Origin of the sequence: Arthrobacter sp. YAF16 (assembly GCF_052113385.1) — a bacterium.
Lineage (GTDB): Bacteria > Actinomycetota > Actinomycetes > Actinomycetales > Micrococcaceae > Arthrobacter.
Genome location: NZ_JBFRDC010000001.1, coordinates 1,587,473 through 1,642,319, shown reverse-complemented (window position 1 = coordinate 1,642,319; position 54,847 = coordinate 1,587,473). Strand labels below are relative to the sequence as shown.

The 54,847-nt window shown below is 65.8% G+C and carries 40 protein-coding genes and 1 tRNA gene (1 of these 41 only partly in view); 28 read left to right on the top strand and 13 right to left on the bottom strand.

Translation table 11 applies throughout. The annotated features are described in order from the left end of the window. On the bottom strand, positions 1 to 1,463 hold a 1,463-nt coding region (locus AB4Y91_RS07600), incomplete at its 3' end, for a PKD domain-containing protein (protein ID WP_441417820.1). A 732-nt stretch (positions 1,464 to 2,195) separates the two neighbouring features. On the opposite strand from AB4Y91_RS07600, the gene AB4Y91_RS07595 reads away from it, so the two are divergent. From AB4Y91_RS07595 to AB4Y91_RS07570, 6 genes are read left to right on the top strand one after another with little or no spacing between them, the layout of a single operon-like run. Then, positions 2,196 to 3,005: a 3'(2'),5'-bisphosphate nucleotidase CysQ gene (locus tag AB4Y91_RS07595; protein WP_441417819.1), complete on the top strand. Its 810-nt coding sequence runs from the start codon at positions 2,196 to 2,198 to the stop codon at positions 3,003 to 3,005. Continuing rightward, complete coding sequence (cysD, locus tag AB4Y91_RS07590; RefSeq protein WP_441417818.1) at positions 2,998 to 3,918, top strand: sulfate adenylyltransferase subunit CysD; 921 nt, start codon at positions 2,998 to 3,000, stop codon at positions 3,916 to 3,918. The genes AB4Y91_RS07595 and cysD overlap by 8 nt, the downstream gene beginning before the upstream one ends. Next, the gene (locus AB4Y91_RS07585) at positions 3,918 to 5,159 is read left to right on the top strand and encodes a sulfate adenylyltransferase subunit 1 (protein WP_441417817.1); all 1,242 of its coding nucleotides are present in this window, start codon (positions 3,918 to 3,920) and stop codon (positions 5,157 to 5,159) included. Before cysD ends, AB4Y91_RS07585 begins: the two co-directional genes overlap by 1 nt. Positions 5,160 to 5,210: 51 nt before the next feature. Next, positions 5,211 to 5,717: a PssD/Cps14F family polysaccharide biosynthesis glycosyltransferase gene (gene pssD, locus AB4Y91_RS07580; RefSeq protein WP_441417816.1), complete on the top strand. Its 507-nt coding sequence runs from the start codon at positions 5,211 to 5,213 to the stop codon at positions 5,715 to 5,717. Next, positions 5,717 to 7,048: a glycosyltransferase gene (locus AB4Y91_RS07575; protein WP_441417815.1), complete on the top strand. Its 1,332-nt coding sequence runs from the start codon at positions 5,717 to 5,719 to the stop codon at positions 7,046 to 7,048. The genes pssD and AB4Y91_RS07575 overlap by 1 nt, the downstream gene beginning before the upstream one ends. Continuing rightward, positions 7,048 to 7,962 carry a glycosyltransferase family 2 protein gene (locus AB4Y91_RS07570; protein ID WP_441417814.1) on the top strand — a complete coding sequence of 305 codons (915 nt, stop codon included), beginning with the start codon at positions 7,048 to 7,050 and terminating at the stop codon, positions 7,960 to 7,962. Before AB4Y91_RS07575 ends, AB4Y91_RS07570 begins: the two co-directional genes overlap by 1 nt. 16 nt (positions 7,963 to 7,978) lie before the next feature. Here AB4Y91_RS07570 and AB4Y91_RS07565 read toward each other — a convergent pair whose 3' ends face one another. Next, positions 7,979 to 9,256 (bottom strand): carbohydrate binding domain-containing protein, encoded by a 1,278-nt coding sequence (locus AB4Y91_RS07565; protein WP_441417813.1) that lies wholly within the window; start codon positions 9,254 to 9,256, stop codon positions 7,979 to 7,981. Between the two features lie 464 nt (positions 9,257 to 9,720). On the opposite strand from AB4Y91_RS07565, the gene AB4Y91_RS07560 reads away from it, so the two are divergent. Continuing rightward, positions 9,721 to 11,085: a hypothetical protein gene (locus tag AB4Y91_RS07560; RefSeq protein WP_441417812.1), complete on the top strand. Its 1,365-nt coding sequence runs from the start codon at positions 9,721 to 9,723 to the stop codon at positions 11,083 to 11,085. An 8-nt stretch (positions 11,086 to 11,093) separates the two neighbouring features. Here AB4Y91_RS07560 and AB4Y91_RS07555 read toward each other — a convergent pair whose 3' ends face one another. The 3 genes from AB4Y91_RS07555 to AB4Y91_RS07545 all read right to left on the bottom strand — a co-directional run bounded on the left by AB4Y91_RS07555 (position 11,094) and on the right by AB4Y91_RS07545 (position 15,202). Next, positions 11,094 to 11,984: a sulfotransferase family protein gene (locus AB4Y91_RS07555; RefSeq protein ID WP_441417811.1), complete on the bottom strand. Its 891-nt coding sequence runs from the start codon at positions 11,982 to 11,984 to the stop codon at positions 11,094 to 11,096. 63 nt (positions 11,985 to 12,047) lie between these two features. Further along, the gene (locus AB4Y91_RS07550) at positions 12,048 to 13,634 is read right to left on the bottom strand and encodes a lipopolysaccharide biosynthesis protein (protein WP_441417810.1); all 1,587 of its coding nucleotides are present in this window, start codon (positions 13,632 to 13,634) and stop codon (positions 12,048 to 12,050) included. Continuing rightward, complete coding sequence (locus AB4Y91_RS07545) at positions 13,631 to 15,202, bottom strand: hypothetical protein (protein WP_441417809.1); 1,572 nt, start codon at positions 15,200 to 15,202, stop codon at positions 13,631 to 13,633. Before AB4Y91_RS07545 ends, AB4Y91_RS07550 begins: the two co-directional genes overlap by 4 nt. Positions 15,203 to 15,432: 230 nt before the next feature. On the opposite strand from AB4Y91_RS07545, the gene AB4Y91_RS07540 reads away from it, so the two are divergent. Both AB4Y91_RS07540 and AB4Y91_RS07535 read left to right on the top strand, forming a co-directional pair. Continuing rightward, positions 15,433 to 16,785, top strand: a complete 1,353-nt coding sequence (locus tag AB4Y91_RS07540) for an O-antigen ligase family protein (RefSeq protein WP_441417808.1) — start codon at positions 15,433 to 15,435, stop codon at positions 16,783 to 16,785. A gap of 95 nt (positions 16,786 to 16,880) precedes the next feature. Next, a complete protein-coding gene (locus AB4Y91_RS07535) occupies positions 16,881 to 17,297 on the top strand; it encodes a serine acetyltransferase (protein WP_441417807.1) in 417 nt (138 codons plus the stop codon). 21 nt (positions 17,298 to 17,318) lie between these two features. Here AB4Y91_RS07535 and AB4Y91_RS07530 read toward each other — a convergent pair whose 3' ends face one another. After that, on the bottom strand, positions 17,319 to 18,281 hold the full coding sequence (locus AB4Y91_RS07530) for an alkaline phosphatase family protein (RefSeq protein WP_441417806.1): 963 nt from the start codon (positions 18,279 to 18,281) through the stop codon (positions 17,319 to 17,321). A gap of 675 nt (positions 18,282 to 18,956) precedes the next feature. On the opposite strand from AB4Y91_RS07530, the gene AB4Y91_RS07525 reads away from it, so the two are divergent. Next, positions 18,957 to 24,938, top strand: coding sequence for a PKD domain-containing protein (locus tag AB4Y91_RS07525; RefSeq protein ID WP_441417805.1), 5,982 nt, complete (start codon positions 18,957 to 18,959; stop codon positions 24,936 to 24,938). A 203-nt stretch (positions 24,939 to 25,141) separates the two neighbouring features. On the opposite strand, the gene AB4Y91_RS07520 is transcribed toward AB4Y91_RS07525, so the two are convergent. Continuing rightward, the gene (locus tag AB4Y91_RS07520; protein WP_441417804.1) at positions 25,142 to 25,810 is read right to left on the bottom strand and encodes a hypothetical protein; all 669 of its coding nucleotides are present in this window, start codon (positions 25,808 to 25,810) and stop codon (positions 25,142 to 25,144) included. A 354-nt stretch (positions 25,811 to 26,164) separates the two neighbouring features. Further along, a tRNA-Leu gene (locus AB4Y91_RS07515) sits at positions 26,165 to 26,247 on the bottom strand. 151 nt (positions 26,248 to 26,398) lie between these two features. Here AB4Y91_RS07515 and AB4Y91_RS07510 point away from each other — a divergent pair. Then, the gene (locus tag AB4Y91_RS07510; protein ID WP_441417803.1) at positions 26,399 to 27,703 is read left to right on the top strand and encodes a M20/M25/M40 family metallo-hydrolase; all 1,305 of its coding nucleotides are present in this window, start codon (positions 26,399 to 26,401) and stop codon (positions 27,701 to 27,703) included. Between the two features lie 31 nt (positions 27,704 to 27,734). Continuing rightward, the gene (locus AB4Y91_RS07505; protein ID WP_441417888.1) at positions 27,735 to 28,895 is read left to right on the top strand and encodes an acyl-CoA dehydrogenase family protein; all 1,161 of its coding nucleotides are present in this window, start codon (positions 27,735 to 27,737) and stop codon (positions 28,893 to 28,895) included. Positions 28,896 to 28,912: 17 nt separating this feature from the next. Here AB4Y91_RS07505 and AB4Y91_RS07500 read toward each other — a convergent pair whose 3' ends face one another. Next, positions 28,913 to 29,146 carry a DUF5703 family protein gene (locus AB4Y91_RS07500; RefSeq protein WP_175323664.1) on the bottom strand — a complete coding sequence of 78 codons (234 nt, stop codon included), beginning with the start codon at positions 29,144 to 29,146 and terminating at the stop codon, positions 28,913 to 28,915. A gap of 39 nt (positions 29,147 to 29,185) precedes the next feature. Between AB4Y91_RS07500 and AB4Y91_RS07495 the strand changes: the two genes are divergently transcribed. From AB4Y91_RS07495 to AB4Y91_RS07485, 3 genes are all read left to right on the top strand, one after another. Further along, complete coding sequence (locus AB4Y91_RS07495; RefSeq protein WP_175323663.1) at positions 29,186 to 29,455, top strand: hypothetical protein; 270 nt, start codon at positions 29,186 to 29,188, stop codon at positions 29,453 to 29,455. Between the two features lie 215 nt (positions 29,456 to 29,670). Continuing rightward, complete coding sequence (locus AB4Y91_RS07490) at positions 29,671 to 32,295, top strand: bifunctional lysylphosphatidylglycerol flippase/synthetase MprF (protein WP_441417802.1); 2,625 nt, start codon at positions 29,671 to 29,673, stop codon at positions 32,293 to 32,295. A gap of 555 nt (positions 32,296 to 32,850) precedes the next feature. Next, on the top strand, positions 32,851 to 35,208 hold the full coding sequence (locus AB4Y91_RS07485; protein WP_441417801.1) for a bifunctional lysylphosphatidylglycerol flippase/synthetase MprF: 2,358 nt from the start codon (positions 32,851 to 32,853) through the stop codon (positions 35,206 to 35,208). Here the strand turns inward: AB4Y91_RS07485 and AB4Y91_RS07480 are convergent. Continuing rightward, on the bottom strand, positions 35,181 to 36,932 hold the full coding sequence (locus tag AB4Y91_RS07480; protein WP_441417800.1) for an exo-alpha-sialidase: 1,752 nt from the start codon (positions 36,930 to 36,932) through the stop codon (positions 35,181 to 35,183). The genes AB4Y91_RS07485 and AB4Y91_RS07480 overlap by 28 nt on opposite strands. 255 nt (positions 36,933 to 37,187) lie before the next feature. Here AB4Y91_RS07480 and AB4Y91_RS07475 point away from each other — a divergent pair, with 255 nt between their 5' ends. Then, a complete protein-coding gene (locus AB4Y91_RS07475) occupies positions 37,188 to 37,952 on the top strand; it encodes an SGNH/GDSL hydrolase family protein (protein ID WP_441417887.1) in 765 nt (254 codons plus the stop codon). Positions 37,953 to 38,051: 99 nt separating this feature from the next. On the opposite strand, the gene AB4Y91_RS07470 is transcribed toward AB4Y91_RS07475, so the two are convergent. Next, positions 38,052 to 39,377 (bottom strand): alpha/beta hydrolase-fold protein, encoded by a 1,326-nt coding sequence (locus AB4Y91_RS07470; RefSeq protein WP_441417799.1) that lies wholly within the window; start codon positions 39,375 to 39,377, stop codon positions 38,052 to 38,054. A 62-nt stretch (positions 39,378 to 39,439) separates the two neighbouring features. Continuing rightward, complete coding sequence (locus tag AB4Y91_RS07465) at positions 39,440 to 40,375, bottom strand: aldo/keto reductase (RefSeq protein WP_441417798.1); 936 nt, start codon at positions 40,373 to 40,375, stop codon at positions 39,440 to 39,442. Between the two features lie 51 nt (positions 40,376 to 40,426). Here AB4Y91_RS07465 and AB4Y91_RS07460 point away from each other — a divergent pair, with 51 nt between their 5' ends. Both AB4Y91_RS07460 and mshC read left to right on the top strand, forming a co-directional pair. Next, positions 40,427 to 41,260 carry an undecaprenyl-diphosphate phosphatase gene (locus tag AB4Y91_RS07460; RefSeq protein ID WP_441417797.1) on the top strand — a complete coding sequence of 278 codons (834 nt, stop codon included), beginning with the start codon at positions 40,427 to 40,429 and terminating at the stop codon, positions 41,258 to 41,260. Positions 41,261 to 41,275: 15 nt separating this feature from the next. Further along, complete coding sequence (mshC, locus tag AB4Y91_RS07455; protein WP_441417796.1) at positions 41,276 to 42,559, top strand: cysteine--1-D-myo-inosityl 2-amino-2-deoxy-alpha-D-glucopyranoside ligase; 1,284 nt, start codon at positions 41,276 to 41,278, stop codon at positions 42,557 to 42,559. 115 nt (positions 42,560 to 42,674) lie between these two features. Here the strand turns inward: mshC and AB4Y91_RS07450 are convergent, their stop codons facing one another. Beyond that, positions 42,675 to 43,580 carry a PAC2 family protein gene (locus AB4Y91_RS07450; RefSeq protein ID WP_175323659.1) on the bottom strand — a complete coding sequence of 302 codons (906 nt, stop codon included), beginning with the start codon at positions 43,578 to 43,580 and terminating at the stop codon, positions 42,675 to 42,677. A gap of 121 nt (positions 43,581 to 43,701) precedes the next feature. On the opposite strand from AB4Y91_RS07450, the gene AB4Y91_RS07445 reads away from it, so the two are divergent. The 10 genes from AB4Y91_RS07445 to AB4Y91_RS07400 form a co-directional block, all read left to right on the top strand. Beyond that, complete coding sequence (locus tag AB4Y91_RS07445; protein WP_441417795.1) at positions 43,702 to 44,481, top strand: HAD family hydrolase; 780 nt, start codon at positions 43,702 to 43,704, stop codon at positions 44,479 to 44,481. Continuing rightward, positions 44,474 to 45,694 carry a site-2 protease family protein gene (locus AB4Y91_RS07440; protein WP_441417794.1) on the top strand — a complete coding sequence of 407 codons (1,221 nt, stop codon included), beginning with the start codon at positions 44,474 to 44,476 and terminating at the stop codon, positions 45,692 to 45,694. The genes AB4Y91_RS07445 and AB4Y91_RS07440 overlap by 8 nt, the downstream gene beginning before the upstream one ends. A 99-nt stretch (positions 45,695 to 45,793) precedes the next feature. Then, positions 45,794 to 46,933 carry a tRNA (adenine-N1)-methyltransferase gene (locus AB4Y91_RS07435; protein ID WP_441417793.1) on the top strand — a complete coding sequence of 380 codons (1,140 nt, stop codon included), beginning with the start codon at positions 45,794 to 45,796 and terminating at the stop codon, positions 46,931 to 46,933. A gap of 81 nt (positions 46,934 to 47,014) precedes the next feature. After that, positions 47,015 to 48,829 carry a proteasome ATPase gene (gene arc / locus AB4Y91_RS07430; RefSeq protein ID WP_441417886.1) on the top strand — a complete coding sequence of 605 codons (1,815 nt, stop codon included), beginning with the start codon at positions 47,015 to 47,017 and terminating at the stop codon, positions 48,827 to 48,829. Between the two features lie 47 nt (positions 48,830 to 48,876). Beyond that, positions 48,877 to 50,487 carry a depupylase/deamidase Dop gene (dop, locus tag AB4Y91_RS07425; protein WP_441417885.1) on the top strand — a complete coding sequence of 537 codons (1,611 nt, stop codon included), beginning with the start codon at positions 48,877 to 48,879 and terminating at the stop codon, positions 50,485 to 50,487. A 111-nt stretch (positions 50,488 to 50,598) separates the two neighbouring features. Then, positions 50,599 to 50,799: a ubiquitin-like protein Pup gene (locus AB4Y91_RS07420; protein WP_146337557.1), complete on the top strand. Its 201-nt coding sequence runs from the start codon at positions 50,599 to 50,601 to the stop codon at positions 50,797 to 50,799. 110 nt (positions 50,800 to 50,909) lie between these two features. Next, complete coding sequence (gene prcB / locus AB4Y91_RS07415) at positions 50,910 to 51,737, top strand: proteasome subunit beta (protein WP_441417792.1); 828 nt, start codon at positions 50,910 to 50,912, stop codon at positions 51,735 to 51,737. Between the two features lies 1 nt (position 51,738). Further along, positions 51,739 to 52,446, top strand: coding sequence for a proteasome subunit alpha (prcA, locus tag AB4Y91_RS07410; RefSeq protein WP_175323655.1), 708 nt, complete (start codon positions 51,739 to 51,741; stop codon positions 52,444 to 52,446). Position 52,447: 1 nt separating this feature from the next. Next, positions 52,448 to 53,812, top strand: coding sequence for a Pup--protein ligase (gene pafA, locus AB4Y91_RS07405; protein WP_441417791.1), 1,365 nt, complete (start codon positions 52,448 to 52,450; stop codon positions 53,810 to 53,812). 112 nt (positions 53,813 to 53,924) lie between these two features. Beyond that, a protein-coding gene (locus AB4Y91_RS07400; RefSeq protein WP_441417790.1) for an FKBP-type peptidyl-prolyl cis-trans isomerase crosses the window boundary here: on the top strand, positions 53,925 to 54,847 show its 5' portion. Its footprint extends 13 nt past the window's final position; 923 of the gene's 936 nt are visible here — the first part of the coding sequence; the start codon lies at positions 53,925 to 53,927; its stop codon lies beyond the right edge, outside the window.

The following is a 54,847-nucleotide window of genomic DNA, read 5'->3' as shown; positions in this document are numbered from 1 at the left end:
TTGGAGGTGGGGATTGCTGCGGTGGCGTAGGTGTTGATGGTGACAGTGCCGGTGGGCATGCGGGTGCGGCCGACTTCGGTGCCGTTGACGTAGATGACGACGCCGTCGTCGGCGACGGTGGTGAGTTTGAGCGCGGTGACGGCGGAGGCGGTGGGGATGGAGAAGCTGCGCAGGAAGTAGGCGGCCAGGGGSCGGGCGCTGGTGGTGGCGGARGGGTTGAGGTTGGTTCCCARCGGRGTTGAGCCGTAGCCCAGGGCGCCGGGACCGGTGTTCCAGGCGGAGGAGTTGTAGCCGGRGTTYTTCCAGGCCGGGTCCGGTGCGGTGGTGCTGTACCGGTATTTCCACACTGCCGATACCCCGGTCCCGGTGCTGCCGTCTCCGAAGGCCCATCCGTAGCCGGTGATGCCGGCGTCGTCGGTGGAGGCGCTGGCATCGAAAGCCGCGGTCAGACCGGAGGCCGAGGCGGTGAACGACGCCACCGGCGCGGCATTCACCGTGAAGGGAACGCGCTGCACCGCAAGGACGGCCGAGGTGTCGACGACAGTCACCTTCAGCCATTCATCCATCGTTGCTCCGCCTTCCACCGTGATCCTGGAAAAGTTCGGGACCGGGGTGGTGAGTCCGTAGTACGACAGCCACGTCGACGACGTCAGCGGGCGGTCGCTGGCGAAGCTGTGAGTGTCCCCGTTGAAGAGGAAAACCGGGAGTTGATAGGCCAGGGATTCGGAGGCGAAGGCTTTCACCAACGGTTCGTAGGCGGTGCGGCTCGGGGTTCCCTTGAACATATCGGCCTGGGTCGTGAAGACCACGGCACGGCTGGCGTTCGCGGTGGCACGTTGGAAGGCAGCGTGAATGAGGGCAATGCCAGCGTCGGTTCGTGCGTTGACTTCGGCGGTCTGGGCACTCGTCGGCGCTGAATATCCGCTCCAGGTTGCCAGATCGTTGGCCGAGCCCACGATGTGCACCGCGGCGAACGTGAGGCCTTCCCGGTCGTAGAGCACGTTCTCCGGATAGCCGGACTGTGCCGTGACGCTGGCCGCGTTCCGTCCGAGCGTAGTGCCGGGAGCCGGGAAAAAGACCTGGCGCAGGGCGGCCAGGCGGTCGAGCGGATTGGCGGCACCCACGGAGGCACCCGAACAGTCGGCCCATTCATTGTCGCCGGGCGTATAGACCAGCGGATCGGCAAAAGTGTCGAAATTCGCCCTGATGTTCGCGTAGTACGAGTCGGAGCAATTAGGCGGGCCACCGATGTCGCCGAGATGGGTCACCAGCTGCACTTGGGGATCCGCATTGATCTGCCCGATCCGCTGCGGGAAAACGCTAAGCTGCGTGGAGCCGTAGGGAGTGTCCCCGATCACGGCGAAGCTGAAGGGGGTAGCGGCCGCGACCGTTTCCGCGGCGGCTGCGGTGAAGGTCAGGGACAGCGCGATGGCGGCCAGAGCTGAAACGAGCTTGAGCTTCACCGACATCTCCTCGCATTAGGACAGCTAATCCTGGAGACCGTTCCTGCCGCAATCACGGTTCGGGTGGCCCAGATCCGGGTGCCGGTAGCCGCTCCAAACCGTCTCGGGTACCGAAAGGCTACAAGTGGGGCATCCGGTTGTCCAGCACGCGTGCCGCCGTGAATTCGCACTGTAAATCCGCGCGAATCCGCGGCGGCGCTGCGGACTCACGGGACCTGCGTTCGGCCGGGGTTCGCCGGCCAAGTAGGGCCGGGCCTTTGCGAGTGGTCCGTACCCGCCCATCAATGGCCGGCCCAGTAGTCCGGGCCAAATACGCGATGAGACTGCCGGAAAAGACGCGTACTGCTTACTCGCGTGCCCGGCCGGAGGCACTCCTAGGTTTGTTTGATACATCCAGTCAGCAAACACCTCTGGGTACTGAGTAGGTCTCGACAATGTGCTCTTCGAACATCGGCTCCGTGACGGGCTTTTCCAGCTTGTCCTGGCAAGTTTCGGCGCGCTGCGGCCACCGTGTCCCGGCCGTCGGCCCGGTCGCAGACGGCGGGGACAGTGCCGGCCGAACCGCCATCCCGGCATGTGGCAGATTCGGCGGGCCGCAACTCAACTGGCAATCCAGCGTCCGCCTCGATTTGTACTACGTAAAAAAACTGGTCTCTCGCCGGCGACATCATCCTGCGGCCCAACGCCACGATGATGAAGAACCCAGCCGGCGCTTACTAAAACGGGGGAATCATGCCTTTGCTCAAACACGAGCGTCCCATCAGCGCCGAACTGTCGGATGCCAAGCTGGCCGCGGCGCTGGCTGAAGGGGCCGGAGACCTCCTGAGGACCCTGCAGGGCCGGGACACCACCTTCACCCCCAAATCCCTGGGCGCGGAGGGGGACAGGCGCTCCCATCAATTCCTGAAGAAGATGCTGCTCCGCACCCGGCCCAAGGACCAGGTCCTCTCCGAGGAGGCGCCGGACCAGGTCTCGCGCCTGCGGGCCGAACGGGTATGGATCATTGACCCGTTGGACGGGACCCGCGAATTTTCCGAAGGCCGCCGCGACTGGGCAGTGCACGTCGCACTGTGGCAGGAAGGCGAGCTGACGGCCGGCGCAGTCGCGCTTCCCCGGCTGGACATGGTCCTGACGGGCGAGGACGGCGGCGGATCCGCCGCTCCCCACACGGGTCTGAGAATGGCCGTGTCCCGGAGCAGAGCGCCGGAAATCGCCGGCTCCGTGGCCGCAGACATCAACGCCACCCTAATTCCGATGGGCTCAGCCGGGTTTAAAACGTGCGCCGTCGCCAGCGGCGAAGTCGACCTTTACCTGCACGACGGCGGCCAGTACGAATGGGATTCCGCCGCACCCGTCGTCGTCGCCCGTGCCGCCGGACTGCATGTGAGCCGCCTCGACGGCTCGGCACCGCGGTACAACCAGGAAAACCCCTACCTCCCGGACCTGCTGGTCTGCCGCCCGGAACTCAGCGGACTGGTGTTGGCAGCAATCGGCAGGGCAAAACAGCAAAGCCCCCAAACGAAAGGACACGCCGGTGCGTGACGTGACCGAAAGCCCTAGGCGCATTCTTTCCCAGCTTGAGGTTCTCGAGTCCGAGGCCATCTACATCCTCCGGGAAGTGGTGGCGGAGATCGAGCACCCGGCGCTGATGTTTTCCGGCGGGAAAGATTCGATCGTCATGCTGCACCTCGCCGGTAAGGCGTTCGCTCCTGCCCGTATACCGTTTCCGGTGCTCCATATCGACACCGGCCACAACTTCCCGGAGGTGCTTGAACTCCGGGACCGCATGGTGGCCCGGTACGGATTGAACCTGGTGATCGGATCCGTTCAGGACGCCATTGAGCGTGGGATTGTTCGGGAAGAGCCGAACGGCTCCCGGAACCGGATACAGACCCCGGTGCTGCTGGAAACGGCGGAGAAGAACGGCTTCACCGCCCTGCTGGGCGGTGCCCGCAGGGATGAGGAAAAGGCCCGGGCCAAGGAGCGCATCTTCTCCTTCCGGGACGAGTTCGGCCAATGGGACCCCAAGAAACAGCGTCCCGAGTTGTGGAACCTGTTCAATGCCAAGGTCCACTTGGGTGAAAGCATCAGGGTGTTTCCGCTGTCCAATTGGACCGAGCTCGATATTTGGGAGTACATCGCGGCCGAAGGCATCGAAGTGCCCTCCCTCTACTACGCCCACCAGCGCGAGGTTTTCGAGCGCAACGGCATGCTGTTCGCAGCTAACGAGCTCTGCCAACCCGCCGCCCACGAGCCGACATTCACGGAATCGGTCCGCTACCGCACGGTGGGGGATGCCACCCTGACCGCCGCCGTCCGATCCCATGCCGACACCGTAGAGCTGGTCCTCGAAGAAGTCGCTGCCTCCCGGATAACCGAACGCGGGGCAACCCGCGGCGATGACCGGGTCAGCGAAGCGGCGATGGAAGACCGAAAGAAAGAAGGCTACTTCTGATGGACCTGCTGCGATTTGCCACTGCCGGATCGGTCGACGACGGCAAGAGTACCCTGATCGGTCGCCTGCTGTACGACTCCAAGTCCATCTTCAGCGACCAGCTGGAAGGAGTTGAGCGGACCAGCCGTGAAATGGGCTCGGAATACACAGAACTGTCGCTGCTGACGGACGGGCTGCGGGCCGAGCGGGAACAGGGCATAACCATCGACGTCGCGTATCGGTATTTCGCCACCCCGTCGCGGAAATTCATCATTGCGGACACCCCCGGCCACATCCAGTACACCCGGAACATGGTGACCGGGGCCTCCACCGCGGACCTGGCGATTGTGCTGGTAGACGCCAGGAAGGGACTCGTTGAGCAGAGCCGCCGCCACGCCTTTCTGGTTTCCCTGCTCCAGGTTCCACACCTTGTGCTGGCCGTCAACAAGATGGACCTCGTGGGTTACTCGCGCCAGGTCTACGAGGACATCCGGCGGGAGTTCACGGAGTTTGCGGCAAAGCTGCAGATCGCAGACCTGACCGTCATCCCCGTCTCCGCCCTGCACGGGGATAACGTCGTGGACCGCTCGGAGAACATGCCCTGGTACGAGGGCGGTTCACTGCTCAACCACTTGGAGAACGTATACATCGCCAGCGACAGGAACCTGGTGGACGGACGGTTCCCTGTGCAGTACGTAATCCGGCCGCACACCAGCGAGCACCACGACTACCGCGGCTATGCGGGCAAGATCGCCGGCGGGGTGATGCGAACCGGGGACGACGTGATCGTGTTGCCCAGCGGGCTGCCCAGCCGCATCGCGTCCATCGAAACCGCCGATGGTCCGGTGGACGAGGCGTTTGCGCCGATGTCTGTGACAGTCCGGCTGGAGGATGACATCGACATTTCGCGCGGGGACATGATCTGCCGGCCGCACAATCAGCCGAGCGTGTCCCAGGATATCGATGCCATGGTCGCGTGGATGAGTGAGGAGCCTCTCCGGCCCGGGCAAAAGCTGGCCCTCAAGCACACCACCCGCAACACCAGGGCCCTGGTGCAGTCCGTGCAGTACGAACTCAACGTCAACACCCTGCACCGGGACGAATCCGCCCCCGAACTTGGGCTGAACTCCATCGGCCGCGTCCGGCTGCGGACGACGACGCCGCTGCTGACCGACGAGTACCGGCGGAACCGTGAAACGGGCGGATTTGTACTGATTGACGAAAACACCCACAGTACCGTCGGCGCCGGAATGATCATCTGAAGCCACTGGCCGGGGCCATCACGCGTCACTTATCGGGGAGGATCAAAAGCAATGAGGTCAGGGAAAGTTTTTCAGGAGGGTCCGCGTGCTGCGACACCGGGCACTGAGCGGATTCTGCTGGTGGGTTCCAGCGGCGGTCATCTGGCGCAGCTGATGTCGCTGCGCCCCTGGTGGTCTGCGCATGAGCGGGCGTGGGTCACCTTTCCCACCGAGGATGCGAAGTCGAACCTCGAGGCGGAGACCGACGTTTCATGGGCGTTCTCGCCTACTACACGCAATATTCCCAATCTGCTCAGGAACGCCTGGCTTGCCTATCTCGTGATTCGCCGCTTTCTCCCCACCGTCGTCGTCTCCACCGGCGCCGGGAGCGCTTTCCCGTTCTTCGTCGCGGCCAGGGCTCTGGGCATCGCGACTGTGTACATAGAGGTCTTCGACAGGGTTGAGAGCCCCACCTTGACCGGCCGGCTCTGCCGCCCCTTCTCGGATCTCATGCTTGTCCAGTGGCGGGACCAACTTGGTCTGTACCCGGATGCGCAGTTGCTGGGAAGACTCCTCTGATGAGCAGGGCATCCAGGACAATAACGGTACTGGTGGGAACCGACTGCCATCCGTTCAAGAGAATCATCGACTGGGCCGACAAGTGGGCCCAGGCGAATCCGTCGGACCGGGTGATGGTTCAGTACGGCCACAGCGCACCACCGCGTATTGCCGCCGGCCGGGACTTCGTCTCGCCCAAGGAGCTGGCCAACCTGTTGGAGAGCAGTGAGATCGTCATTCTTCACGGTGGCCCTGCCACGATTTCAGAGGCGCGAAAGGCCGGCCACCTCCCATTGGTGTTTCCCCGGGACCCGCAATACGGGGAACATGTCGATGACCATCAGCAACGGTTCACGCGCTGGTCCGCCGAGAGGGGCCTCGCCATTTGCGTGGAGTCGGCGCCGGAACTGGACGCCCATGTGGCCGCGTCGGCGGAGAACGGCGCGGGAACCCGTCTCCTGATGGAGACCGAAACCTTCGGCGCCGACGAGGCCGCGCAGAAGCTGGCCGCACTGCTGCACAAGCGCCGGACCTCGACGAACCGCGCCTCCGTCGGAGCGCCCGTGGTGCTGTATGTTGCTGCTCCGGCCCACTCCGTGGACACCGTGCTGGAGTCGGTCGGGGGCCGCGCCTCAGTGGCTGTCCTCGGCGATACGCGCCAGCTCTGGCAGCGCGGCATCCTCGACAACGAGGATTGCAGCTGTGGCGTTCCCTTCCATGAGTGCGGGTTCTGGAAGGCCGTCGGCAAGTCCGCGTTCGGCGGTTGGGACGAAGTCGATGTCCGCGGTGTCAGCAGGCTTGCCGACGCCGCCATGCCGGCACGGAGGTTGGGGCCGGCGGCGCTGGCTGGAAGGCGGGAAGGACGGCTGCAGCTGGCCCGGTACAGCGGTTATTACCAGGCCATCTATGCTGCTGCCAGGGATGTCTCAGGTGCAGACGTCCTGGTCGACTCAGGCGAGGACCCAACGCTGGCCTACGCGCTGAGCCATAATCGAGAGATCGACCTCCGATTCCTCGAGATCGCCACGGCTGCTCCGTTCTGGTCCAAGACGCGGACCGCAGCCATGCGGGACAAACCGTCCTGGCTGAGCGCAGCATGGGCGGCCCACGCATTGAGCCGCCACCACATTCCCCGGGCCAGCCTGCCGCCGTCGGCCGCAAACGATAAGCAAGTCGTCGCAGGGGCCTGGACCGAGTTAGGACTGCCCGGTGGCAGTGCCGGCGACGGCGCCGCCGATGGTGCCGCTGGCCGGATCGGCCGGCCCACGGGGCCGTTCCACGCCATGGCTGCACGTCACGCCATGGCCGCCCGTCGCACCAACTCCGTACCCGACCCCGTTGCAGGGTGGTGATGACCATGGACCGGGTCACGGCCATAATTGCCACGAGGGACCGCCCGGAGATGCTGCGACAGGCGGTCAGCGCCGTGCTGGCGCAGACCTACGCCGGATTCATCGAAGTCCTGGTGGTCTTCGACCAGTCCGACCCTGACTATTCCCTCGCCGAGGAATCAGCTTCCCGAAGCGTGCGTGTTCTGACCAACGGGCGGAAGCCGGGACTGGCCGGTGCCCGCAACAGCGGCATCGAGGCAGCAACGGGGGAGTTCATCGCGTTCTGTGACGACGACGACATCTGGATAGGGCACAAGATCGAGGCGCAGGTGCAGGTGCTGGCGGACAGTCCCGGCACTGAGTTCGTGACCTGCGATATTACGGTCTCCTACGACGGGCAGTCCCACGACCGCCCGTTGGGGAAGTCCTGGATCACTTTCGTCGATCTGCTCCGCGACCGGCACACAGAACTCCATCCCTCGACATTCCTGATGCGGCGCTCCGCCGTCCTGGACGGGTTCGGTCTGGTGGATGAAGACGTCCCCGGCGGATTCGGCGAAGACTACGAGTTTCTCTTGAGGGTCTCCCGCCGGGGGCCGATTGCCCACGTCCGCCGGGTTTCGGCCATGGTCAGGTGGGGGAGCCAGTCCTTTTTCTTCCGCCGCTGGCAAACGATGTGTGATGGTCTGTCATGGATTCTGGACAAGTACCCGGAGTTCGACACGGTACCCGCCGGGGCTGCCCGGATCAGGGGCCAGTTGGCGTTCGCCCACGCGGCCATGGGTGAGCGGCGAAAGGCCCTGCGTTGGGCGGTATCGGCTGCCCAACGCAATCCCTTGGAACCACGCGTTCCCCTGGCTGCCGCCGTCGCGTGCGGCATTGTGACTCCGGCCCGCGTTATGGAGGCACTCCACAAACGGGGCCGCGGCATTTAGCGGCCGGCGCCGCCGGTCAACCGCTGACCAGCTTCCGCCAAGCCGCGGCGGAAGGCGCGTCCGTCAGGCGGTAGTCGCCGATCTTGACCGCGGAGTCCCAATACGCCACGAAGAGGGCATTGTTGTCCTTCAGGTACTTGCCGACCTTGGTAAGCCACGCACCACGTCCCGCCCCGCTGGGGTCCGAGGGAATGAGCCGGCTTCCCGTCTCGGCAATGCCGAAGGGCTTTCCCGCCCCCTTGGAGACCGCAACGACGTCTCGGTAGACCTTGGCCGGGTCCGGGTAGGTCGAGGGACCGGCGACGCTCCCGGCGTCGTTGTAGGGATCCCAGGCCAGGACGTTGATGTAGTCGGCCCCCGGGTAGTAGTCCTTCCAGTTCAGCTTCGAAGCCGGGTTCACGGTCCATCCCATGAGGATCAGCGTGGAGTGCAGGTGCTCGTTGTCCGCCTGGTCCTCCAGCCGCGCAATGTGCTGCCAGGCCGCGCGGTAGGCGGCCGCAGTGAATTTGCCCTGGGCGATTTCGGCCTCGGGTTCGTGCACGTAGGACCAGTAGGTTTCCTGGTCCCGCGGGGCCGTCTTGAACCAGGCCAGCAGGGCCGCGTCATATTTTCCTGCCAACACGTCTGCCGGCGGCGGGCGGAAGGAGATCACCAGGGATCTACCCTTAAACGTTTCCAGCGATGACCAGCTGGACGGAAGCGCATCGTCGAAGAGCCGGACGATGCCCAGCGAACCGAAGCGGCACTCCTCCCGCGCCAGCGCTTCTTCACGTGTCCCTCCGGAGCTCGATTGTCCAAGGCTGGAGCCGAAGACGGTCCCCGACGTCGGCGCGGGGGCGGGAGTCGGCGCACCGGCAGGTACCTCCTGCATGGAGACGTCATCCACCTGCAAAAACTGGCCCGGTGCCAGGTCCCACGCCAGGATGTTCAGGTCCATGGACGAACAGTTGTAGGCGGCCGTGACATCGAAGGCGATCTTCGTCCAGTTCGTGTCCGTCAGGTTGAAGGAGGACCCGGTGAGCGGGACGTCGCCCTGTTCCTCGCGGACCCGTACCTGACCCGATATGCCGGGGGTGTCGGTACGGACCCAGGCGCTTACGGTGTAGCGCGTTCCGGCTTTGGTGGATCTGACGGTATTGAGTTCATCGTTCAGGACGGCTGTCTGCTTGCGGTTCGTTGTGAGCTCGACGGCGTGCCGGCCACTGTGGCCGCCGCTAACTACGGCCAGCTCCTGGGTGCTGCTGTCATTGGTCCGCCAGCCAGGGGTGCCAACTTCAAAACCGCCGTTTACCACCTGTTCTGCCGAGCCCGCCTCAACCGGATCAGAGCCGGCTTCGGCAAGACCCAGGACAATTGCCAGGGCCGTGCAGCTGCCGGCAACTAACCGCCTGAGACGGCTCCGGTGCGCGGGGGTCCGCCGGGGCAGGGGCAAGACGGCATCGGTCCCTGGGGTATACCCGGTGTCTCTTGAGCGATTCATAGGCTTGCTCCTGCGCCCGAGGGCGTTGATCACGATGCACAGTGAGACCCGGCTGCGATCAGGGCTTTCGAATCGGGTCAGAGCGGCCGTGTTGATGTGAAGAGACTGTACAACTCTTCGTCACGGATTCCCACAGGTGCTACGCGGGCGGCGCCTCAAATTACTCGTGTATCAGGGAAGCAATATCGTGCACAATGGGACCACATGCCGCAGGCGGCAGTTTGGGGGAACCGGCGGAGGGACCGATTATGCGCAACCGGTGGCGGGTACAACGCCTTGTGAGCGGCACAGGCACGTCGCCGTTGGACACTCTGGTGGAGCAGCTCTGGCGCCTCCCGGTCGCTTCGGGTCAGGTCCGTGTTGTCCTCAACCCCGCTGCCGACGATGAATGGCGCGACGTGGAATCGTATTGGGTGCTTCCCAACGCGTCACAGGCGCGGCTGCTGATCCCGCTGGCGACGCCGCAGGTCACGGCCGCCAGTCTGCTCCAGTACCGGGCGTTGCGCCGCGGCAAAGTCAATACGGCGCGAATCCTCTTGGGATCGTTGGCCCGGCTGGGCATACGGCCGGTCCTGACCAGGTTGTGCGTTCAGGAGCGCGTGGCTCCGGTGGCGCGGGGAGCCCGGGAAGCGCTGCCGCTTGCCGCCGTGGCGGCCAAGCTGCGCGGCAGCGTCATGACAGAGGGAGAGGCCGGGCCGGACTTCCACGCTACGGGTCACCAATTGTTCGCCTCGATAGGTATCCGGGAAGGCGATAATCGCAAGCCGACGCTGCAGCTGGTGGACGGGGCGGGGAAGCCGGCCGGCTATGCCAAACTGGCCTGGAATGAGAGCAGCAGTGAGTTTGTCCGGACGGAAATCGGTGCGTTGAGGGCCGTCGGCGCGTCGGCCGGGCCGGTACGGGCTCCCGCTCTGCTGGCCGTTGGAACCCACGGTCAGTTTTCGTATCTGGTGACTGAGCCCCTGCCTCTGGACGTGCGCGCCGTGCGTGGACGTGTCAAGGGCCCCACCCCTCAGGAGCTCTTCGCCCTGTGCCCCGTTAGCAGGGTGGACACGCTGTCCTCCACCGAACACTTCCAGAATTTGAGCCGCCGGCTGGCTGCCCTTGACCCGGCGTCTGAACCGGAGTTGGCGCAGGCCCTGGCCCGCCTGGAAGAGTTGTTGCGCGCCGGGGATCCGTTGTTGCCGGTGGCCGAACGCTGGCACGGTGACCTTGTTCCCTGGAACACCGCAAGGGATTCCAAGGGTCTCCTGTGGTGCTGGGACTGGGAGTCGTGCGAGCCCGATGCGGTCGCCGGCCTGGACGCCGTGCACTGGATGTTCAGTGTCAGGCGCGAACGCGGCGAGGGTCCGATGGCAGCCAATCTGCTCCGTGCCATGGCGGACGCCGGACCGTTTTTCGAGGCAGCGGGTGTTCGGCGGGACGCCTGGCCCGTGCTGGCGGGGGTCTACGCGATGGTGGTAGCCGAACGGGCGTGGACGCTGGCTGTCCGCAACGGCGGCTGGGCCTCGTCTTGGATCTCCGTGCGGGAGCTGATCGACCTGCTCGGCGCCGCCCAGGGCCTCCTTGATGCCCTTGATGGGCAAGGAGCGGTTGAGGAGTCACCTGCCGGCCCGGCTGCGTCCACGGCACCGCCGGCCTAGGGATCCGCTCAGGCCCAGAGCGGATCCCGCTGGAGATAATCCGCAAGTTCCTTGTTGTGCGGGGCGTAATAGGACGTGAGTTCTTCTCTGGCGGCCTCGGGCATGGTGGACCGGGCGCTGGCATTGAACGTTTTGGTGGTTGGCAGGCTATATGGGGGGATGCCAAGGAAATCGCACACCCGGTTAAAGACGCCCTGGACGTCGTCGTACATATCCTCGCTGCGCAGGACCAGCAGCTGGCCCTCCGGAAACGCGCGGTGCCAGTTCTGCAGCTGGGGCAGATACACGCCCCTGGCGCGGTAGGTGTAAAAGTCATGGGCGGCGCTGTAGTACCGGGAGTCGGCCGCCATTTTCCCGGACTCGCCCTCAAGCCTCGCGTCCTCGGCGGCCAGCGCCGCCTCGAAGCTGAGCGGCTCGACGCCATTCTGGACCCTTTCCTGGTAATGGGAGTATGCGCGTTCCACTGGATCTCTCAGCAGCGCTATCGCCTTGATATCGGGGGCGACCGCGCGCACCTGCATTGCGATCCGGGGGTCCCAGAGATAATACGGGGACGCCTCCCCGCTGATCGGACGGTAGCCCAGTTTCCGGGACAGCAGATTGCGGTACGACTCCGTGTGGAAGTGCGAGCGATACCAGAGCTCGCCTCGCCCGCGCTCCTTGAAGAAGTAATCAGTACTCTTCTTGCCCCGCACCTGTGGAAAGAGCCCCAGGACCCCGGGGTGCATCAAGAGGTAGTTGTACAGGGAGGTTGTGCCGCCGCGCTTTGCGCCGACGATCAGGAAGTCCGGCGCTGGCCTCGCTCCCACGGTCCCCTTGGCGTAGGACCGGGTGACCAGGTCACCGGCATCCTTCATCCACCGTGGAGCTGCGTCTTTGATGTCGCTGAGTCCAAGCATTGCAGATTCCTCATTGGTCTAGTGAGTGGTTTCAGAAGGAAGGGATTCCAGGGAGGGGAGGGGCTAGGTGGCGGTCGGGGTTTTACGGCGCACGGTGCGGGACAGAAGGGCAAGGTCGTCCAGGTGCAGCCGCTTTCTGTCCAGCCAGCACCATGTGGCAAGGGCGGCCATGCTGGCGGACCCGGCAACAAATACGGCTGCCGTTGACTGGCCCATCAGCACCCTGGTCAGCACGCTGACCGGTGCAACACAGGCGCCGGCGACAAACAGGGCGTAGAAAACCCGCCGCGCGCCGAACTTGATGCCCAGGAAGATACGGCTTTCCACGGAGGCTAGCACCGAGTCCAGCAGGAGGCTGAAGGCCCAGGAAACTGCCGCCCCCGTGATGCCCCAGAGGGGAACCAGCCACAGGTTCCCGATCACGTTCAGGACCAGCACAACCACCTTGTTCGCGGCCATCCACCCGCTTCTGCCGCTCATCATGAGCAGCGCGTCCACATTCCCGGCCATCAGGAACGCTATGGCGCCCACGCACAGCACCGTTAGTGCCGTGCTTCCGCTCTCGAAACCGGGGCCCAGCCAGCCAAGGACGGTCGGGGCGAAAAACATGAACAGCGCATAGATCGGCGCCCCCAGCAGCACTATCCAGCTGACCGTTGTGGAGTAGAGATCCTGAACCTGGCGCGTCTTGTTCTCGCTGAGCAGGGCACTGAACCGCGGCGATATCACCATCCTCATGGCGGTGGAGACGATGAGCCCTACGCTGATGAAGCGGCTCGCGGCCCCGTAGACGCCAGCCGCCCCGGCCCCTGCGATCAGGCCCACCAGCACCACATCGAACCAGATGATCGACTGCTCCACGCCCGACGAGAACCATCGGGGCAACGCAAACTTCCATATCTGGACGTTGAGCTCACGGTCCGGCCACAGGGCCCCCCGGCCGCCGGCACCCCGTTCGTGCGCGTCGACGCGCCGCCACAGAACCATCAGGGCCGCCAACATTCCGATCGCCGCGGGCGCAGCCCATGCGATGGATGCCAGCACCGGGATCGGGCCCAGGCCCAGGGCACCGAGTCCGAGGGCGCCCAGCACCAGCAGGGGGCGGGCGACCGGCAGGCCAATGTTGCCGATCGCCGCATACGGCACAATGCTCCCCAGGCCGCGGGTTGCGGCAAGCGCAACCACCATGATCGCAGCCGCGGGCAGGAACCAGCTTGCCCCCTGCACCGCCTGGACCAGCTGTTGGCTGTCGGCGTCACCCCCGGTGCCGAGTTGGGGCGCAAGCACGGCCATCAGCAGTGCCAACAGGATCCCGACCACGGCGGTGGGAACGAGCAGGGCCATGGTGGCGCCCCGGAGCTTGGACCGGTCCGAGATCTGCAGGCGGGGGAGTACCCAGACGGCAGCGGTATCCATGCCGGCTTTCGCCAGGCCCAGCACGATGGTGAAGATGGCGATGGTCTGCAGCACGACGCCGGAGCCCGCTTCGCCCAGTGCACGCGCAAGGATGAACGTCAGCGCAAAGCCCATGACTGAGCCGATCGCAGCTCCCAGGATTCCGATGATGCCGCCGCGTGCGGCCTGCCGGCGTTCCGCGCTGTGGGGGGAAGCCCCCCGGTCAACTTCCTGCTCCACCCCGGCGGCGCTCACGACGACTTGAGGCTTCCGGCTTTGGAAATTGAATCGGAAACGGACGCCTTGGAAGCTGACTCCGCGAGGAGCGCCTTGGAGACTGTTCCCTGGGCGGCCGCTTTGGGCAGGCTTTTGACTTCCCGGTGCCGGCCCTCCTTCGCGGAGGCTTCCGGGTCAAGGATCCTTCGCCCGGATGGGACCAGTACTGTTCCCGCGAGCTGTGCCTCGATGTCGCTCATTTCGGCGGCGTTCAGAGCCAGCGCATCGATCCGGGTCCGCAGGCATTCCCCGACAAGCAGAACGAAATCGGAGAGACGACCGGCTGCCAGACGGCTCGAATGCGGTGCTGACGGCGGCAGAGCCAGAATGATCACCTGGCCCGAGTCGCGTCCAATGAGTTCCCGGCGGACCGCTTCGGTCACGAAGTCATCGGCGTCGAAGATTGTCCGTCCGCGTTGTGGCTGGAACACCGAGAGGGACTGTACGAGGCCGGATCTGAAGAGGCGGCCGTCGGTTCCGGCAGCATGGCTGTCCAGCTGCAGTCCGGCCGTCAGGACCCTCATTTGGTCCTCCGAGGCCCCCATCATGATCAACTCGACGCGGGTTCCAGCCTCAGCCAGCACGACCGCAAGGTTGGCAGCCACGTCCGAGGGCCGCGAATGTTGAGTCTCATCGATGACCGTCAGGGTGCGCAGCCGGTTGTTTGAGCTCGCCAGGAGCCGTTCACGCACCACACGGAACTGGTCCAGGTCCGCGCCCGCGGCAGGCATCGTTGCACGGGAGGCGCTCAACCGGACCAGGAGGGGGCCCGCGCCCGCCCCGCGTACGTCGTACCAGTCCCGGACGCGCCGGTCCAGCATATTGACGGCGAACGCTAGCACCAGCCCCAACACGAAGGCGGCCAGCGAGCCGGTGAGCATCACCGTCACCGGCTGCGGGTGATAGCTCACCTCGTTCTGTGCCGCCGGGTTCAGCACCGTACCGCCATTCGTGTCGATCAGGGACAGCTGGTTCAGCTGCGACTGGACACTCCCGATCTGGGCGAGGATCGAGGGTGCACTGCCACCGGCGCGCGGGAGAGCCTTCTGCAGGCCCGACAGCTGCTGCTGAAGCTGGCCCTGGAGCTTGGACTTCCGTTCCTCAGCCTGGCCTTGGCGGTAGGAGAGGTAAGAATTGGCGAGCGCATCCGCGCCCGCCCTGGCGTTCTGCGCCGTGCTCGAAGTGTAGGAAATCGCCATCGTCGTACCGTTGGCCAACGTCGTGACATTCACCCCGGCCCGGAGCGCCGCGACGGAGTCGCCGTGGGCCAGGTTGGCCGCGGCGGACTGGGCCACCACGAAGGAGCTTGCCAGCTGCTGTTCCGTGGAGGCGTCAAGCAATGCTGAGCTCGCTTTGGCGGGGTTAAAAGGGTCGGTGGTGATGACGTTGAGGTTGACAACGGTGGAGGCCGTCACGGAAGTCGGCGTCAAGCCCAGGTAGACCGCGGAGGCGCTGATTCCCAGGAGGGTGACCAGTGCGATGGTTTTCCATTGCCGTCGCAAAACTACCGCGTAGTGACCGAGTCCGACGGAAGAATTCTCGTCCATTTGTTCCTCAATCTGCCGACAGATCGCCGGCAATACGCCCAAAACGGGAGACCTTACTCAGCGCCGGGCCGGGGCTGATGGCACGACGATATAACCCGGCCGGCCGGGGGCATATAGGTATTTGTGTGCAGGTACTACTTAGGAACTACTCGTTGCCCAGCATTGTGCCGGTTGTCATACTGAACGCCGATAGCCAACCAGCCCGATACCTTCCTAAGAGGACGCCAGGCATGACAACGGACCTCCCGGCCGCGACAGCCGGCGTCGCGGCACCGCACCGAACCTTCGTTCAGCGCCAGGATCGGGAACGACCCGGGGCCACCGCCGAGTTGCCGCGCTGGCCGTTTGCGCTGATCTTCCTGGGTTACCCCCTTTGGTGGCTCGCCGGCCTCAGCGATCTCATTTGGATCGGCGTCGGCGGAATCATGTTCCTGTATTTGGTGCGATTCCGTTCGGTGCGGGTGCCGAAAGGATTTTCGGTGTGGGTGCTTTTCCTCCTCTGGATGACGTGTTCGTCCATCGCTATCGATTCACCGGATCGGATGCTCGGATTTGTTTACCGGCTGCTGGTTTATCTGGCGCTGACTGTCATTTTCGTCTATGTCTATAACGCCAAAGCGCACCTGAAGGTGCAGTACGTGCTCGGCTGCCTGACGGTGTTCTGGGCGGTCGTCGTGCTGGGCGGCTATTTGGGACTTCTATTTCCCACTGTGGTCATCCACACCCCGCTGAGCTTCGTTTTGCCGCAATCCCTGATGCGGAACGAGCTGGTGAACCAGATGGCCATCCGGCGGCTGACGCAGTTTAATCCCACCGCCTGGAGCTACATCGACCCACGGCCCAGCGCGCCTTTCCTGTACACAAACAATTGGGGCGCCGCATACTCTCTGCTCCTGCCGCTGGTGGTGGGCTACCTCTGGCAGATCCGCAGGAGCCGCCGCTTTTGGCTGGTGCTGGCGGCCATTCCGGTCTCCTTCATACCGGCGTTCCTGACCCTTAACCGGGGCATGTTCCTGGGTCTTGGCATCGCGCTGCTCTACGCCGCCATGCGGATGGCACTGGCAGGAAACCGGAAGGGCCTTGGCGCGCTGCTGGGTATGGGGATCCTGGTGGCGATCATCGTCCAGGTCCTTCCCGTCACCGAACGCCTGCAGAACCGGCTCGGCGTCAGCAGCACCACCGAGGACAGGGAGTCCCTCTACGCCGAGGCCCTGAACGAAACGCTGAAGTCACCCATTTTTGGTTTCGGGGCCCCCAGGCCATCCGTCACCATTGGCGCACCGTCGGTGGGAACACAAGGTCAGATCTGGATGGTGCTCTATTCCCACGGCTTCCTTGCGGCAGCCTTCTTCCTGCTCACGTTCGCCGTCATGTTCTTCTATACACTGCGGCTCTCGGACCCGGTGGGCCTGGCCTGCAACACCGTCCTGCTGGTGTCGCTAGTGGAAGTGTTCTACTACGGCATGCTCACGTCGGGCCTGGCGCTTATGCTGATCGCAGGGTCAATCGGCCTGCAAAAGGCAGCCGCACTGAAACGGGGGCTGCGACCGCCGGGCAAAGGGGTGTTCCCATCGAACTTCTAAGCGAGCTCCGCAACGATATCAAGGCAAACCGTGGCCAATCCAAGGGCCAGTTCGTCATGGTTCTTTACCGGATTGCGCACGCAAGCCGCAAGCCATTGGATAGACGCCCCCGGCCGCATGCCGTCGTCATCGGCGCGGCGTACAGGCTGCTGGTGGAGTGGGTGCTGGGCGTCGAGATTCCCTGGCGCACCAAGGTCGGTTCCGGCGTGCGCGTCTACCACGGCGTCGGCGTGGTCATCAATGACCGGACCGTCATCGGCAACAATGTCGGCATCCGGCAGAACGTCACCATCGGCAACAAGGGTGCCGCCGGTCCGTGCCCGGTGATCGAAGACGATGTCGAGATCGGTGCCGGGGCAATCATCGTCGGCGGCATCCGAATCGGCAAAGGGGCCCGGATTGCAGCCGGCGCCCTGGTGACCAAGGACGTGCCACCGGGGTATATGGCGATAGGGAACCCGTCGGTGCTGCGGCCGCCGCTGGCTGTTTCGGCGGACACAACCCCCGCCTGAGCGGCCGTCCGCACTCCGCGGCTATCGGGTGGCGCTATAGACGTCGGTGCCGAAGTGGTTCAATCCGGAAACCCCCGCCATACCAAGATGCGGCAGGGAGAACGTGTCCTCGATACTGGCAAGCAGGCTGTAGTGGTTGTAGAGAGTGTCGGACGAGGTATTGGGACGCACGAAGGGCGAGATCACCAGGGCACCAACCTTCCCCCCTCCCGCACCGAAGACTGCCTGCAGCGGGGCCCCCCGATCGATGTTCTCCCCTTCCTCCTTGTCGCCCTCATCGAAGGTGATGACCAGCATCCCGTCCGCCATAAAAGCAGGGGAGGAGGTGATCGCCGGAACCCACTTCTTCAACCATGCATCAGCCGTGGCCAGACCGCCTGCCACCCCGTCGACGCAGGGGGAATCGTGTCCGTCGTTGCACGTGTTGGGCGTGATGTAGGACAGATTAGGGGTGGTTTCCACCGCTTTCAGATCCGCGGTCAGCCCGGTCAGGTCCACGACGTTCTTGGCGCAATCGGGGGAATCGGTGATCGCAGCAAAGTACACGAACGGATTATGTCGGGTGGCGTACTGGTCGCCGATCCTGGGCGTCTTGGTGGTGTCTGCGGCGTTCAGTTTAGGGTGCCGACACGCGGTGCCCATGTCCTCCATGTAACCCTTCCACGACAGCCCCGCTGAGCTCAGCTGCCCTGCAACGGTGGGCACACTATCCGGGTAGAGGCAGCCGAAGCCGGCAAGCTGGCCGTAGGACGCCGTGCCGGTCTGAGTAAATTCGTGGTAAACGGCACAGTCATGCATGGTCTTGGGGTTGGGGCCCTGTCCCGAGATCTGCGCTATGTAGTTCGGCAGCGAACTCGGCGCCACGGCATAATACGACGTCAGGAGAACGCCTTGCTGCCGCAGCGTCTGCGACAGGTACGGCGCCTGCGATTCCGCGCCCCACGCCCGGTCGTAGCTGGTGTTTTCCAAGTTGATGACAAACACGTGAGCCGGCTTGGTCGCCGCCGCCATGGCCGCGGGGGTGCCGCCCGCTCCCGGTTCGGACCCGGCCGGTTTGCCGCCGCACCCCGCCAGAAGGGATGCCAGGGCCAACGCAGCCACTCCAGCAAGTGCCGCGCCAGCAAGTGCCCGTCCGCTACCTGCCCGTCCGCCAAGGGCCCTGCCGGCAGCTGCTGTGGCCGGCAGCGTCGCCATGCCGGACTGCCGGCGGCGGGTTCGGGCGGAGGTACTGCGGTGCGGCCTCATATTGTTTCCATTCCCTCTGTCAGCTGATGCTGCGGCTTTGTTGGCTCTACAACTAGCACCAGCGTGCGGACGGGTCTATAGGTAGTAACGCCTTCATGGCGGCCCGGACAGCATCCGGAGGCGACCTGCCGGCTTCCCTTCGCCCCGCTCGGGTAGCCCCGCGCCGGGGGCGAGTAGTGCAGCAGATTTGACGGGTAGCGACGGACAGGATTCGGGTAGCCGGATGCCTTTATCCACCTTACTTTTAGCGGTCACGGCGTCATACTCTTGCTTCACTCTTCGACTCTGAGGAGTGCCTGGTCTTCAAGCATGCGCCTCTTCCTGGCGCATTCCGGTCTCTTTCTAAGGGGGCTCCCTGTGTCGAGGGCGCGCGCTGTTTCAAAAATTGTTGGCCCGCTGGCCATTGCTTCAATAGTGTTCTCGACCCTGGTGGCCAATCCGTCACCGGCCTCGGCGGCGCCGGTGGTGGTGCGGAATGGATCGACGGCAGCGACGGCCGCGGCCTCCTGCTGGGAGATAAAGCAGGACAACCCCGCAGCCGCGGACGGCACCTATTGGCTGCTGACGCCGGCCATGGATGCCCCCGCCCAGTTCTACTGCGACATGACCACCGACGGCGGCGGCTGGGTCCTGATCGGCAAGGGCCGGGAGGGCTGGGTAGTCAACAACAACGGGAAAGGCTCGCCGTCGGCGCTGCGCACTGCCGGACTGAGCCCTATGTCGTCAGCGACGACGCAGTACTCGGCCACTGTGGTGGAGGCTCTACTCAACGGCGGACGTCCGGACGCCCTGGCCGACGGTATCCGGCTCAAACGAGCCATGAATGCGGACGGAACGCAGTGGCAGGAAGCCCGCTTCAATACGAACAAGCAAGACCGCTGGGTCTGGACGTTCAGCGCGGAGCACCAGGTGGCCTGGTATTCCTTCAACGGCGTGCGCGGCGGCGGAGGGCTGACGTCCAACTTCGGGGCCGACGATGCTTACCAGCGGATCTACACGAATTCGCTGACGGACCAGGCACAGGGCTACACCCAGGGCTTCTCCTATGGCCCGACAGTCGCGGGCACCAGCAGCAGCACCAGCTACCTGTGGTCGGCCACGGACGGGCAGGGCTCCGCCCGTCCCTACACGGAGATGTATCTCCGTCCCCAATTTACCTCCCTGGACGCGGGGTTCACGCGCATCGGTGACAACGGCAGCGCCGTGAAAACGAATGCGCCGGTCGCGGCGTCCTTGGCGCTGGACAGCCCCTGGGGCCTGGCCGATCCGGTGACCCCGAAGCGCGAAGGCGACGTGCTGTCACAGGCGTTCGTCCAGAGCGGCAACACGATGTACGTGGGCGGCAACTTCACCGCCGTCCAGCGCACCGCCAATTCCACCGGGGCGGATAAGGTCCCCCAGGCGTTCCTGGCGGCATTCGACGTCACTACCGGCCAACTGCTGCCTGGATTCGCCCCGAAGTTTGACGGCTCCGTGATGTCCCTCGCAGTGCTGCCCAATGGCAACGTCGTGGCCGGGGGCACATTCACCACCGTGAACGGCGCACCGTCGCCCTCCCTCGTGACACTCAACCCCACAACAGGTGCCACGGCGACGAACTGGTCGGCGGTAGTGGAAGACCGCATCGTAGGGGACGTCATGAGGGTGACGGATATGGCCGTCAACGGGAAGTGGCTCTATCTGGGCGGTGCTTTTACCCACCTCGGCGGAGGAAGCCAGCCGACCGCGGTCACCTATGCGCGGGACCTGGGCCGCGTGTCACTGGCCGACGGCACACCGGACCCGGACTGGAACCCCAACATGGACGGGACTGTCATGGGCATCTCGCCGTCCGCGGACGGGAGCCGGGTCTATGCCGCAGGTTTCTTTTCCAACGCCAATGGGATGACTGCGCGGAGGGCTGCCGCCGTGCAGACCGTTGCCGGCGCCCCGTTGGCCACCCCGGCGTGGAACCCGGTCTGGAGTGCCCCCAAGGATTACCAGCAGACCGTGGGGGCCGTCGGTGACCGTGTCTGGGTTGGCGGCTCGGAGCACGGGCTCTTCAGTTTCTCCCCTTCGACGTTTGATCGGCTCTCGGGCAACATTGGCAAGAACCACGGCGATTTCCAGACGATGACGTCGAGCACGACCGGCATGCTCTACGCCGGCTCGCACGGCCACGACTGGAACTATTCCAACGCGTTCACCTGGCCGGACGTGGGAACCGGCTGGACCGAAGCCGACGCCTTCAGCTATATTGGCGCGTGGGACGCGGGGACCGGCCAGATTGTCCCCACCTTCAGCCCGACCATCACCTGTGCCAAGAAGGCGGAAGGTGTGTGGGCGTCCGTGGTGGACAGCAATGGCACCTTGTGGGCAGGAGGAGACATAGCCACCGCGGCAACGCGAACTTCGGTGTCGAGGTGGGCGGGAGGCTTCGCGCGATTCCCGCAGACGGACGCGACCGCCCCTACCACCCCAGCCAACGTGACGCCGTCGTCGGACGGATCCACGACGGTGAAGCTGACGTGGGGCGCCGCTACGGACAACAGCGGCAGCGTTTCCTACCAGATCCTGCGTAACGACCGCGTTGTCGCCACCACCACCGGGACGAGCATGACCGTCCCGAAGGGCGGGGAAAACCGGTTCTTCGTGCGGGCGGTGGACGCCGCCGGCAACCTTTCCGCCAGCTCGCCGGCGGTGGTCACCAGCGGTGGAAATCCCTCGCCCGTGGCCGCCTTCACCTCCGCCGCCGACGGCTGGATCGAAACCTTCGACGCCTCGGCTTCAACCGACAACGGGAGTATTGCCGACTATGCCTGGAACTTCGGCGACGGCACCACCGGATCCGGCGCCACCGTCAGCCACACCTACGCCGCAGCCGGGACCTACCAGGTCCGTTTGGTGGTCACCGACAACGGCGGCGAACGAGCGGGCCTGACGAAGACGCTGACGATTGTGCAGCCTGCCCCGAAGGATGCCTACGGAGCTGCCGTTTACGGTGAGAATCCCACACTCTACTACCGGTTGGGCGACGGCAGCGGCACCACCGCGGCGGATTCAGGCAGCTCGGATAGCCCGGGGACGTATTCGGGCGGCGTGGCCCTCGGCTCCGCCGGGGGACTGCCGGGCCTGCCGGACACCGCCGCCACCTTTGACGGCACATCCGGCCTGGTGGCCAGCCAAAAGAGCTACGACAACCCCAGCACCTACTCACTGGAGCTGTGGTTCAACACCACCACCACCCAGGGCGGCAAGCTGATCGGCTTCGGGGACCAAGCAACCGGAACCTCCAACAACTATGACCGGCACGTGTACATGCAGGACGACGGCCGGCTGGTGTTCGGCACCTGGACTGGCCAGCCGAACACCATTACCAGCCCCGTCGCCTACAACGACGGCAAGTGGCACCTGATGGCGGCCACGCAGTCCTCCGACGGCATGGCCCTTTACGTGGACGGTGCGAGAGTGGGGACGAATCCGCAAACCCAGGCCCAGCCCTACGCCGGGTACTGGCGGATCGGCGGCGACACGACCTGGGGTTCCAGCAGCCCGTTCTTCGCCGGAACCCTCGATGAGGCGGCCGTCTATCCGGCGGCACTGACGGCGGCAAAGGTGGCCCAGCACTACCACCTCGGCGGCGGCAACCTGGCTCCGGCAGCGTCCTTCAGCTCTGCGGTCAGCGCGGACTCGGCGGCTCTGGACGCCTCCGGCTCCACCGATGATGGCAGCATCGCCAGCTACGCGTGGGACTTCGGCGACGGCACGACAGGCACGGGCGTAACCACCACCCACGCCTTTCCCTCGGCCGGCACCTACCAGGTCACACTGACCCTGACCGACGACCTTGGACTGACATCCTCCGTCAGCCACCCGGTGGCGATCACGCGGCCAGCACCGGCGGATGCCTACGGGGCCGCCATCTACGGCGATAACCCCACGCTGTACTACCGGGTGGGTGAAAGCGACGGCACCACCGCGCAGGACTCCAGCCCGGCCGGCAGCGCCGGAGACTACTCGGGCGGCGTCACCCTGGGAGCTGCCGGGGCGCTGGCGGGAGGGGCAAGCACCGCGGCCACCTTTGACGGCGACTCCGGCCTGGTCGCCAGCCGCAGCTCCTTCACGAATCCGTCAACCTACTCCCTGGAGGTTTGGTTCAACACCACCACCACCCGGGGCGGGAAGCTGATCGGGTTCGGAAATCGCGCGACGGGAACCTCGGACAATTACGACCGGCATGTGTACATGCAGGATGACGGCCATTTGGTGTTCGGAACGTGGACAGGTCAAATGAATACGATCACCACGCCTGCTGCCTACAACGACGGGCTGTGGCACTCGGTGGTGGCCACGCAGTCTTCCAACGGCATGGTCCTCTACGTGGACGGTGCCGAGGTGGGAACCAATCCGCAGACGGCGGCCCAGGACTACACGGGCTACTGGCGGATCGGCGGCGATACGACCTGGGGTTCCAGCAGTTCGTTCTTCGCCGGCACCCTCGACGAGGCTGCCGTCTACCCGTCGGCACTGACGGCGGCGCAGGTGGCCAAGCACCACGAACTCGGCACCACCGTGCCGCCGGTGAATAAGGTGCCGGTGGCATCGTTCACTTCGACGGTGAAGGATCTGGGCATCACGGTGGACGGGTCCGGCTCCTCGGATTCGGATGGCACGGTTGACTCCTACGCCTGGGACTTCGGTGACGGGTCCAWTGGTCAGGGTGCGACGGCGACCCACACGTATGCGGCTGCCGGAACCTACACGGTGAAGCTCACCGTGACCGACAACCAGAGCGCGACGGGTGAGAAGACGGACCAGGTGACCGTGACGGCTCCGCCGGTGAATAAGGTGCCGGTGGCATCGTTCACTTCGACGGTGAAGGATCTGGGCATCACGGTGGACGGGTCCGGCTCCTCGGATTCGGATGGCACGGTTGACTCCTACGCCTGGGACTTCGGAGACGGGTCCAATGGTCAGGGTGCGACGGCGACCCACACGTATGCGGCTGCCGGAACCTACACGGTGAAGCTCACCGTGACCGACAACCAGAGCGCGACGGGTGAGAAGACGGACCAGGTGTCCGTGGCGGCGCCGGCACCGGTGGACGTGGTGGCTGTTCCGGCCAAATCCGCATGGAGCTGGCGCTACGAAGCCACCGCGCCTCCCGCCGGCTGGAAGGGACAAGGCTTCGACGCCTCGTCCTGGAAGACCGGAAACGGCGTCCTGGGCTTCGGCTCCACGGGCCTGGGTACTAATGTCGACGTCAGCACCGGAACCAGCACGCGACCGCTTGCTGCCTACTTCATCAAGACGTTCACGGTGGATAACGCGGCCAGCGTTTCCAAGCTGACGCTTAAGACGGTCGCCGACGACGGCGTGGTGGTGTACGTCAACGGAACCGAGGTGGGCAGGAGCAATATGCCTGCCGGCACCGTGACGTTCAATACCTACGCATCGAGCGCACCTCGCACCTCGGTGGCCGCGGCCAGCCCGGTGACGATGGATGTGCCGGTGGTCCTGCTTCGGAACGGTGCCAACACGATCGCCGTCGAGACGCACCTGAACTACCGCGCTACGGCCGACATCAGCTTCGACCTGAACGCCACTGCAACGGTCGGCGGGACGGTGCCGAACCAGGCCCCGGTCGCCAAATTCACCTCGACGGTTTCGGGACTGGGGGTTGCGCTGGACGGGTCCACGTCGGCCGATCCTGACGGGACGGTGGCATCGTATGCCTGGAATTATGGTGACAACACCACCGGGACAGGTATCACGGCCACGCACACCTATGCCGCCGCTGGGACGTACACGGTCACGCTCACGGCTACGGATAACAAGGGCGCAACCGGTGTGGCAACGGCTCCGGTGACAGTCACCTCGGTGACGGGGCCGGTGGATGTGGCCGTGGTGCCGGCGAAGTCTCCCTGGAGCTGGCGCTACGCCTCAACGGCGCCGGATGCCGCGTGGAAGACCAACGGGTTTGATGCCTCCTCGTGGAAGATCGGCAATGCGGTTCTCGGGTTCGGCTCAACAGGCCTGGGAACGAACATCGATGTGCAGCCACCGACCAGCAGCCGGCCGCTGGCAGCCTACTTCCTCAATCAGTTCAATGTGGACAACCTCACCAAGGTCTCGAAGCTGACGCTGAACACTGTGGCTGACGACGGGGTGGTGGTGTACGTCAACGGAACGGAGGTTGCCCGGCAGAATATGCCGGCCGGGCCGGTGACGTTCTCAACGTACGCGTCAACCGCGATCAGCACAGCCAAAGCCAACGCGGCGCCGCTGTCCATCGACGTGCCGCTGTCCGTGCTGGTGGCAGGCATCAACACCATCGCGGTGGAAACCCATCTGAACTACCGCTCGACACCCGATGTCAGCTTCGATCTCAAGGCTACGATGACCAAACAGCCCTGAGCCGCAGCGGGGGATCACGCCCCGCTATGAGCACCAGATGGACCCGTCGGCTGCTGTATCAGCGGCCGGCGGGTCCTTTTCTGCGCGGCTGGGGGAGTGTGTCGCCGTCCCGGACTGCCCGGCGGTTGAGCGTACGGTCGGTCAGCCTGGACCGCGGGGGCTGACGCAGGGCAGGGTTCTCCGCCGTCGGACGGCTCAGGGAATCAGCAAGCCGGGTTGTCCGGGAAGGTCACTTCACTGACGAGCCAGGTCCGCATCGGGGACTGCACCAGCGTCATGACGTTCAAGGACCGGTCCTTGGCGCTGCCTTTCTGGACCGTCACTCCGGCCTTCGTCAGCACGGAAACAGCCGAGGAATCGATACACACGTTGAGGGTGACGGTCGGCGGCTTTGCGCTCGGCTGGTAGCGGACCACCTTAGTTGACACTACTTTCGGTTTGCCCTCGAGGTGCCAGCCGTTGGCCTCGAACTCTGTGGTTCTTGCCATCAGGGAGTCGTAGGCGGAGCCGGTGGCCACCGCGGAAAGCTCGGCCTTGGACGGCGGGGTCACCTTGGCCAGCACCGCGGCCGTCCTGCCCACATACGCGGCAGCGTTTTTCGCCACCGACGCCGCCACAGGGGCCGGAACAGCAACGGCGGGTGTAGCGCTGGCCGACGGGTCTGCCGAAGGCTTGGCGGCCGCAGCGGCAGAACCGGACGCCGTCGGGAGCGCGCCAGCCTGCGAAGAACTGCCCTGAGCGTCGGGCCGGCCCGCACTGGGGCTGGCTTGCGTGACAATCAGCAGAACCACCAGGGACGCCAGCGCGACGGCGGCGACTACGATGCCGGTGGTGCGCCGTCTGGCTCTCGGAGCCTGACCGGGTTCGGACATGTTTGCTCTCCCTCGATAATCGCCACATTCGCCGAGACCTTCGGCGTCATCGGAGCTCTGCCACGGCTCAGGCAATGACCAGTATCGTACACAGCCAGTGGTGCTGACTATAGCCGGGACTGGTCGACGGCGGTCGGGAATCTATCCGGCGGCTTCGCCTCGACGGCGTTGGCAAACGCCTTCGTCGCCTGCCGGTGTCCGCGCCGGTTTCTGACGACAAGTGCGCCCGAGCCAGCGGGCGTTTCCCTGGTCGGGTGGACGCCTCGCCATGCATCCTCGGGCCCCCTTGCCAGCGGACAGCTATTTAAGCACAAAAAACCCCTGGAATCCGTGGATTCCAGGGGTTTTCCCATGTGCGCGGAGGGGGACTTGAACCCCCACCCCCTTTCGAGGACTAGCACCTCAAGCTAGCGCGTCTGCCATTCCGCCACCCGCGCAGGTGGTATTTCCGGGAACAATTTCGCCTTTCAGCGTTTTGCTTTTCTCGGAAGCAGCGAGAAAGACTCTAGCACGAAGATTCCGGAAACAAATAATCGGGGCCAGTGGGTAGGCTGAAGCCAATACACAGCCACTGCCACGAGGAGCGATATGACTGACGTTCGGCCCGAAGATGAGGTTGTCCGGATCTGCCAGGAACTGATCCGGATCGACACGTCCAACTACGGTGATGGTTCAGGGCCGGGGGAGCGGGCCGCAGCGGAGTACACCGCCGGCCTCATCACCGAGGTCGGGCTGGACGCCGAAATCTTCGAATCGGCGCCGGGCCGCGCCAGCGTGGTCACGCGGATGGCGGGCGAGGACCCGTCGGCCAGCGCCCTGGTGGTCCACGGCCACCTCGACGTCGTTCCGGCGCTGCGCGAGCAGTGGTCCGTTGACCCGTTCGGGGGCGAACTCAAGGACGGCCTGATCTGGGGCCGCGGCGCCGTGGACATGAAGGACATGGACGCCATGATCCTTTCCGTCCTGCGGGATTTCGCCCGCACCGGCCGTAAGCCCAAGCGCGACCTGATCTTCGCTTTCTTCGCCGACGAGGAGGCCGGGGGTAAGTACGGCGCCGGCTACGCCGTTGAACACCGGCCCGAACTCTTCGAGGGCGCCACCGAGGCGATCTCCGAAGTCGGCGGGTTCTCGGCCACGATCGGGGGCCAGCGCACCTACCTGCTGCAGACCGCGGAGAAGGGCCTCTCCTGGCTGCGGCTGGTGGCCCACGGCCGCGCCGGCCACGGCTCCCAGATCAACACCGACAATGCGGTGACCCGGCTCGCCAGCGCCGTTTCACGGATCGGCGAGTACCGGTGGCCGGTGGAGCTGACACCCACCACCCGGCAGTTCCTCGACGGTGTGACGGAACTCACCGGCGTCGAATTCGACCCCGACGACCCGGACAAGATCCTCAAGGAGCTCGGCACCGTTGCCCGCTTTGTCGGCGCCACCCTGCAGAACACCACCAATCCCACCCTGCTCAAGGGCGGCTACAAGCACAATGTCATCCCTGAATCGGCCGAAGCCCTGGTGGACTGCCGGACGCTGCCCGGCCAGCAGGAACAGGTCCTCGAGATCGTCCGCGAACTGGCGGGCACCGGCGTGGACGTCAGCTACGTCCACCAGGACGTCTCGCTCGAAGTCCCGTTCGCCGGCAACCTGGTGGACTCTATGATCGACGCGCTGCACTCCGAGGACCCCGGTGCGAAGGTCCTGCCGTACACGCTCTCCGGCGGCACTGACAACAAGGCCCTGAGCCGGCTCGGCATCACCGGGTACGGCTTCGCGCCGCTCATGCTCCCGGACGAGCTGGACTTTACCGGCATGTTCCACGGAGTGGACGAGCGGGTTCCGGCCGACTCGCTGAAGTTCGGCGCCCGCGTGCTGAACACCCTCCTGAGCAACTACTGAGAGGCACCTCACAGGAATGGCCCCCACAGACATGACGCCCGAAGACATCCTGCCCGACGCCCTGCTGGAGCGAATCCGCGCCCGCGCGGCCGGCTATGACCGGGACAACGCGTTCTTCACTGAGGACCTCCGCGAGCTTGCGGACGTCGGCTACCTGAAGATCTTCGTCCCCGTGTCCGACGGCGGCCTGGGCCTGGGGCTCGCCGGGGCAGCACAGCTGCAGCGGCGGCTGGCCACGGCAGCCCCGGCCACCGCGCTGGCGATTAATATGCACCTGGTGTGGACCGGCGTCGCGCACGTCCTGGCCGCACGGGGCGATTCCTCGCTGGACTTCGTCCTGCAGGAGGCGGCGGAGGGCGAGATCTTCGCGTTCGGCAATTCCGAAGCGGGCAACGATTCCGTGCTCTTCGACTCGAGGACCGAGGCGACGCCGCTGCCGGACGGAAGCTACGGCTTTACCGGGCGGAAGATCTTCACCAGCCTCTCTCCGGCCTGGACCCGGCTGGGAATTTTCGGCAAGGACGCTGCGGCGCGCGGCGGCGAGGGCGAACTGGTGCACGGCTTCATTGACCGTGAGACCCCGGGCTACCAAATCCTGCCCGACTGGGACACCCTGGGAATGCGGGCCAGCCAGTCCAACACCACGGTGCTGGAGGGCGCTGTGGTGCCGCCGGAGCGGGTCTTCCGCAAGCTCCCCGTAGGCCCGAACGCAGATCCGCTGATCTTCGCCATTTTCGCCTGCTTCGAGACCCTCCTGGCGGCGGTCTATACGGGGATCGGGGAGCGGGCGCTGCAACTCGGCGTCGAGGCGGTCAAGCGCCGCACCTCGTTCAAGAACGGGGGCCGCAGCTACGCCCAGGATCCCGACATCCGTTGGAAAGTCGCGGAAACGGCGATGGCGATGGACGCGCTCTACCCGCAACTCGCCACCGTGGCGTCCGACGTCGATGCCCTCGCGGACCACGGCCACCAGTGGTTCCCGAAGCTCGTCGGGGTTAAGGTGCGCGCCACCGAGACCGCGCGCACCGTCGTGGATCTGGCGATCAGGGTTTCCGGCGGTTCGAGCTATTTCCGTGGTTCCGAGCTTGAACGGCTCTATCGGGACGTGCTGGCCGGAATGTTCCATCCGTCCGACGACGAGTCCGCGCACAATACCGTGGCCAACGCCTGGCTTGGCCCGCTGGAGTCCTAGACGATCGCCAGCGCTGCCTACACGGTCCGTTGGACCTGGATGACCTTCCGGCGGAGCCAGAAGCGGCGTCCGCCGCCGACATAGAGGACGCTGCGCTCGAGTTCCCATTTGCCGTACTCGGAGTGTGCGGCGAGGATACGGCGGGCCTCGGGCAGCGAATCCTCAGGGCTGACCGTCAGCACGAGGTACTCGTACTGACGTGCGTAGTCCCGCTCCCGACGGACCGAGCTGCTCAGAAAATGTTCCTTCATTGCTCTCCATTTTCGTCTTTTTCGGGCTAACGTGAAGTCATGAGCATCGATCCGCGTGTCGCGCTTCAGTCCCTAACCGCCGCCCTCGAAGAACACCTGGCCGCTGCCGCGGCGCGGCGGGGAGACGGGGATCCCGCGGTCGAAGCGGCCTTCTTCGCCGTCGCCGATGCTTTTGAAGTCTACGACGACTCCCTCTATGAAGCGTATGGCGAAGTGACGCCCCTTGAGGTCATCGACGAAGAAGATGACGAGGACGAAAGCGAAGACGTCGACGACGAGGAAGATCTCGAACTCCTGCAGGACAACTAGCACCCAAGCCACGTTCGGAACGACGCCGGCACTCCCTCCCGCTCCCTGGCGGCCGCGCGGAGCCATAGCATCCCTAGAGCTGCAATTCCCGGGATCTCCCCAGCTTGCGGGCGTACTCTGTGGACAGTCCTACGGGACGCTGTTCGAGTCCGCAAAGGCTCGGAACGCCCTAAGACGTTCTATGTCCCGGGTTGGCCCGATGTCGGAGGTTGTTGTTGCCTGCACCACGGCGCAGCGTCGGCCTGTCGGAGGCCGGCGTTGACGAAGTCCCCTCGGCCGACCGCGCTGCCGCAGACGCCCCGGCCCGTTCCCCTGCGCGCTGGTCGACCGTCTGGCGGAGCCTCCCGGGCCGGTTGCTAAGGCGGCTCGGCCGGAGCATCATCAGGATCCCCTTGGCGCTGGCCATGGCTGTGCTGTTGTGGACGGTTGGACTTGTCACAGGCTCGGTGTCGTCAGGGCCACCGGCGCCGCTGGGCGCGGCCGTCTCGGCAGGTCCGGACCAGCTGATGGGCGGCCAGTGGTTGTCCATGTTCACCTCCGTGTTCTTCCCCGGCCCTTTTGCTTCCTACGTATTGGCGACCGCCGTCGTCCTGGGGTGCGTCGGTCTGGCCGAAGTAACGATTGGCGTTGGCCGGACCGCCGTGGCGTTCGTCGTCGGGCACCTCGGCGCACTGCTGTTGTACTTTGCGGTGGTCGAACTCGGAACGGCCATGGGCAGCGAATGGCTGTCCACGCTCCGCCATCCGGGCCCAATGGGGCCGTTTGCCGGGTCGCTGGCCGCCGTCCTGGCGGCGAGTCCGCGGATCAGCGCCCTCTGGCGCCGGAGGATCCGATCCGTCAGCATCGCCGTAACCGTAATGCTCCTGCTATATATCGGGCATCCGCAAAACCTGGACAGCGTGCTCGGTGTGGCATGCGGACTCGGGATCGGCGCCCTGATTGGCGGCCGGCACGGCTCCGCCCACTACATCCGCTCCACGAGCCGCGAAGTCAGGGCACTGCTGTCAATGGTCGTCGCGGTCTTCGCGGCCGGCCCGGTCCTTGCCAGCCTGGCGAAGGCACCCTCGGGGCCGCTCGCTGTGCTCAGGAACCTGATTGTCAACCCGATCCCCACCATCAACGATCTCCAGGCGAGCTGCTCGGCCGCCGTCGACCTTTCCTGCCTCCAGATCATCCACAGCCCCGGGTTGCGCGGCCCTGGCGGTGAGGCCCTGTCCCTGGTGCCCCTCGTGCTGCTGCTGGTGTGCGCGGAAGGGCTGCGCCGGGGAAACCGGGCTGCCCTCTGGGTGGCAATTTCCGTCCATCTGGTGATCGGCGTCCTTTCGGCCATCTACCTGCAGCTCTTCGCCCAGTTCGGGACATCCGTGCGGAGCGGGTCGCGGGTGCTCTCGGTGGACTCGGGGATCGCGGAGGTCCTCCCGGTTATGCTGGTGCCTCTGCTCATAGCCGCCGCGCTGTTTGCGGCGCGGCGGCACTTCAACGTCGACGCCGATCCGGTTCTGGGGCGTCGGTCACTTATCCTGCTGGCCGGCGTCTTCGCGGTTTTCGTCACGGGCTATGTGGTGGCATGGTTTGCCGAGGATAACTACCACCACCGGGCCGGCCTGCTGGCCCTTCTGGCCACCCTGCCGAGGATGTTCCTTCCCTACCCTTTTTCCTTCCGGTATTCCGTGTCGGTGTACCCGCACGGCGTATGGTCGCCGCTGATCTTCAGCTACGGCGGCGCCGTGTTCTGGCTCGTCTGCCTGATGAGCATCCTCGCCATGTTCGTCAGCCGCAAGCTCCGGGACCTCCGCGCAGACAGCGGGATCTCGCTGGCCCGACGGCTGGTGCGCCAGGGCGGGGGATCACTGTCCTGGATGGCACTCTGGCCCAACAACCGGTACTGGTTCAACGAGGCGGAGACCGTCGGTGTCGCCTACCAGCTCCACTACAACGTGGCCTTGACGGTGGGCGGACCATTCGGCGCGTCCGCCGACTTCGAGAGGGCCGTTGAGGGGTTCACCGCCTTCTGCGCCGAGCAGTCGCTTTCACCGTGCTGGTATTCCGTCACTGATGAACACTGGAACCTGCTGCGCGGGCTCGGATTCAGCCGCGTGCGGGTGGCCGAGGAGACCCTGCTGCCGCTGGGCAACATTGAGTTCAAGGGCAAGGAATGGCAGGGGGTCCGCACCGCCCTCAACAAAGCCCGGAGGCTCTCCGTCGAGGCCCGGTGGAGTACCTACGGCGAGCTGTCCGGACCACTGCGGACTCAGGTCCACGAAATCTCGGAAGAGTGGGTTTCCGAGAAGACGTTGCCGGAAATGGGATTCACGCTGGGCGGCGTTGAGGAACTCAAGGACGAAAACGTGTTGCTGTGCCTGGCCGTGGATGACGCCGGCAAGGTCCACGGCGTCACCAGCTGGCTTCCGGTGTTCACAGCCGGCGTCGTCACCGGCCGGACGCTCGATTTCATGCGGCGGAGTCCGGACGGCTTCAAGGGCGTGATGGAATTCCTGATTGCCTCGGCCGTACTGCATTTTGACGGAACGATGGAGGAAATTTCCCTGTCCGGGTCGCCTCTGGCGCCGGTACCACGTGGTGATCCGGCGCGCGAGCCGTCCGACGGCGCCGCGGTCGGCCGCTTCCTGGACTGGCTGGGCGGGGCCCTGGAACCGGCGTACGGTTTCCGGTCGCTCGCTGCCTTCAAACAGCGCTTCCACCCGCGGCACCGCACGCTGTACATGATGTATCACGACCCCCTGGCGTTGCCGGTAATTGGACGCGCGCTGACCGAGGCCTACATGCCCACCATGTCCATCCGGCACACGGCCAGGCTGCTGCGGGGCGTCATCGGATGAGCGCCGCGGCCGAAGCAGCCGCCGGAGCGTAGCATCCACGTAGCACCTGAGTGGCGCCCTGTACATCCGCCCCAAAAAAGCGAGTATTGCCTACTCCCGAAGTGCCGCCCGAAGGGGAATATGCTTCAGGCGTGCCGTAGCCGTGCCGCTGAGCCGGGCTACGCTGCCGCACTGGAAGTGACGGGTGACATGAAGCCTACGAGCAGCACACCGGTCCGCCCCGACGGACGTGTGAAGCGGCAGGCAGGAGCACATCGGGCCCAGCCGCTGCCGCGGTACGGCTTGCGTCGAATACCGCTGACCTGGCTGCTTATCGTTCTCTTGTGGTCCGCCGGAGCCGCCACGGGATCCCTGGTTTCCGGCCCCCCGCAGGCCCTCGGTCCGTTCGTTGCCATCGGCCCCGACACCCTGACACGGGGTGAATGGGGACCCGCTCTTGCCAGCCTGCTGTTTCCCGGCGGCGTTGCGTCCTATGTCCTGGCCACTGTGGTGCTTCTCCTGTGTGTCGGGTTTGCCGAAACCACGCTGGGAAGCGGCCGGGCTTTGGCCGCCGTAATGGCCGGCCACCTTGCAGCCGTCTTCCTGTTCGTAGGGAGTGTGGCGGCCGGCGACGAGCTCGGCAGCAGCTGGCTGAGCTCCATGCAGCACCCGGCCCTGGCGGGTCCGTTCGCCGGCTCCCTGGCTGCCGTAATGGCTGCGAGTCCCGGAATCAGTCCCTTGTGGCGTCGCCGCCTGCGGTCACTCGGCCTTGCCGTGACCATCATGCTCCTGCTGTACGTAGGTCACCCCCAGAACGTGCTCGCATTTTTGGGGGTGCTCAGCGGCCTGGCAAGCGGCTGGGCCGCTGCCACAGCCAGGTCCAGGGCCGCCGCCAAGGCCACCACCCGACGTGCCGCGAACGGCGCCGCTTCGCGCGCGAACGTTGTATACCCGCCGGGCGCGGTGTGGACCGGCCGCGACGTTCGCTCGACGCTGGCCATGACCGTGGCAGTATTCGCCGCCGGCCCGGTGCTGGCCGGGCTGTCCCAGGCGCCTATCGGCCCCCTTGCCGCTCTCCGGAACCTGATTGTCAATCCGGTGCCCACCCTGGGCGAGCTCCAGAGCGACTGCGCCGCAGCCGTGAATGCGGGCTGCTCCCAGATCATGCACAGTCCCGGCTTGCACGGCCCCGGCGGCGCCGCCCTCTCCGTGGTTCCCTTGCTCCTGCTGCTGGCATGTGCGGAGGGGCTGCGCCGGGGGAGCCGGGTAGCGTTGTGGATAGCCACGGTTGCCCATCTCGCCGTCGGCGTGCTCTCTGCTATCTACCTACAGCTATTTGCCCACTTTGGCGTCTACGTCAGGAACGGGAGCCGCAGGATTCCTGTCGACTCGGGCATCGTGGAGATCCTGCCGGTGGTACTGGTGCCACTGCTGATCGCCACCGCGCTGTTTTTCAACCGGCGCCATTTTCCCGTGGACACGGATCCCGCGCTCGGACGCCGCGCACTGGTCTTGGTGCCCGGCATCTTTGCCGCATTTGTCGCCCTCTACGTCCTCGCGTGGTTCGCAGAGGGAAACAACCGGCACCGCGCCGGCCTCCTGTCGTTGGGAACAACCCTGCCTCGGATGTTCCTGCCGTATCCCTTTTCCTTCAAGTATTCCGTCTCGGTGCACCCTCGCGGCTATTGGTCGTCGTTGATTTTCAGTTACGGCGGAGCAGCTTTTTGGCTGATCTGCCTGGCCGCCGTCCTGGTCATCTTTACCAAGCGGCGCCTCTGGGACCACCGGGTAGACGATCACCGCTCCCTGGCCCGGCGCCTGGTGTTCCAGGGCGGCGGCTCGCTGTCCTGGATGGCGTTGTGGCCCAACAACAGCTACTGGTTTAACCGTGCGGGAACGGTGGGAATCGCCTACCAACTGCATCACGGCATCGCCCTGACGGCAGGAGGTCCGTTCGGGAGGGAGTGCGACTTCGCCGACGCCGTCCGCGAATTCACGGGGTACTGTGCCGAGCAGTCCCTGACGCCGTGTTGGTACTCCGTCGCCGACGCCCACTGGGCAGAACTCAGGTCGCTGGGCTTCAGGGGCATGGAGGTAGCCCAGGAGACGGTGCTTCCCTTGACTGGAATCGATTTCCGCGGCAGGGAGTGGCAAAGCGTCCGCACCGCCATGAATAAAGCCCGAAGGCTCGGAATTACTGCCCACTGGGGCGTCTACAGCGGGCTCCCTGACGGACTGCGGAGCCAGGTCCACGATATTTCGGAGCGGTGGGCCTACTCCCGGGCACTCCCGGAAATGGGTTTCACCCTCGGGGGTGTGGAGCAACTCAAGGACGACCATGTGCTGCTCTGCCTCGCCGTAGATCCTGAGGGCGCGGTCCTCGGTGTCACCAGCTGGCTGCCGGTCTTCCGCAACGGGGAAGTGGTCAGCCGCACCCTGGATTTCATGAGGCGCCGCGAGGACTGTTTTAACGGTGTCATGGAGTTCCTGATCGCATCGGCGGTGCTCCACTTTAAGGACAGCATGGCCGAGATTTCGTTGTCCGGTTCACCCTTGGTTCCCGCGACGGCGCTGGTGCCCCGCCAGGCGGAAGTCTTTCCCTCTGCGGGGGCCGGGCTGCCCGGCAAAGGCGCCACAGTGGCGGACGACGGCGGGACGGCGGGCCGCGTCCTGCGCTGGCTCGGCGACGTGCTTGAGCCGGTCTACGGATTCCGGTCCTTGGCGGCCTTCAAGCAACGCTTCCAGCCCCAGCACCGGACCCTCTTCATCCTGTACCAGGATCCGTTGGCGCTGCCGCTGATCGGCCGCGCCCTTGCCGAGGCGTACCTGCCTAACTGGTCTGTGCGCCATACGGCGCGGCTGATCCGTGATATCACCGGCCCTCAGCCTGCGCGCAGGCCCGCGAGTTATGGCGAGATTGCCCTGAAGAAGTGACCCGCCTTCTGATCTGTCCAGATGCCTGGCCGTTTTTCCGGCCTTGGCCCGGGATGCCGGGTGACCGATACGGGGACCTTAGCGTCCATGTGTCCTTCTGCAGTGGTGAACTCGGCGTGGCCCTTGGTGGTCTTGCCCCTCGCCGTGACCGGTGCGGTCACGCGGACGGTTACGGTCGCGGACTGTCCGGCAGGGAGGTCTGGAACGGTCGCCTCCGTCGCGGTCCAGCCGGCGCGAAGCGACAAGGAGAGAGTGCCGCGCGAGAAAGCTTGGTCACCGCGGTTCGTCACGGTCAAGGTGAGATCGGCCGAGCCGCCGGGCGGCACGGCAACGGCGTCGGCCGAGAGGGTCCCGCACAACGGCCCGAGCCACCGGGCGTCGAACGTGTTGAAGGTGATTGCGTCATTCGTACCCTCATAGAGGACACCGAACTGCCCGTTCCCGAGTGCTGTCACGGTTGAGTAGCTAGTTGGCAGGCCGGGCGCGAAAGCACGTGAAGTACTCCAGGTCGCCCCGTCGTCGCACGAATAGCGGATCGTGCCGTCCCTGCGGGCGAACGGAGGGTGGTCGGCGTTGGAGAAGAGGAGCTTCCGTGCATCGGCCGAGCCCTCGGGCGCGTCCGGGAACATACGCGTGATCGAACCGTTGTTGCGTGGGTCGGTGAGCGTGGTGTTATAGGTGACGGCGCCGTAGGTCTCGCCGCCGTCGTGCGAAACCGCGACCCGCCTACCGCCGCCGCCTGCATTGTCACGGGAGTTGAGCATCACGTCGCCGTTGGATAGCTCGACGACTTTGTTCTCGTTCATCTTGTTGCCCGCTGGTTTTCCCATATGCCAGCTCCTGCCATGGTCATCGGAGTAGACAGAGTAGGCCTGGATCCGCTTCGAGCCGTCCGCCTGGATGATCTTGCCGGCAAACTGCTGAATGAGCCGGCCCTTGTGGGGCCCGTACTGGAGTTGTATTCCCTCACCTGAGGATGCGAACTGACCGACGATGCCGCCCACGTTGGCCACCCCGTTGACCGTGGTTCCCACCGGCTTCACAGCGCTCGTGATGAGGGGCCCTGCGAAGGCCGAGTACCTGGAGTCCGGGGCGTAGGAGGACGTCATCGGCAGCGCTGGCCGGTTCGCCGGCTCCGTTGACCAGGTCTGGCCGCCGTCGGTCGAGACGGAGACCTCGGAACTGATGACACGCCTGTCGGCGTCGTTGTTACCGAGTCTGCTGCTGCCGAAGCCCGCGTCCTTCGAGTAGACGTGGAAATTGAAGATCGTGCCGGTTTGCCGGTCCACGACGTAGCTGGGGTCGCTGAAGCCATAACGCGGGACGCCAGGCCCGGCGACCTGACCGCGCGCAATGAATGTTGGCGCACCCCAGGTCTTCCCGCCATCGGTGCTGCGCCTCTGGATGATTGAGTTGGGCGCGGGCGAGTCGCCACCATCCGGGCGGCCGTCGTATGCAGCGAGAACGACGCCGTTGCCTGGACTCGCTAGCCCGACGATGCGGTAGGACCTACCGAGGACGGGGTCGATGGCGCTGTCGCCGTTGGACGCGAGGACTTGAGCGCTGAAGTGGCCGGCGGTAGCGTTATCGCCTTCCTCGATCCCGCTGCCGGGAACGCAATGGTCGCAGGTGGCGAGCACGACGGCACTAAGGATGCAGGCGGTGAGTTTTGCGAATGTTGTCCCTGCGCGCCTTAGAGGGTGCAACTGTCCACGGCTGTTCATGGTCTTTCAGTTCCTCGTTTTCCATCAGCAGAGGAAGCTGGGGATCCCACAACGTACAGAGGACGGCCATCGCTGTCTAGAGGCCAACGGAAAAGGATCGCGTCTCCAGGAGATTGGGACGCTACGCCCGGACGGCATCACACATCTCCATCCCGAACTCGGCTCGACCGGCCGGGACGCGGGTGACTCCACAAGGTAAAAGCCACGCCGATTTCCGCCGACGATTTCCCGTGCTGATATCGTGGGCCCTTGGTCATGACCGCCTCACGTTTGCAGGACAGCTTCTTGAAACCAACCTCACGGCGAAAAGCCCTCATCCTCCTGGCGCTCGGATCAATCGGAGTCAGTGCCGCGGCTGCCGCGCCCGCGGCCTTCCCCGGGGCGGACCAGGCGTCCGGCTCCACGCTGCCCTCGGCATCGGAATCCGGCACAAAGCGTCCGTCGACAGCTCAGGTAGTGATCATCGGTGACTCGCTCAGCACTGGTCACGGAACGAGCCCGGACATGGCGTGGCCGAAGCTGCTGCAGGATGACACCAGGGGAGGACTGCATCCTCTCTCGATCGTCAACGCCGCAACGGACGGGAGCGGCTATGTGCGCAGCGGGGACGGGGGCAGCACCTTCCTGTCCCAAGTCGACGCAAGCGTTCAGAAGAAGACGCGGCTGGTCCTCGTTTTCGGGTCGGAGAACGACATGGGAACCAGCGGCGTCCAGTTGAAAGAGGCCGTCGCCGCCACTATTACTGAGATCCGGGCTAAGGCCCCGGACGCCAGAGTCGTGCTGGTAGGGCCACCCTCCTATACCGACGAGCCGGAATCTGCCCGGCTCCAGGTTCGTGATCAGGCCCGCGCCGCCGCAACGGCTGCAGACGCCGTCTTTGTCGACCCTATCCAGGAGCAGTGGATCATGGGGCGGGCAGGAGAGCTGATCGGACCGGACGGCGACCACCCCAGTGTGCGGGGCCAGCACTACCTCCAGAAAAATATGGAGAAGATCATTTTCGGCAATCTTCCGGGATAACTTATCGGAAGCGCATGCCTGTGCCTGCTCCTTGGGAAGGCCGTCGGCCGGAGTCTACGCCGCACCGCTGGATCGATCTTTCGACGCCGCGCCGGAAGCTTAGCCCGTAACCCCAAGGCGGCCCATCAGCCAGTCCATGTTATTTTCCAACCCGTACTTCCAGGCCGTCCAAGCGTGTCCGCCGGGCGCCTCCTGGAACTGGACATTGATGCCGGCTTTCTTCATCGCCTGGTAGACCTGGACTCCCTGGGCCCGGAAGAACGGATCGCCGGCGCCGACGGTGACGATGCCGGCGGTGTCCGGGTACTTGCGTGTCTTGATGACGTCGAGCGCGTTCTGCTTCTTGAACTCGGCTGCGCTGCCGCCGAAGTACTGCTGCAGGAGCACTTGGTGGCCCTGCCGAATCGTCGGCTGGTTCTCACCCGAGCTGTCGATGAACGTGGGATAGACCTCTGGGTAGTTCATGGCCAGCTGCATGGCGCAGGTCCCGCCGTAGGAGAACCCTCCGATGGCCCACTGGCGGCTGGAGTGCCTGCCGGCTCCGAAAGTGGCCTTGACCCAGTTAGGCACGTCCTCGCTCAGGTAACGTCCGGCCTGGCCCTGTTTGGTGTTCATACACAGCGGCGGGTAGTTGGCCCACTTTGCCCCGGCGTCGGGCATCACGATGATCGGCGCCAGCCCCTTGTGTTCGGATGCGTACTCGTCCATGAACTCGGCAATCCTGCCGTTCCGAAGCCAATCCACCGGTTCGCCCGGGACCCCGTGGATCAGAACCAGCACCGGGAGATCCGCCCGCGGTGCGGCGAGATACGCCGGGGGAAGGTATACAAAGGCCGTTGAGGACACCTCGTGGGAGATCGGAGCCGGGATGAAGGCCCGGACGACTGTTCCCTGATCCGGCATATTCTCCGGCGGCGTCCAGTCGGCCAGCGTGGTGGGCGGCTCGCTCGGCTTGACGTCCGGCACCGGGTCTCCTCGTTCCTGGCTCTTGAACTGATCCAAGGTTTCCATCTTGACGCCGGTGTCTCCGAAGACCGATCCCAGGGTGGGGTAGTACTCGAAGTTCTGGTTGATCAGCGATCCCGACGCCAGGACAACGACCAGCGCCGCCGGCAACACGGCGATGCGCGCCGGCAGCCGACGGAGGTCCCGGATCTTGGGCACCACAAGGAGCAAGGCGAGGATACCGAGGCCCGCGTAGGCATAGACACGCTTAGGCAGCGGGGACCCCCACAAGTTCCACACCGGCTCGCACAACACCCAAATAATGGCGCTCAGGAGGCCGGCGGCCAGTACTGCGGCCGGCACCCAGCGGGACAGATGGCGCCGCCGACCCCAAATAAGCCAGATGAGGGCCGCGGCGGCCAGAATGTAGAGAACCACGGGCACGACGCCAGTAGTAATAGCGAGGTTCTGCAGGTTCATGGCCTAAGACTAAGGCTCAAAACCGGGAATCCGCCCGGAAACAACCGAAAAGCTACCCCGGATCAGGCCGGGCTGGAGACATCCTCCAACGCTGCGGCAATCTCCGGCGGCAACGGCGTCAGCACCGCATCCATGATCTCCTTCAACTGGACCGGCGTCCGGGCACCCACCAACGCGGTGGCCACGCCGTGCTGTGAGAGCAACCAGCTCAGGGACACGTCCAGCGCGGTCCGGCCCAGACCCTTGGCCGCCATCGCCACGGCCTCTACGACGCTGGAGGCGATCCCTTCAAGGTAGGGCTCCACGTAGCCGGCCAGCTTGTGGTGTGCGGCCCGCGAATCGGAGGGAATATGACCGCGGTACTTGCCGGTCAGCACCCCGCGCCCCAGCGCGCCCCACGCCATCAGGCCAAGCCCGGCGTCTTCGATTGCCGGGATCAGCTCGGCTTCGGGCTTTCGCTGCAGCAGCGAGTACTCGGCCTGGCAGGCAACCAGCGGGAAGTCAGCCACCGCGGCGGCCTTGGCGGTCTGCCAGCCGTTGAAGTTGGAGACACCGGCGTAGCGTGCCCGGCCGGAGCGGACTGCGAATTCCAAGGCGGAAAGGGTCTCCTCCAGCGGAACGTTCGGATCCCAGGCCTGGGCGAACCAGATATCCACATAGTCGGTGCCGAGTCGGGCCAGGCTCGCGTCAAGGCCGGACAGCATGCCGTTGCGCGAGGTGTCCACGCTGCGCCGGCCTCCCGAGGTCGTCAACCCGGCTTTAGTGGAGATCACCACTTCGGAGCGGGCCACGACGTCGCCCAGCATGCCGCCCAGCAGGACCTCGGCCCCGCCGCCGGCGTAGGACGCGGCCGTGTCGATCAGCGTGCCGCCGCCGTCGACGAAAGCACGAAGCAGTCCGGCGGCATCCTGTTCATCGGTCTCACCGGCCCACGACATGGTGCCAAGGGAAAGGGACGAGACACGCAACCCACTGTTGCCGACATAACGCTGCTGCATGCCTGCAAGCTTACGATGCTTCGGAACCTCCATAACGTAGGGTCTATAAACGTGAACTGGTTAGAAGCGGCCTTTCTGGGCCTTGTGCAGGGACTGACAGAATTCCTCCCGATTTCCTCGAGCGCCCATCTGCGGATCGTGGGGGCGTTCCTGCCCAACGCCGCGGACCCTGGCGCGGCTTTCACCGCCATCACCCAGCTGGGTACCGAGACGGCGGTGATCGTCTACTTCTGGCGGGACATTGTGCGGATCGTCAAGGCCTGGTTCGGCTCGCTGACTGGCAAGGTCTCACGGCAGGATCCGGACGCACGGATGGGCTGGCTCGTGATTCTGGGCAGCCTGCCGATCATCGTCCTTGGCTTGCTCTTCCAGGACCAGATCGAATCGGTGCTCCGCAGCCTCTGGATCGTCGCCACCACCCTGATCGTCTTCGGCATGATCCTCGCCGTGGCGGACGCCGTCGGCCGCCAGGAACGTGACCTCACCAAGCTCAGCTACAAGCACGGCATTTTCTATGGCCTCGCCCAGGCGATGGCGCTGATCCCCGGGGTGTCACGCTCCGGCGGCACGATCACGGCCGGCCTGCTCATGGGGTACACCCGTGAGGCCGCCGCCCGCTACTCCTTCCTGCTCGCAATCCCCGCCGTCTTCGGCAGCGGCCTGTACCAGCTCTACAAGGTGGTCTCGAAGGACGGCATCACCGGCCCTTACGGCCTGCCCGAAACCGCCCTCGCCACCGCGATCGCCTTCGTGGTGGGCTACGTGATCATCGGCTGGTTCCTCAGGTACGTCTCCACCCGCAGCTACCGGCTCTTCGTCTGGTACCGCATTTTGCTGGGCCTCGCGCTGTACCTGTTGCTCGGTTTCAATGTCATCAGCGCCTAGCACTAGGCTTGGGGTGTGAAATCCTGGATCTCCCGCCCTGTTCCCCAGCTGCCGGGCAGCATGCCCGCGCTGCGTCTTTTCGATACCGCCAAGGGCGGCCTCGCCACCCTTGAAGCGACGGGGGAGCAGTCCATGTACGTCTGCGGGATCACCCCGTATGACGCCACCCACATGGGCCACGCGGCGAGTTACGTGGCCTTTGACCTGCTCAACCGGGCGTGGCGTGACGGCCGCCAGCAGGTCGCCTATGTCCAGAACGTGACCGACGTCGACGACCCCCTGCTGGAGCGCGCGACTGCCACCGGGGTGGACTGGCGGGAACTCGCCGCCAGCCAGATTGAGCTGTTCCAGACCGACATGGAAGCCCTGAACGTGCTGGCGCCGGATAACTACGTGGGCGCCGTGGAGGCCATCCCGCTGATCGTCCCGGCTATCGAGTCGCTCGTGCAGCGCGGCCTGGCCTACCGGGTGTCCGGCACCCCCGGCGAGCCCGACGGAGATGTCTACTACGACGTCGAGGCGGCCGGAAAGCACTCGGCCGAAGCGCAGGACGCGTGGACGCTGGGATCCATCTCGGGCCTGTCCGATGCCGAGATGCTTGAACTCTTCGCCGAGCGCGGCGGCGACCCCGGCCGGGCCGGGAAACGCCAGGCGCTTGATCCGCTGCTCTGGCGCGTGGCCCGTGACGGCGAACCCAGCTGGCCCGGCGGCGAACTGGGGGAGGGGCGCCCCGGCTGGCACATCGAATGTACCGTCATTGCGCAGAAATACCTGCCCGCTCCGTTCACCGTGCAGGGCGGCGGGTCCGACCTGGTCTTCCCGCACCACGAAATGGGAGCCGGCCATGCCTACTCCCTGACCGGGGTGCCGCTGGCCAAGCACTTCGCGCACGCCGGCATGGTGGGACTCGACGGCGAAAAGATGAGCAAGTCCAAGGGCAACCTCGTGCTCGTCTCCAAGCTGCGCGCCGCCGGCGAAGACCCTGCCGCGATCCGGCTGGCAATCCTGGCCCACCACTACCGCAGCGACTGGTCCTGGACGGATGAGGGCTTCACCGAGGCCAAGGACCGGCTCCGGACCTGGCGTGCCGCCGTCGAACTCGCACCGGCGGGTTCTGCCGGGCCGCTCCTCGCAGAGATGCGGGCCGCGCTCTCTGACGACCTCAACGCCCCGCACGCCCTCGAGGCCGTGGACGCATGGGCGTCTGCAGCGCTGGCAGCCGGAGCGGGTACTGGTTCCGCGGCTGAGGCTGCACTGGTGGGCGACGCCGTCGACGCACTGCTCGGCGTCGAACTCTAGACCTCACGAACCGCCAAAAGGCCGGCGACGCAAAAAAAACGCTGGCGACACCCGGATTCCGGCGTCGCCAGCGCTTTTGCGTCGCGCCGGGAAGCAAGCGCGTCGGCCCCGAGGTCTAGGGCTTGTCCTTGCCGCGGCGCTTGAGGTAGCGCTCGAATTCCCGCGCGATGGACTCGCCGCTGGCCTCGGGTAGGTCTGCGGTGTCTTTCGCCTCCTCCAGCTGGCGGACGTAGGCGGCGATCTCCGGATCCTCTGTTGCGAGTTCGTCCACGCCGCGTTCCCACGCGTCCGAGTCCTCCACCAGCTCCTGCGTGTCGAGCGGGACCTGCAGCAGTTCCTCGATCCGGTGCAGCAGCGCCAGCTGGGCCTTCGGTGAGGGCGCCTGCGCCACGTAGTGTGGCACGGCCGCCCAGAGCGAGACGGTGGGAAGCCCGGCCAGCAGGGCCACCTCGGCGAGCACCCCGACGATCCCTACCGGACCCTCGTACTGGGATGCCTCCAGGTCCATCCGTTCCCGCAGTGCCGCGTCGTCGGTCGAGGCGCTAACCGGGATGGGGCGGCTGTGCGGCACGTCCGCGAGCAGCGCCCCGACCAGGATGACGTAGTCCACCTTCAGCGCCTCGGCGTGCACCAACAGCTCTGCCGTGTAAGCGCGCCATTTGTAAGACGGCTCGGTGCCCTGGACAAAGATGACGTCCACGTTGGAGTCCGGGACGCTGGCTTTAAAGATCCGGGTGGCAGGCCACTTGATCTTCCGTTCGCCGGACGCCGTGCGCCGGATGGTGGGGCGGGTGAACTGGAAGTCGTAATACTCGTCGGCATCAATCGAGCCCACCTTCTTGCCGCCCCAGAGCTTGTTGAGGTAGCGCAGCGCATCGCTCGCCGCTTCACCGGCATCGTTCCAGCCTTCGAAGGCTGCAAGCATCACGGTGACACGCTGGCCCTCGGGCACGGGCTGCAGCAGCCGCTCCGGCTCGGGCGTGACGCCCGTTTCCGTGGTGTCTGGCTCGAAGCTATTCATGTGTTCACCCTACGTCCAAGTCGCAGGCGCGCGCATGGAGGAAAACGCCCCGGGTGCCCTGAAATTCGCCATCGGCGTAGCCTTGGGCGCCCCACACGGCCTGCACCGTAGACTGGAGGGCATGCGATCCCCAGCCTCCCAGCCCCTGCTCAAAGCCGCTTTATGGGACATGGACGGCACGATCGTGGACACCGAACGGTACTGGATTGAAGCCGAACACGCCCTGGTGGCCGCCCACGGCGGACAGTGGTCGCACGAGAAGGCCATGCAGCTCGTGGGCCAGTCGCTGGTCTATTCGGCCGGCATCCTGCAGGAAGCCGGCGTGGCGCTGGAAGTGCGCGAAATCATCGACACCCTCACCGGGCATGTCGTCAGCCTGGTCCGGGAGTCCGTGCCGTGGCGCCCCGGCGCACGCGAACTGCTGGAGGAACTGCACACGTCGGGCGTCCGCTGCGCCCTCGTGACCATGTCCGAGGCGCCCCTGGCCCGCGAGATCGTGGCCAGCCTGCCCAAACCCTATTTCGAGTTCCTGGTCACCGGGGACACCGTCACGCAGGGCAAGCCGCATCCCGAGGCGTACCTGAAAGCCGTGGAACTCCTGCAGCAGCGCGACCCCGAGCTGGACCACCGTCACTGCGTGGCCCTTGAAGACTCGGGGCCGGGGGTCGCGGCGGCCGTGGCTTCCGGCGTCGTCACGGTGGCGATTCCGCACATCGTCCCGCTCCCGCACGATCCGCGGCGCGCGACCTGGGACACCCTGGCCGGACGCACGGTCGCCGACCTGGAGGAGCTGCTCGGCCTCCGGCACGAATTTACCGGAGCCGGTCTGCGGCTGTCCGCCGGCGAACTGGAGAACTCCGGGCTGGAAAGCGCGGCAAGCGGAGGCCGTCGCCTTGACTGAGCCGTCGCCGCAGAAGCCGCCGGAGACCGGGGACCGCCCCTTTTCGCTCCGTGGCGGAATCCCGCTGGGCCGGATCGCCGGCATTCCCTTGGTGCTTGCCTACTCTTGGTTCGCCATCGCCGCTTTCACCGTGATCGCCTACGGACCCGTGCTCGAGCACAACGACCCCCGCCTCGGCATCACCGCCTATCTCGTGGCGTTCGCCTACTCAGTGCTGCTGCTGATCTCGGTGCTCGTCCACGAACTGGCCCACGCGCTCACCGCCCGGCTCTACCACTGGCCCACCCGCAAGATCGTCCTCAACCTCTGGGGCGGCCACACCCAGTTCGAAGAGTTCACCGCCTCGCCGGGCAGATCCGTGCTGGTCGCCCTGGCCGGACCAGCCGCGAACCTGGTGCTCGCCGCCGGCGGCTGGCTGTTGCTCTCCGGCGGGCAGCTGGACGGCGTCGCGGACACCCTGGCGAACATCTTTGTCTGGGCCAACCTGCTGATCGGCATCTTCAATGTGCTGCCCGGCCTGCCGCTGGACGGGGGCCGGCTGGTGGAATCGACGGTCTGGAAGGTCACCGGCAGCCACGAGAAGGGCACCATTGCGGCCGGCTGGGCCGGCCGCATCATCGTGATCGCACTGGCAGTCTGGTTTGTTGCACTCCCGCTCCTAAGCGGCAACCGCCCGGATACCTCCCTCATGCTCATCACCCTGCTGGTTGGCAGCTTCCTCTGGATGGGTGCCACCGCCTCCATCCAGCAAGCCCGGTACCGGAGCCGGCTGCACCTGGTCGACGCCGCGGCCCTCGCCGAGCCGGCGCTCGGGCTGCCCGACACCGCCACCGTCCTGGACGTGCTGCGGCACTCGCCGCAGGGTGTCCCCGCCGTCGTGCTCTTCGGCCAGGACGCGCGCCCGTCGGCCGTCGTCGACGAAACGGCAGCAGCGGCCGTTCCGCCCGCGCTGGCCGCCACGACCCCGGCAACCGCCGCCGCCTATCCGCTCGCCGCGGGTGCGTACGTCAAGGAAACTGACCGGGGAGCCGAACTGCTGGCATACCTTGCCCAGATCGAAGGTTCGGACTATGCGGTGGTCAACGACGCCGGCACCGTCACCGGACTGTTGCGCCAGCTGACCGTGCTGAACGCCCTGACCGGGAAGCAGCCGAGCGGCACCCCCGGCTCACAGACCGGGGGCGAAGGCCGGAATCAGGACCAGACCCGGTAGAGTTACCTGCCGGTCGTGAATTCTCCGGCCCACGAACACGGGCCGGTGCCCGCCGCCCATCCGCGGCCACCGCAGCTTTACAGGAGCGAGGAACATCTCATGAGCAGCGACACTGCCGCCAACGCCACCCCCAGCGGGGACAGCACAGCCGCCGACAGCATTTCGGCGCCAGCCGCCGAAACTGCCAATGTAACAGCCACCGAAACAGCACCCGGCACTGCGCCCGGCACTGCGCCCGGCACTGCGCCGGTCGGCGCCAACCGGCGCCGCGGTCCGTTCCGCGAGGGCGAGCGGGTGCAGCTCACGGACGAACGCGGCCGGATGAACACCATCAGCCTCGAGGCCGGCGGGGCCTTCCACACGCACCGCGGCTTCCTCAACCACGACGAGATCATCGGCAAGCCGGACGGCTCGGTCGTGGTGAACAACGTCGGCCAGCAGTACCAGACCTTGCGCCCGCTGCTCTCGGACTTCGTGCTCTCGATGCCGCGCGGCGCGGCCGTGGTGTATCCCAAGGACGCCGGCCAGATCGTCACCATGGCCGACATTTTTCCGGGCGCACGCGTGGTCGAGGCCGGCGTCGGCTCCGGCGCACTGTCCATCTCGCTGCTGCGCGCGGTGGGGGACAACGGCTACCTGCACTCCTTCGAACGCCGTGCGGAATTCGCCGACATCGCCCGCGGCAACGTCGAAACGATCTTCGGCGGCCCGCACCCGGCGTGGCAGATCACCCTGGGCGACTTCCAGGAGGAAGTTGTGCGGACCGAGGCGCCGGGATCCGTGGACCGGGTGGTCCTGGATATGCTGGCGCCCTGGGAATGCCTCGACGCCGTGGCCACCGTGCTGGCTCCCGGCGGCGTGTGGATCAACTATGTCGCGACTGTTACGCAGCTGTCACGGACCGCCGAGGCCATCCGCGCCGACGGCCGCTTCACCGAGCCGGATGCCTGGGAATCCATGGTCCGCGGCTGGCACCTCGAGGGCCTCGCCGTGCGCCCGGACCACCGGATGGTAGCCCACACCGGCTTCCTGCTGGTCACCCGCCGGCTGGCCGACGGCGTCACCGGCATCTCCGTGAAGCGCCGGCCGTCCAAGACCGAGTTCGACGCCGAGGATGTCAACGCCTGGACCCCCGGGGCAGTCGGCGAACGCGCGGTCTCGGACAAGAAGCTGCGCCGGGCCGCCCGCGACGCGATCGCCGGAACTAACGTCAAGGACACCCCCGAGGTTACGAACTAGTCCGTATTTCGGAAGTCTTCAGCAGCACCCGCCGAGTTGGGGCTATGGTCTTAATAGAAGTACGGAAGGGGCTGATGCATGATGGAGACTCCCAACAACGACCACGGCCGGACGCCGGCGGAGGACGAGGCCCAGGCGGCTGCCGCTGCCGGAGGGACTGAACCGGCGGGGGCATCCGACGTCGACCGGTATGCAGCCAATGAGCTATCGGTTGCCGAACGCCAGGTCAATATCCTGCGGGACAAGCTCCGCCACATCGACCGCCAGCTCGCGGCCGCCACGCAGAACAACTCCAAGCTCGTGGGCATGCTGGAAACGGCCAAGGCCGAGATCCTGCGGTTGAAGAACGCCCTGGACCAGGAGGGCCAGCCGCCCTACAGCTTCGGCACCGTCCTGCAGCTAAACCCGAAGCGACGCCCCGAACCCGGCAGCAGCGGGCAGGCCGACACGGAGGAGTCCGTGGACATCTTCAACGCCGGCCGCAAGATGCGGGTGGGCATCAGCCCGCTTGTGAACATCAACCAACTTGCCGTCGGGCAGGAAGTCCTGCTCAACGAGGCGCTGCTGGTGGTGGCCGGGCTTGGCTACGAGCGGGCCGGAGACCTGGTCACGCTCAAGGAACTGCTGGGATCGGACCGCGCCCTCGTTGTGGGCCGCGCGGACGAGGAACGGGTGATCCGGCTCTCCGGCGCCCTGCTGGCGCAGAAGCTCCGGGTCGGCGACGCCCTCTCGATCGACAGCCGCACCGGCTACGCCCTGGAGAAGATTCCCCGTTCCGAAGTGGAAAACCTCGTCCTCGAAGAAGTCCCGGACATCACCTACCAGGACATCGGCGGACTGGGCCCGCAGATCGAACAGATCCGCGACGCCGTCGAACTGCCGTTCCTGCACCCGGACCTGTACCGGGAGCACGGGCTCAAGGCACCCAAGGGCATCCTGCTCTACGGGCCGCCGGGCTGCGGCAAGACCCTCATCGCCAAGGCCGTGGCCAACTCGCTGGCCGCCCGGGCCGCCGAACGCGCCGGCAAGACGGACATGAAGAGCTACTTCCTGAACATCAAGGGACCGGAACTGCTGGACAAGTACGTCGGTGAGACCGAACGGCACATCCGGCTGATCTTCGCCCGGGCCCGCGAGAAGGCCTCCGAGGGCAGCCCCGTGGTGGTGTTCTTCGACGAGATGGATTCGCTGTTCCGCACCCGTGGCACCGGCATCTCCTCGGACGTCGAGACGACCATCGTGCCGCAGCTGCTCAGCGAGATCGACGGCGTGGAGCGGCTGGACAACGTGATCGTGATCGGCGCCTCCAACCGCGAGGACATGATCGATCCGGCGATCCTGCGCCCGGGCAGGCTGGACGTGAAGGTCAAGATCCAGCGTCCCGATGCCGAGGCCGCCGCGGACATCTTCAACAAATACATCACCACGGACCTGCCCTTCCACGAGCAGGACCTCGCCGAGCACAACGGCGACGTGCAGGCGACGGTGGATGCCATGATCCAGCGCACGGTAGAGGCCATGTACTCCACCGAGAAGTCCAACGAGTACCTCGAGGTGACCTACGCCAACGGGGACACCGAAATGCTGTACTTCAAGGACTTCAACTCCGGCGCCGTGGTGCAGAACGTCGTGGACCGCGCCAAGAAGTCCGCGATCAAGGACCTGCTCACCTCCGGGCAGAAGGGCCTGCGCATCGACCACCTGCTCCGCGCCGTCATTGATGAGTTCCGCGAGCATGAGGACATGCCCAACACCACCAACCCGGACGACTGGGCCAGGATTTCCGGCAAGAAGGGCGAACGCATCACATACATCCGCACCATCGTCCAAGGCAAGGCCGGCCAGGAACCCGGCAAATCCATCGAGACGATGCCGAGCACGGGCCAATACCTGTGACCGCCGGACCTTCAGCGGTTTCAGGGGGGCTGCCCGCCGGCGGCGCCATGCGGGTGATGGGCTCCGAGACCGAATACGGTATCCACGCGCCCTCCGCCCCGGGGGCCAACGCCACTATGATGTCCGCCCGGGTCATCCAAGCCTACGCCCTGGTGACCCGGCAACGCGCAGCTGGCGGCGCCGAAACCCGCTGGGACTACACCGACGAAGAGCCGCTGCACGACGCCCGGGGCTGGACCCTGGAGCGCAGCGAGGCGGAACCGGAACAACTCACCGACCGGCCACCGGCCCTGGACGCGGAGGCGATCGCGCTTGCCTACGGCCGCGCGGAGCTGGACCACGACGGCGAGGACGAGTCCGGTTCGCTGCTCATGAACATGGTGCTGGGCAACGGCGCGCGGCTCTACGTGGACCACGCCCACCCGGAATACTCGAGCCCGGAAGTCACCAACCCCCGCGATGCCGTCACCTGGGACGCCGCCGGGGACCTCGTGGCTCTGGCCGCGGTCCGCCGGCTGGCCGCGGACCCGGAACTGCCGCCGATCAACCTGTACAAGAACAACACGGACAACAAATCCGTATCGTACGGCTCGCACGAAAACTACCTGATGCCCCGCTCGGTCCCGTTCGGCGAAATAGCCCGGGGGCTGACACCGTTCTTTGTCACCCGGCAGATCATGTGCGGCGCCGGCCGCGTCGGCCTGGGCCAGGACAGCTCCCGGCCCGGCTACCAAATCAGCCAGCGGGCGGACTTTTTCGAGACCGAGGTCGGCCTCGAAACCACCATCCGGCGACCCATCATCAACACCCGGGATGAACCGCACGCGACCGCGGACAAATACCGCCGGCTGCACGTCATCATCGGCGATGCGAACCTCAGCCAGGGAGCCAACTTCCTGAAGTTCGGCAGCACCGCCATGGTCCTGAGCCTCATCGAGGCCGGCCTGGCGCCCCGCATCGAGGTCCACGAACCGGTGGCGGCCCTGCAGGCCGTCAGCCACGACACCTCCCTGACCGCGACCCTGCGCCTGCTCGACGGGCGCCGCGTCACTGCCCTGGACCTGCAGTGGATGTACTTCGAGGCTGCCGCCAAGCTCGCCCAGGATACCGGTGTGGCGGACGCCGTCGACGGCGACGGCCACACCCACGCCGTGCTCGAGCGCTGGTCGGCGACCCTTACCGCGCTGGACAGCGACCGGGCCGCCGCCGCGTCGACAGTCGAATGGCTGGCCAAGCTCTCGCTGCTGGAGGGCTACCGCCAGCGCGACGGGCTGGAATGGTCGGACGCCCGGCTGGGGCTCGTGGACCTGCAGTGGGCGGACATCCGCCCCGAGAAGGGGCTCTACCACCGGCTGCTGGCCCGCGACCGGATGCAGCGGATCGTCGACGACGAAGCGATCGCCCGTGCGGTGACGGAGCCGCCGTCGGACACCCGGGCTTTCTTCCGCGGCCGCTGCGTCAGCCGCTTCGGCACCGACCTGGTTGGCGCCAGCTGGGACTCGGTGATCTTCGACCTGCCGGGGCGCGGCAAGCTGCAGCGGGTCCCCACCCGCGAACCGCTGCGCGGCACGGAGGCCCTGACCGGAGGACTCTTCGCCCGGCACCGCGAGGCCGCGCCGTTCCTTGCGGAGTTGCTCGGGTTGCCCCCGGGTTCGTAGGCCCAAAGACCCCCCGCAGGGGACCAGGGCGTGGCAAGATTGCTTACAGGATGTCCTGTGCAGGATGGGGCAGCCGGTGGGATTAAACAGTGGGATCAGAAGGAGAATACGATGGCAGGCCAGGAGCAGCAGCAGCCGCAGTCCCGCGACACTGAGGTCGAGGAGGACATCCCCGCACCTCCCGCGGCACCCGAGGCCCAGGCCTCTGCCGCGACCCAGGGCGTGGACGATCTGCTCGATGAGATCGACGGCGTGCTGGAGTCAAACGCCGAGGAGTTCGTCAGGGCCTTCGTCCAGAAGGGCGGCCAGTAGCCCCCCGGCCGCCGGCTGGTCGCGGACACTACTGGAGGAGAACCGGAACTGAGGAGACACAGGGCTGAGGGCCGGAAGTCGTTGATCCACTACGTTGAGGGAGTGCACCAGTGCAGGAAACATCAGCCAACCAGGTAGCAGCGAACGCGACGTCCTCATTCACGGAGCACCTGCAGCGTTCACGGCCCGAACTGCTGCCCTACAACGCCCTCCAACACGGCTTACCAGCTGGACCTGCAACCGCGCCGCTCCAGACCCCGCACGCAACCACGATCGTGGCCCTGACCTACGCCGGGGGAGTGCTGATGGCCGGTGACCGCCGCGCGACGATGGGCAACGTGATCGCCAGCCGGCACATCGAGAAGGTGTTCCCCGCGGACCAGTATTCTGTGCTCGGCATCGCCGGGACTGCCGGCATCGCGCTCGATATCACCCGGCTGTTCCAGGTGGAGCTGGAACATTACGAAAAAATCGAAGGAACGCAGCTGAGCCTGGACGGCAAGGCCAACCGGCTCGGTGCCATGATCCGCGGAAACCTTCCCATGGCGATGCAGGGCCTCGCCGTGGTCCCGCTGTTTGCCGGCTTTGACCGGCCCGCCGGCGTCGGCCGCCTGTTCTCCTACGACGTCACCGGCGGCCGCTACGAGGAGCAGGAGCACCACACCGTCGGTTCGGGCTCCATGTTCGCCCGCGGCGCGCTGAAGAAGCTCTGGCGGCCCAACCTCTCCGAAGCCGACGCCGTCCAGGTGGCCGTCGAAGCCCTGTACGACGCGGCCGACGACGACTCCGCCACGGGCGGTCCGGACCCCGTCCGGCAACTCTGGCCCGTGGTCTACACCGTCAGCCGCTCCGGTGCAGTGCGCGTCCCGGAGCGCGAACTTGCGGCGGTGGCCGGCGCCATCATCGAGTCACGGGCCGTAGCCCAGCGGGAGGCCTGAGATGACCCAGCAGTTCTATGTCTCGCCCGAACAGCTGATGAAGGACCGGGCGGACTTCGCCCGGAAAGGCATCGCGCGGGGACGTTCTGTGGTGGTCATCAGTTGCCGGGACGGGATCGCCCTGGTCGCGGAAAACCCCTCGCCGTCGCTGCACAAGATCGGCGAAATCTACGACAAGATCGCCTTCGCCGCCGTCGGCAAGTACAACGAGTTCGAAAGCCTGCGCCAGGCCGGGGTGCGCTACGCGGACGTCCGCGGCTACTCCTACGACCGCGAGGACGTCACGGCCCGGGGCCTGGCGAGCGTCTATGCGCAAAGCCTCGGCGCCGTCTTCACCGCCGAGCAGAAGCCCTTTGAAGTGGAACTGGCCGTGACGGAGGTCGGGGACAGCCAGGACCTGGACCACCTCTACCGGCTGACCTTCGACGGGTCCATCGCCGACGAACAGGGATTCATCGTGATGGGCGGCCAGGCCGACAAGGTGTCCGAAGCCGTTGCGGCCGGCTGGCGCAGCGAACTCGACTTCGCCGGCGCCATCCGGCTGGCCCTGGCCGGACTGGTAGCGGACAAGGAAACCGACGCACTGCCGGCGTCGGCCGTGGAGGTGGCCGTGCTGGACCGCGGCTCCGAGAGCAGCCGCGGCACCCGCCGCGCTTTCCGCCGCCTCGACGACGCCGACGTCGTGGCACTGCTGGCTGAGGAGAACTGAAATGGACAAGCGCATCTTCGGTATCGAAACCGAATTCGGAATTTCCTATTCGAGCCCGGAGTCCCGCCCGCTCGCGCCGGAGGAAGTGGCCCGGTACCTCTTCCGAAAGGTGGTCAGCTGGGGGAGGTCCTCCAATGTGTTCCTCACCAACGGCTCACGGCTCTACCTCGACGTCGGTTCACACCCTGAGTACGCGACCGCCGAGTGCGACGACCTGGCCCAGCTCATCGCCCATGACCGGGCGGGCGAGCTGATCCTGGACGACCTCGTGGACGAGGCGCAGGAGCGCCTTGCGGCCGAAGGGTTCAACGGCACCGTGTACCTGTTCAAGAACAACACCGACTCGGCGGGCAACTCCTACGGCAGCCACGAGAATTACCTGATTCCGCGCCGCGGGGAGTTTTCCCGGCTGGCGGAAATCCTGATCCCGTTCCTCGTGACCCGCCAGTTGATCGCCGGCGCGGGAAAGATCCTGAAGACCCCGCACGGCGCCACCTACGCCTTCTCCCAGCGCGCGGACCACATCTGGGAGGGGGTCTCCTCCGCCACGACCCGGTCCCGGCCGATCATCAACACCCGCGACGAGCCGCACGCCGACGCCGAGTTCTACCGGCGGCTGCATGTGATCGTCGGGGACTCGAACATGTCCGAGACCACGGCCCTGCTCAAAGTCGGCACCGTGGACCTGATCCTGCGGATGATCGAGGCCGGCGTGATCATGCGCGACATGCGGATGGAAAACCCGATCCGCAGCATCCGGGAGATCTCCCACGACCTCAGCGGCCGCGCGGTGGTACGCCTCGCTAACGGCCGGCAGCTCACGGCCCTTGAGATCCAGCGCGAGTACCTGAACAAAGTGACCGAATTCGTGGCGGACCGCGGCGCCCACAACCCGCACGTCCCGCTCATCCTGGACCTGTGGGAACGGACCCTTGACGCGATCGAAAGCGGAAACACGAGCACGATCGACACCGAAGTTGACTGGGCCATCAAGAAGAAGCTGATGGACAACTACCGCGAGCGGCACGGCCTGGAACTCGACGCGCCGCGGATCGCCCAACTGGACCTCACCTACCACGACATTTCACGCAGCCGCGGTCTCTTCTACCTGCTCCAGGCCCGCGGCGCGGCACGGCGGGTCGTCGACGACACCGCAGTGAAGGATGCCGTCGACGCGCCGCCGCAGACCACCCGGGCCAAACTGCGCGGCGACTTCGTCCGCCGGGCGCAGGAACTGGGCCGTGACTACACGGTGGACTGGGTCCATTTGAAGCTGAACGACCGCGCCCACCAGACCATTTTGTGCAAGGATCCCTTCCGCAGCGTGGACGACCGGGTGGACGCCCTGCTGGACTCTATGGGCTGATACCCAGCTTTCCGCGTTATTCTGGGGAAGGTGCCGTTTCACGGCCACCGCATGCTTTGCCGCTGGCAACCGTCCGGCGAAGCGTCCATCCTGCCCCGACGAAAGTTCTTACGTGCGCCGACTATTAGCAATTCTCCTCCCCGGACTGCTGCTGCTCACCGCTTGTGGTGGCGGCCAGCCTGCCGCCCCGGAGCCCACCAGCCAGTCCGCCGGCGAGACCGCGAAGCTGGACTCCCTGAAACTGACCGAGAACGGCGACAAGAAGGCCCCCGGCGTCGAGTTCACCAAGCCGCTTGAGGTCAAGGACCCGACCATCAAGGTGGTCAAGGACGGCGACGGCGAACGCGTCAAGGCCAACCAGGTCGCGGACATTTCCATCGTCGCCTTCAACGGCAAGGACGGCTCCACCCTTGAGGACACCTTCCCGAAGGACCCCGAGAAGCTCGAGCTGAACGATGAACTCAAGGCCGGCAGCGCGGTCATCTACAACGCCTTCGTCGGCGCCAAGGTCGGCTCCCATCTGGCCCTGGCCGTGCCGGGCAAGGCAGCCAGCGCCGAAGGCGGCGCGGCCCAGCCGTCGCAGCTGCTGGTCATCAAGATCCTCGCCGCGAAGGACGCTCCCAAGGTCCTGGACAAGCCCGAGGGCGACGCCGTGACCCCGCCGGCCGGCCTGCCCACCGTGAAGGAAAACGACAAGGGCGTTCCGGAGATCTCGGTCAAGGGCGTGGCCGCTCCCAAGGCCCTCATTTCCCAGGACCTGATCACGGGCAAGGGCCAGGCGGTCAAGGAATCCGACACCGTCACCGTCAACTACGTTGGCGTGGCGCTGGCCTCGGGCAAGGTCTTCGACTCCAGCTTCACCAGCGGTAAGAAGGCCACGTTCCCGCTCAATGGCGTCATCAAGGGCTGGACGCAGGGCCTCGCCGGCAAGACCGTCGGCTCCCGCGTCCTCCTGGTCATCCCGAAGGCCCTCGCCTACGGCGACAAGGGCCAGGGCGACGCCAAGGGCGACCTCGTCTTCGTCGTTGACATCCT

Bases quoted from the DNA above. Each gene is read 5' to 3' on its own strand.
- AB4Y91_RS07495 (WP_175323663.1), top strand. From the start codon at position 29,186: ATGAGCATCGATCCGCGTGTCGCGCTTCAGTCCCTAACCGCCGCCCTC.
- AB4Y91_RS07480 (WP_441417800.1), bottom strand. From the start codon at position 36,932: ATGAACAGCCGTGGACAGTTGCACCCTCTAAGGCGCGCAGGGACAACA.
- pafA (WP_441417791.1), top strand. From the start codon at position 52,448: ATGGACAAGCGCATCTTCGGTATCGAAACCGAATTCGGAATTTCCTAT.
- AB4Y91_RS07510 (WP_441417803.1), top strand. From the start codon at position 26,399: ATGACTGACGTTCGGCCCGAAGATGAGGTTGTCCGGATCTGCCAGGAA.
- AB4Y91_RS07545 (WP_441417809.1), bottom strand. From the start codon at position 15,202: ATGGACGAGAATTCTTCCGTCGGACTCGGTCACTACGCGGTAGTTTTG.
- AB4Y91_RS07585 (WP_441417817.1), top strand. From the start codon at position 3,918: ATGGACCTGCTGCGATTTGCCACTGCCGGATCGGTCGACGACGGCAAG.
- AB4Y91_RS07575 (WP_441417815.1), top strand. From the start codon at position 5,717: ATGAGCAGGGCATCCAGGACAATAACGGTACTGGTGGGAACCGACTGC.
- AB4Y91_RS07450 (WP_175323659.1), bottom strand. From the start codon at position 43,580: ATGAATAGCTTCGAGCCAGACACCACGGAAACGGGCGTCACGCCCGAG.
- AB4Y91_RS07470 (WP_441417799.1), bottom strand. From the start codon at position 39,377: ATGAACCTGCAGAACCTCGCTATTACTACTGGCGTCGTGCCCGTGGTT.
- AB4Y91_RS07540 (WP_441417808.1), top strand. From the start codon at position 15,433: ATGACAACGGACCTCCCGGCCGCGACAGCCGGCGTCGCGGCACCGCAC.
- AB4Y91_RS07435 (WP_441417793.1), top strand. From the start codon at position 45,794: ATGAGCAGCGACACTGCCGCCAACGCCACCCCCAGCGGGGACAGCACA.
- arc (WP_441417886.1), top strand. From the start codon at position 47,015: ATGGAGACTCCCAACAACGACCACGGCCGGACGCCGGCGGAGGACGAG.
- AB4Y91_RS07445 (WP_441417795.1), top strand. From the start codon at position 43,702: ATGCGATCCCCAGCCTCCCAGCCCCTGCTCAAAGCCGCTTTATGGGAC.
- prcA (WP_175323655.1), top strand. From the start codon at position 51,739: ATGACCCAGCAGTTCTATGTCTCGCCCGAACAGCTGATGAAGGACCGG.
- AB4Y91_RS07520 (WP_441417804.1), bottom strand. From the start codon at position 25,810: ATGTCCGAACCCGGTCAGGCTCCGAGAGCCAGACGGCGCACCACCGGC.
- AB4Y91_RS07500 (WP_175323664.1), bottom strand. From the start codon at position 29,146: ATGAAGGAACATTTTCTGAGCAGCTCGGTCCGTCGGGAGCGGGACTAC.
- AB4Y91_RS07420 (WP_146337557.1), top strand. From the start codon at position 50,599: ATGGCAGGCCAGGAGCAGCAGCAGCCGCAGTCCCGCGACACTGAGGTC.
- AB4Y91_RS07555 (WP_441417811.1), bottom strand. From the start codon at position 11,984: ATGCTTGGACTCAGCGACATCAAAGACGCAGCTCCACGGTGGATGAAG.
- AB4Y91_RS07595 (WP_441417819.1), top strand. From the start codon at position 2,196: ATGCCTTTGCTCAAACACGAGCGTCCCATCAGCGCCGAACTGTCGGAT.
- AB4Y91_RS07475 (WP_441417887.1), top strand. From the start codon at position 37,188: ATGACCGCCTCACGTTTGCAGGACAGCTTCTTGAAACCAACCTCACGG.
- AB4Y91_RS07465 (WP_441417798.1), bottom strand. From the start codon at position 40,375: ATGCAGCAGCGTTATGTCGGCAACAGTGGGTTGCGTGTCTCGTCCCTT.
- AB4Y91_RS07570 (WP_441417814.1), top strand. From the start codon at position 7,048: ATGACCATGGACCGGGTCACGGCCATAATTGCCACGAGGGACCGCCCG.
- AB4Y91_RS07485 (WP_441417801.1), top strand. From the start codon at position 32,851: ATGGCCGGCCACCTTGCAGCCGTCTTCCTGTTCGTAGGGAGTGTGGCG.
- dop (WP_441417885.1), top strand. From the start codon at position 48,877: ATGCGGGTGATGGGCTCCGAGACCGAATACGGTATCCACGCGCCCTCC.
- AB4Y91_RS07505 (WP_441417888.1), top strand. From the start codon at position 27,735: ATGACGCCCGAAGACATCCTGCCCGACGCCCTGCTGGAGCGAATCCGC.
- pssD (WP_441417816.1), top strand. From the start codon at position 5,211: ATGAGGTCAGGGAAAGTTTTTCAGGAGGGTCCGCGTGCTGCGACACCG.